We start from the raw sequence: 57,671 nt of genomic DNA, 5'->3' as shown, positions 1-57,671 counted from the left end.
GGCGCCGGGGAGAACCTCAACGAGCACGTCGTCGGGCGCGGCTGGCCGTCGGTGAACGTGCGGCACGAGATGCTGCGCGAGGCGGTGGAGATCATCTCCCAGCTGTTCGACGGCGGGTACGTGAACTACGCGGGCGACCACTTCCGGGTGGATTCGGCGAAGCTCTGGGACCTGCCCGAGCGGCGGGTGCCGATCGCCGTCGCGGTGTCCGGGTCGCAGTCGGTGAACGCGTTCGCGCCGCTGGCCGACGCGATGGTGGCCGTCGAGCCGGACGCCGAGCTCGGCAAGGCGTGGGACCTGTTCCAGGGCGCGAACGCGCGCAAGATCGGGCAGTTGCCGGTGTGCTTCGACCCGTCGGCGGAAGAGGCCGCGGTGCGGGCGCACGAGCAGTTCCGGTGGTTCGCGGGCGGGTGGAAGGTCAACGCGGAGTTGCCGGGCACGGCCGGGTTCGCGGCGGCCACGCGGTTCGTGCGGCCGGAGGACGTGGCGGCCCGGATCCCGTGCGGGGCCGACGTCGGCGCGGTGGTGGAGGCGGTGGCGGCGTTCCGGGAGGCCGGGTTCACCGACCTCGCGCTGGTGCAGGTGGGTGGCGGGCACCAGGAGGCGTTCCTGGACTGGGCCGCTGCGGAGTTGTTGCCGGCCCTGGGCTAGCCCTCGGCGTCGGGCTGGTTCTCGTCGACCGGGTTCTTCTTGGTTTTGGTGGTGCCGTTCTTCTTCGTCTTCACGGTGGGGGACGCCGGTTCCGCCGTCGTGGGGTCCGGTGTGCCGGCCTCGGTGGTGGGATCCGGTGTCGCGGCGGGGACCTCTTCGACCACGGTGATGATCGACGGCGGGAGCGTCGTGACCGGCGACTGCGGTTCCGGCGCGGGCGCGGTGCTCGGGGTGCTGGGCGTTTCGGTGGACTTCGGGGTGTCGATCGTGCCGACCGCGTCGCGGTTCAGGGCCGGCTCGGGTGGTTCCTTCAGGAAGACCACGGCCAGCAGGGTGATCGCGGCCGCCATCGCGGCCACCACGCTCAGGGTGCGGCCGGTGGGTGTTCGTGTTCGCGGGGTCGGGCGGTCCGCGACGCGGATCGTGGACAGCGGGCGGACGCCCTGGCTCGTGCGCTCGGCCTCGGCCAGGAGGTGGGCGCAGGCTTGCGCGGAGGGCCGTTTCGTCGGGGACGTGGCGGTCATCGCGGTCAGCACCTTGGCCCACGGCGCGGGCAGGTCGGCCGGGATCCGCGGTTCCCGGTGCAGCCGCGCCAGGGCCGCCTCGGTGTCGCCGCCGGGGTACTCGGGGCGGCCGGTCAGGCATTCGAGGAGGACCAGGCCCAGGGCGTAGACGTCGGACGCCGGGGTGACGTCGCTCCCCCGGACCTGTTCGGGCGCGAGGTAGCCGGCGGTGCCGACCAGGATGCCGGAGCGGGTGACCCGGGTGACCTGCGCCTGGAGGGCGAGACCGAAGTCCGCCAGGTAGGCGCGGCGTTCGCCGGGTTCGAGGAGGATGTTCGAGGGTTTGACGTCGCGGTGGACCACGTCGTGGGCGTGCACGTGGGAGAGGATCTCGGCGATCTGGGAGCCGATTCTCGCGACGACCTCGGGGGCGAGCGGTTCGCGCATCCGGCGGCGCAGCGTGCCGCCTTCGATGGGTTGCATGACGTAGAAGGGACGGCCTCGGTGGGAGCCCGTGTCGTAGACGGTCACCACTCCGGGGCAGCGTAAAGCGGCCAGCATCTGGGCTTCCCTGGCCAGGCGGATCTGGTCCTCCGGGGTCGCGGTGCCGAGGAAGAGCTTGATCGCCACCTTGCGCTCGAGTCTGGTGTCCAGGGCGCGGTAGACCTCGGCCATGCCTCCGGATCCGTACAGGTCTCCCAGTTCGTAGCGCTCGTCCACTACCTCACCGGACAGGTCCCCGTCCCACATCGGCCGACCTCCGTTGCGACTAGCCTCCATGGTCGCTCCGATGGCGGAACCTACCGTCACTCACCGCAGTCGAGCTACCGGGTATGCAGGATCGAGTCCATCTCCCGTACACATTTTCGGCTGATGTAGGTGGTGGGGGTGTGGCCGAGGGTGCGGGCGAGGGGTGCGGGCGAGGGGTGCGGGCGAGGGGTGCGGGCGAGGGGTGCGGTTGATTCGGGTGTGGCTTGGGATTCGGGCGGAAAAGCGTCCTCGCCGGACGGGCAGCGCCTCCGGGGAGGAAGGGCGGTTGCGTGCTCTCCCCGTATGGCCTGCCTGAGGCAACCACATGCGTCAAGGGGGCAGTCACGTCTTTGGCTGACGGTCGTGCGTGTAAGAGCCCCCTTGACACATGCGGTTGGGCTGCGCCCAGGCCATACGGGGAGAGCACGCCAGGCTTGGCCTGTGGGCTGGAGCCTGTGTGTTCCGGGTTGCGTGGCGTGTGGTGTTACGGCGTCGGGGTTGTGGTGGGGGGACGGGGGGTGGTGGTTTGGGGTGGGAGGGTGGTGGTGGGTGGGCCTGAGGCTGCGGGCCTGGTGCCGCTGAACAGGTGGGTTTCCACCTGGTGGTCGGTGGCGTCGCCGAACGCGAAGATCAGGTAGGTGGTGCCCTTCGTGAGGCGGATTCCGCATTGGGCGCCGCTGATCGACGTCGAGACGTCCACCCTTCGGGGGACGTCGCCCTTCCACTCCTTGCCGACCTTCACCGCGTAGCGGTACTTGTCGTCGTACTGGTCCGGGGAGGTGCCCGGGTCGAAGGTCTCGCTCAGGATCTTGCCCTCGAAGACGAACGTCGCGCGTTGGTAGCGCTGGGCTTCCGTGTCGCCCGGCACCGGGCTGCACGCGCTGGCCTCGCCGGCCAGGACCGCGGTCATCAGGCCGCCGACCACCGCGGTCACCGCGGCCGAGTACGTCAACAAACGCAGGCGCGCCAAGGGGTCCCCCTCGAATGAGTACGGGTGCGGCGGCCTGGTCGACGTTACCGGGGTGCGTGCAGCGCGAACCAGAGTTCGGCCCGCAGCTTCGCGGAATCGAGCGATCGTCCCAGGAGTTCCTCGGCCTTTCGGACGCGGTTGCGGGTGGTGTGGCGGTGTACGCGGAGTCTGGCCGAGGCCGGGTCCCACTGGCCGTGGCAGCTCAGCCAGACGCGCAGGGTGTCGCGGAGGGTGTCGTCCAACGGGGCCAGGAGGTCCTCGGCGAAGGCGGCGGCGTCGGTGGACAGGAGGCCGGAGCCCTCGACCTCCTCGAACGTGTCCACGCCCTCCTGCCACGCCCGCAGGGCCTCGCGGTAGCCCCTCGCGACCGACGTGGCGTCGACCTCGGTGGACGAGGCGGCGGGGACGTCGACGTGCGCGGCCAGGACGACGGTGCGGCCGTCGTGGAGGGCGCGGAAGCCCGGGGTTTCGGCGTCCTGGTGGCGGAGGATGTGCACCCGGAACGGGGCGGTGGGGGTGCCGGGGACCGGGACGCCCCGGAGCAGCAGGGCGAACCGGGTCGAGTGGAGTTCCCCGCGGACCGCGTCCACCTCGTCCGACCTGGTCAAGGCCAGGGTCAGCAGGGAGGCGGCGGTGTTGACGACGTTGCGGTCGGCCGGGTCGAGCGTGGTGGCCGCGACGGCGAGGAAACCCCGGCGGCCCAGGGCCTGGATCTCCAGGTGGCGGTTGTCGTCGCGCCACGTGGACGCGGCGGGGCCGGCGCCCAGGCGGCGGACCTCCTCGGTCAGGTCCGGGAACGTGCCGGTCGCGTGCACCACCGCGCCGGTGTCGTCCAGGAGCGCCGCCGAGCCGTCGAGGAGGCCGGCCAGGCCGGTGATCACCGCGGCGGTGCCCTTCGGGCTCACGGCGGCACGGGTGAGGGCGTGCTGGGCTTCGCTCGTCCGGGTGAGGTTCGCGTACTCGTCGGCGGCCACGGCGCGGGAGACGGCCTTGGTGATGGCGATGAACGGGATCGCCCGGGGCACCTCCACCAGCGGGAAGTCGCGGGCGCGGGCGGCGTCGACCAGCGTGGTGGGGACGTGGTCGTGGCTCAGGCCGGTGCCGAAGCCGAGGCCCGTCGCGCCCGCCCGCACCAGGCGGTCGACGTAGGCGTCGTGCGGGCCGAGCGCGAGCCCCGTGGTGAGGAGCAGCTCGCCGCCCTCCAGGAACGGGGTGGGGTCGGCCAGCTCGGTGCTGTGGACCCACGACACCACGCGGTCCAGACCGGTGCGGACGTGCACGGGCAGGCCGACCTCGTCCGCCAGCCCGCCGACTGTCAGTGGCATGTCCACTGTGTACAACATGCGGGTGGGTGATGGCCATTTCGAACACTGTGCGAGAACTGCTTCGAGCGCCGATGCTGTGGGCATGCCCCGTCTGCGCACCGCGATACCCGGACCCCGGTCCCGGGAGTTGCAGGCGCGACGGGTCGCGGCCGTGGCCGCCGGGGTCGGTTCCGCGCTGCCGGTGTACGTCGAGCGCGCCGAGAACGGCCTGCTGGTCGACGTGGACGGGAACCGGTTGATCGACCTCGCGTCCGGCATCGCGGTGACCGGGGTGGGCAACCCCGCGCCTCGGGTGGCGAGCGGGGTTCACGAACAGGTGGATCGATTCACCCACACGTGTTTCATGGTCACGCCCTACGCCGGTTACGTCGAGGTGTGCGAGCGGCTGAACGAGCTGGCGCCCGGGTCGTTCGAGAAGCGGTCCGTGCTGGTCAACTCGGGCGCCGAGGCGGTCGAGAACGCGGTCAAGATCGCCAGGCGGGTCACCGGGCGGCCGGGTGTCGTCGTGCTCGACCACGCCTACCACGGGCGCACCAACCTGACCATGGCGCTGACCTCGAAGGAGATGCCCTACCGGCACGGCTTCGGGCCGTTCACGCCCGGCGTGCGGCGGGTGCCCGGGTCCTACCCGTACCGGGACGGGCTGTCCGGGGTGGACGCCGCCGCGCGGACCGTCGCCGACGTCGACCCGGCCGAGGTGGCGTGCCTGGTGGTCGAGCCGATACCGGGCGAGGGCGGGTTCCTCGTGCCGGCGCCCGGTTACCTCGCGGAACTCGCGCGGTGGTGCGCGCGGCACGGGGTGCTGCTGGTCGCCGACGAGGTGCAAACCGGGTTCTGCCGCACCGGCGCGTGGTTCGCGTGCGAGCACGAGGGCGTCGAGCCGGATCTGGTGACCACCGCCAAGGGCGTCGCGGGCGGGTTGCCGCTGGGCGCGGTGACCGGGCGGGCCGAGGTGATGGACGCGGTGCACGCGGGCGGGCTCGGCGGCACGTTCGGCGGCAACCCGGTGTCGTGCGCGGCGGCGCTGGGCGCGCTGGAGACCATGCGGGCGCTCGACCTGAACGCGGCGGCCCGGCGGATCGAGGAGGTCGCGCTCCCCCGGTTGCGCGCGGCCGTCGGCGGGCACGGCGAGGCGCGCGGACGGGGCGCGATGCTCGCCGTGGAGTTCGCCGACCGCTCCCCCGACCTCGCCTCGCGCGTCGCGGCCGCGTGCCACCGCGCGGGCGTGGTCGTGCTGACCTGCGGCTCGCACGGCAACGTGATCCGGTTGCTGCCGCCGCTGGTCATCCCCGAAACCCTGCTGGACGAAGGACTCGCCGTGCTGGAGCACGCGATCGAAGAAGGAGTCACCCGATGAGCACGCCCTACTGGGTCGCCGGCCGGCCGTCGAGCAGCGCGGACGTGGTGGAGGTCCGGAGCCCGTTCGACGGCTCACTGGCCGGCACCACCTCCCAGGCCATGGCCGCGGACGTCGAGGCCGCCGTCGCCGCCGCCGAGGCGGTCGCCGACGAGTACGCCGTCCTGCCCGCGCACGTCCGCGCCGCCGCGCTGGACCACGTGTCGCGCCGGCTCGCGGAACGCGCCGACGAGGTGGCCGCGCTGATCACCGCCGAGGCGGGCAAGCCGCTGAAGTGGGCGCGGGCCGAGGTGAACCGCGCGGTGTCGACGTTCCGCTGGGCGGCCGAGGAGTCGCGGCGCTTCTCCGGCGACCTCCAGCGCCTGGACACCGACCCGACGGCCAACGGCAGGCTCGCCCTGGTCCGCCGGGTGCCGCGCGGTCCCGTGCTGGGCATCGCGCCGTTCAACTTCCCGCTGAACCTGGTGGCGCACAAGGTCGCGCCGGCCGTCGCGGTCGGCACGCCGATCATCCTCAAGCCCGCGCCCGCCACCCCGCTGGTCGCGTTGCTGCTGGGCGAACTGCTGGCCGAGACGGACCTGCCGGCGGGTGCCTGGTCGGTGCTGCCGGTGCCGAACGAGGTCGCCTCGGAGCTCGTGGCCGACCCGCGCCTGCCGGTCGTGTCGTTCACCGGCTCGGGCCCGGTCGGCTACGGCATCCTGGACCGCGTGCCGCGCAAGCACGTGACGCTGGAGCTCGGCGGCAACGCGGCGGCCGTCGTCTGTCCTGATTGGACGGACCTGGACTGGGCCGCGCAGCGGATCGCCACGTTCTCCATGTACCAGGCGGGTCAGTCCTGCATCTCGGTGCAGCGGGTGTACGTGCACGAGGACGTGTTCGACGCGGTGGCGGACGCGGTCGTGGCCCACGTGCGCAAGCTGAACACCGGCGTGCCGACCGACGAGGCGACCGACGTCGGCCCGCTGATCAACGAGGCGGCGGCGGTCCGGGTGGAGAACTGGGTCAACGAGGCCGTGTCCGCGGGCGCGACGCTGCTCACCGGCGGCACCCGGGACGGCGCGGTCGTCGCGCCGACCGTGCTGGCGAACGTGCCGGAGGACTGCAAGGTCGTGGCCGAGGAGGTGTTCGGCCCGGTCGTCGTGCTGACCCCGTTCTCGACGGTGGACGAGGCGTTCGCCAAGGTCAACAGCTCCCGGTTCGGCCTCCAGGCGGGCTTGTTCACCAACGACGTCAAGCTCGCGTTCCGGGCTTCGGCGCGGCTGAAGGTCGGCGGCCTGATCGTGGGCGACGTGCCGAGCTTCCGCGCCGACCAGATGCCGTACGGCGGCGTGAAGGAGTCGGGCATCGGTCGCGAGGGCGTGCGCTCGGCCATGGACGACCTGACCGAGGAGCACGTGCTGGTGCTGACCGGCCTGGAGCTGTAGCGCCCGGCGGACGCCGGGTCCGGTCGTCGCCGCGGGGCGACCGGACCCGGTGCGCCGGTCAGCCCGGGTGCGCCGGTTGGGCCGTGACGATCGGGCGCGGCGGGCGCATCCGGAGGCGGGTGCAGCCGATCGCGAGCACCAGGAGCACGAGCAGCGGCGCCTGCGACAGCAGGAACGACCGGTCGATCTCCTGGGCGCTGTAGGCGTAGACGACGACCACGCGGAGCACGGCGTCGGCGAGGAACGCCGCCGCCCACACCGCGGTCACCGACCGGGTCGTCGCCCGGAACCGCGCCGAGCGCTCCCCCGCCCGCTCGTAGCCGGTGAGCAGCTCGGGATCACCCCTGGTGGCGAACAACTTCCCGGACTCGAACACCAGCGGCCGGCCCGCGAAGCACGTCACCAGCGCGGAGATCCCGGCGACGCCGACCAGGAACGCGGGCTTGAGCAGCAGCACCCGCGAGTCCTCGGTGACGAGCAGCAGTGCGAGCGAGAGCGCCAGTTCCAGCAAGGATCAGCAGGCCGAAGCCGTCGATCCGGCGCGCTCGCAGGGAGTTGACGGTCGTGGCGACACCGGTGGCCGCGCCGGAGAGCACGAGCGCCCACCCCTCGGCGACCCCGAAACCCTTGTGCAGCAGGGAGTAGCCGCCGATCGGCAGCACCAGGTCGAGCAGCAGGGGCAGCGCGGTGCGCGCCCGGCGGCGCGCCGACGTGCCGCCGGGTAACGACCCGCGGTCGGTCGCGCCCGTTCGGTGTGGACTCATGGGTTGCCCTTCTTCTGCCGGCGCCGTCCGCCCGGGCTCGCCTCGCGGGCCTTCACCTCGGCGACGGACTCCTCGAACTTCGTCAGCAGCTCCCCGAACCGGTGGACGTCCTCGACGTCCCACGACTCCAGGAAGTCCGCGAACCGGTCGAGGCCGAGCGCGGTCAACCGGCGCACCTCGTCCCAGCCCGCGTCGGTCAGCGAGATCAGGCACGGGCGCCGGTCGTCGGGATCGGGGTCGACCCGGACGTGACCCGCGTCCTCCGGCACGCGGGTGGACCGGGCGATCGACGATTGGTGCAGCCCGAGGTCGGCGGCGATCTCCGACGGCCGCACCCGCCCCTTCGTGCCCGCCTCGCGCAGGATCGCGATCCGGGTCGGGTCGACGTCACGGGCCTGTGCCCGCCGCATCGCCTCGGCGATCCGGGTGAGCGGGTAGACGATCCGCTCCAGGTCCTCGCTGCTCGGCCTCATGAGGGCCGTAGAACTATTTGCGCGACGCAAGCAAGTGAATTGCCCGTGTGCGGCGGCGTCGAGGTTCGGTGACGGCAGGTCCGGTGACGGCAGGTCTTGGACGGGCTGTCCCGCGTGCGTCGGGGCGGCAGGTTTCCGGTGCGCCGTCCCGGTCCGGCGGGATGGCGCGCGTCAGGCCAGCAGGGACGCCACGGTGTCCACGACCGCGGTGACGTGCGCGGGTTCGCGGAGGCGGCGCGACCACAGGGCCGACTCGGCCGCCCTGGCCTGCGTCCAGCGGCGGACTCGGTCGCGGTCGGTCTCTGCGGCGTCCGCGAACTCGGCGATCCGGCGGTCGACGGCCCGGCCCGGGTGGGGTTCGGCCGCGATCGCGGGCCAGTCGCCGCGCAGCAGCGGGAGCAGTTCGAAGGCCGGGTCGCCCACCAGGCCGGTCGGGTCGACGGCCAGCAGTTCGCCGCGCCCGGTCATGACGTTGCCGAGGTGCAGATCGCCGTGCACCAGGGTGGCGGGCTGGTCGGCGGCCAACTCCCGCGCGTTGGCCACCGCGGCGTCGACCACCCTCGCCGGCAACGGCGACCCCAGCCGCGCCGCGTGCGGCGGCACGTCCTCCGCCCACCCGAGTGCCTTGTCCGCCAACGAGGACACGCCGGGCGGCGCGGGCACGGCCAGCCGGCGGGCCAACCGGCCGATCGCGGTGAACGGCGCCGGCTCCGGCTCCGCCAAGGGCCGCAGGCGTTCCAGCAGCAGGGCGAACCGGCGGTCGTCGCGCTCCAGCAGGCGCACCGCGCCGACGCCGTTCCACGCCGCCAACGCGATCGGCTCGGCGGCGTTGGCGGACAAGGGGAATCCGAGCTTCACCACGACCCGCGCCCCGTCCGCGCGCACGGCCGGGACGACCACGCCGACGAAACCGTGCAGCACCGGCCCGGTCGCGCGGCACGACCACCGCTCCAGGAACTCCTCGGCCAGCGCGGGCAGCGCGTCGACCCACTGCCTGCCGGCCTCGCCCTCCCGGCTGATCGTGGCCTCCGCGAACCTCGGCGGAACGGTCAACACGCGACACCCCCAGCACCCACCACCGGACACGACGAGGTCCATTGTGCGTGCCGACCGGACACCGGGGTCGGGCGCTACTCGCGCAGCGCGCGGATGTACAGGAACACCGTCTTGGTGTTGAGGATCTCCAGCACGGCGGCGTCGCCCTCGGCGTCGGGCGCGGGCTTCGGCTCGTCCACGACGTCGATCGCGAACCCGGCCCGCCGCAGCGGGCCGAAGATCGCCGACAGCGGCCGCCGGAACATCTCGTAGGTCACCTCCTCCCCGTCCCACGTCCCGGTTTCGCCGACCAGTTCGGTGCGGTGGTAGTCCGTGCCGTCGGACAGCCACCAACCGGTGTAGGGGTGGTGGATCGAGAACACCAGCGCGCCGCCGGGCACCAGGCAGCGGTGGAGTTCGGAGAGGACGAGCGACCAGTCCGCCAGGTAGTGCAGGACGAGCGAGGCCACCACCACGTCGACGCTCCCGGTCGGCACCAGGTCGAGTGGCTGCTCCAGGTCGGCCACCTCGACCCGGGCGCGGTCGCCCAGCCTCCGGCGGGCCAGCTCCACCATGCGCGGCTCCCGGTCGACGGCCAGCACGTCGGCGCCGCGCTCGGCGAGCTGCGCGGTGAGCACACCGCCGGCGCAGCCCAGTTCCAGCACGCGCCGACCTCGCACGTCACCGGCCAGGCGCAGGATCGCGGGGCGGTCGTAGACGACGTTCGGGAGGCTTTGCTCCGAGGTGACCACGTACCGCTCGGCGTGGTCGTGGAAGATCCTTTGTTCGGACACCCACCCCAGTCTAGCCGGCCGCGACGGGTGGACGCCCGGCCCGAACCGGGCGCCGACGACCGCACCGCGTCGGATAGGAGACGGAAAAGTTCCGGCAAACCGCCCGCGAAGGTTGTCACCAGGCAATCACACAGAGTATGGTCTAGACCTGCCGCCGCGATGGGTGAACGTCTTGCCCGAGCCGTGTGCTGCTCGGGAAAAGCGTTCGCCGGCAAGCGATTCCGCCCACCCGAGAGGAAGCACAGATGCTCCGTCGAAGGATCGCCGCAGCCGCGGCAGGCGTGCTCGCCGCACCGCTGGTCATGGCCGTCCTGCCCACCGGGCAGGCGTCCGCGCACGGGTACGTCTCGTCGCCCCCGAGTCGCCAGGCCCAGTGCGCCAAGGGTCAGGTCTCCTGCGGCTCCATCAAGTACGAACCGCAGAGCGTCGAGGGCCCGAAGGGGCTGCGCAGCTGTAGCGGCGGCAACTCCGGTTTCGCCGACCTGAACGACGACAACAAGGGCTGGAAGGTCACGAACGTCAGCCGCACCACGACGTTCAACTGGGTCTTCACCGCCCGGCACGCGACCGCGAGCTACGAGTACTACATCGGTGGCACGCGCGTCGGGTACTTCGCGGGCAACGGCCAGCAGCCGGGCTCGACGATCTCGCACACGGTGAACCTCAACGCCAGCGGCCGGCAGAAGGTCCTGGCGATCTGGAACATCAGCGACACGTCCAACGCCTTCTACGCCTGCATCGACGTCAACATCAGCTGACGCGACGGCGCGGGGTCGTCCCACCCGGGACGGCCCCGCGCCGGCCTCACGCGGTGAAACCGCCGTCCACCAGCAACTCCGCGCCGGTGACGTAGTCGCCTTCGGACACCAGGAAGACGACGGCGGCGGCCACCTCGGACGGTCGCGCGTAGCGGCCGAGCGCGGTGAACGACTTGATGTGCCTCGCGTTCGGACCGTCGTCGTCGGGACTCAGGTCGGTGTCGGTCGGACCGGGGCTCACCAGGTTCACCGTGACGCCGCGCGGTCCGAGCTCCCGGCCGAGCGCCTTCGTCATGCCCAGCAACGCCGCCTTGCTCGCCGAGTACAGCGAGAACCCGGGGAACGCGGCCCGGGACGCCACGTTGCTGCCGATCGTCACCACCCGGCCGCCGTCGAGCAGCCACGGCAGCGCCGCGCGCACCGCCACGAACGGCGCGCGCACGTTCACCGCGAACAACCGGTCGAAGTCCGCGGCCGTCAACTCCTCCACCGGGCCGATCCTGAACTCGCCCGCGTTGTTGACCAGCACGTCGATCCCGCCGAACTCGGCCGCCACCTTCGCGACCGCCGTCTCCACCGCCTCGACGTCACCGCTGTCCGCCCGCACGGCCAGCACCTCCCGGCCGAGCCCCCGGATCCGCGCCACCACCTCGTCCGCGTTGGTCACGTAGGTCAACCCGATGTCCGCGCCGCGCTCGGCCAACGCCACCGCGACGGCCGCGCCGATACCCCTGCTGCCGCCCGTGACCAGCGCGACCTTGCCCTCGATTCCCATGCCGGCAACCCTGCTGGACCGGTCGGCGCAAGTCCGGCGGCTATCGGACGCGACGATCTCCGCCACCGAATGTGCCCTGCGTCACAAACTTTGACGCAACCCCGTGACCAGCGCGAACACCGATCCCCCCGGCGGGATTTCCGTTGCGACCACCCCGTCGGCCGGCCTAATTTCGAGGTACACGAGAGAGGAGGTGGTCCGCAGTTGAATAGCTACAGGACTCGACGTGAGGTGGCTGTCCGCTAGGACCGGACCTTTCCAGGTGTGGTCTGGGCGAATCCCAGGCAGCCACCCGGCCCCCGAAACCCCGAGCCGTGTCCAGCTCGGCCCGCGATCAGCGGGAAGCGGTTCGGGGGCCGCTCCATTTCCCCGGTAGAACGGTCTCCCCGGCACGACGGCCCGGCACGGCGCGGACACACCTCGACGCCGCCGGGTCACGCCTGGAGTGGCGCGACGTCGACGGCGTCGTGTGGGTGCTACGAGATTCAGCTGTGGGGCTTGAAGGCGTCCTTCACCTTCTCGGCCGCCTGCTTGAGCGAGCCCTTGGTCTGCTCGGCCCGCCCCTCGGCCTGCCACTGCTCGTTGCCGGTGGCGTCACCGACCGCTTCCTTCGCGCGGCCCTTCAGCTCCTCGGCCTTGTTCTCCACCTTGTCATCGGCGCCCATGGCAGATCCTTTCCGTTGACGGCAGGTCTGTTCGGGGGATACCCGTGCATCCCGGCGGGAAACACCGGGCCGGAACGCCACGCCCGAAAGCCGTCCGGTTTCGACTCGTCGGCCCTCCTCTACTACGGTGATCGTCTACGCGGTTGAAAAGCCAGCCGCAAGCCACCCGGCGCCCGACAGGGCACCAGGGTCAGCGAGAGCTGAGGGCTTGCCGGATGCTGGTCCCGCGCGTCCTCGTCTCTCGCACTGCTGGCCTGGCGGACCGGTAACGACGTGCGAAGGGAGCCCGACCGTGGTCGGGGATGACGGCCTGGACGATTCGCTGACCGCGCGTATCGCCAGCCTTGAGGCCGAGGTGATGGGACTGCGCAACGCCGTGCAGACCCGCACCGTGATCGGTCAGGCGACGGGCCTGATCGCGGCCGTGCAGGGGTGTTCACCGCAGGAGGGTTTCCAACTGCTGGTGCGCATGTCGCAGCACCACAACGTGAAGCTGCACACGATCGCCGTCAAGGTGATCGACCTGTCGGCTGAACTGGGACCGCGCCAGGCTGTGCGCGCGGTCCACTTCTCCACCGAGCCCAACGGAAACCCGACCGCGCCCGACTGGCCCGGGGTGGACGTCGTCCACGCCGCGCGCCTGCTGGTCGCGGCCTACGACGCCGCGCAGGAGACGGTGGGCACGACCGAAGAACGAAGACGCCTGGCGGACCAGGTGACCCTCGCGGGTCAACTGCTCGCCGAGCGCCTGACCGAGGTCGGCTGGCTGACCGACAGCTGAACGACCGCGAACGACTCGGCGGGCAGGCGGACCGCCTGACCGACGATCACGACACCACCAGACGCGAGCAGCGCCTCGTCGGGTTCAGCAGAGAGCCCGACCTCCGCGTCACCACCGAGATTCGCGAGCACCACCAGTCCGCCCCGGTGCGCCACCAGCACGTCACCGTCCAGGCGGACCTCGTAGGCGTCGACCCGAGGGTCGGCGAGTTCCGGCCGCGACCGGCGCAGCGCGATCAGCGCCCGGTAGGTCTCCAGCACCGCGCGGTGCGCGGGCTCCTCCAGCTCGGCCCACCGCAGCGTCGACCGGCGCGCGGTCTCCGGGTCCATCGGGTCCGGCACGTCCTGCTCGTCCCACCCGTGCCGGCCGAACTCCCGCCGCCGCCCCGTCCGCACCGCCTCGGCCAACTCCGGGTCCGGGAAGGACGCGAAGAACTGCCACGGCGTGCCCGCGGCCCACTCCTCGCCCATGAACAGCATCGGCGTGTACGGCGACGTCAGCACGATCGCCGCGCCCACCAGTTGCCGAGCGGGCGAGATCGTGGCCGACAACCGGTCGCCGGTGGCGCGGTTGCCGATCTGGTCGTGGTTCTGGAGATAGGCCAGGAACCGGTACCCGGGCAGCCGCCGGGTGTCGACCGGACGGCCGTGCCGGCGGCCGCGGAACGACGACCAGGTGCCCGCGTGGAAGAACACCTCGCGCAACGTCCGCGGCAGCGCGCCGACGAAGTCCGGGTAGTAGCCCGAGGTCTCCCCCGTCAGCGCCACGTGCAGCGCGTGGTGCAGGTCGTCGTCCCACTGCGCGTGCAACGCGTACCCGCCGGCCTCGCGCGCGGTCACCAGCCTCGCGTCGTTCAGGTCGGACTCGGCGATCAGCGTCAACGGCCTGCCGACGCCGGCCGACAGCGCGTCGACCTCCACCGCCAGTTGCTCCAGCACGTGCGTCGCGCCCCGGTCCACCAGCGCGTGCACGGCGTCCAGCCGCAGTCCGTCCACGTGGAAGTCCCGCAACCACGACAGCGCGTTGTCCACGACGTACCGGCGCACCTCGTCGGAGTCCGGACCGTCCAGGTTGAGCCCGGGACCCCAGTCGTTGCGGCCCGCGAAGTACGGCCCGAACCGGTCGAGGTACGCGCCCGAGGGGCCGAGGTGGTTGTAGACCACGTCCAGCAGCACGGCCAACCCGCGCGCGTGCGCCGCGTCCACGAACCGCTTGAACCCGTCCGGACCGCCGTACGGCTCGTGCACCGCGCCCCACAGCACCCCGTCGTAACCCCAGCCGGCGGTGCCGTCGAACGCGTTCACCGGCAGCACCTCGACGTGCGTGACGCCGAGCGCCACCAGGTGGTCCAGCCGCCCGATCGCGCCGTCGAACGTGCCCTCCGGGGTGAACGTGCCGATGTGCAACTCGTAGAGCACCGCGCCGGGCAGCGCGCGCCCGGTCCAGCCGGCGTCGGTCCAGCCGAACGCCGCGTGGTCGTACACCCGGGACGGCCCGTGCACCCCGTCCGGCTGCCACCGCGAGCGCGGGTCGGGCAGCGCGTCGCCGTCGAGCACGAACGCGTAGTCCGTGCCGACGACGTCCGCGTGCCACCAGCCGTCGGCGCCGGCGGTCATCTCGTGGTCCACGCCGTCGACCCGCACCAGCACGCCGTCGCGCGCGGGCGCCCACACCGAGAAGCTCACCGTTCTCCTCGCACCAGCAGGGCCACCGGGTAGGTGTCCAGCAACGAAGCCAGGTCCGCCGCCGCGGGCCGCCGGGTCAGCGCGTCGGTCCACTCGCCGGGCGGCAGCGGCAGCACGGTGTCCCGCCAGCCGCCCTCCTCCGCCAGACCCACCGGCAGCCGCGTCGCCACGGCCACCAGACCGGACCGCTCGAACGCCACCACGTGCCCCGCGGCCGGACCGGACGCGGGCAGCGGCCGGTAACCCCGGAACAGCTCGGGCCGCTCCCGGCGCAGCCGCAACGCCGTGCGCACCACCAGCAGCTTGGCCGCGCCCGAGTCGTCCACCGGCGGCAGCCAGCCCTCGTCCAGCCGGGCCAGCAGCGACCGGCGCACCGCGTAGTCCACCGGCCGCCGGTTGTCCGGGTCGACCAACGACAGGTCCCACAGCTCGGTGCCCTGGTAGACGTCCGGCACGCCGGGCGCGGTCAGCTGCACCAGCTTCTGCCCCAGCGCGTTGGACCAGCCGTGCGCCACGACCCGGTCCACGAACGCGGCCACCTCGCCCGCGACCGGACCGTCGAGCACCTGCGCCGGCCACGCCGCGACGGCCGCCTCGAACTCCTCGTCGTGGTCGACCCAGGTGGTCCTGATCTTGGACTCCTTGGCCGCCTTGTCCAGGTACGCGGCCATCCGGTCGGCGGTGATCGGCCACGCGCCCACCAGCGACTGCCACGCCAGCAGGTTCAGCGCCGGCTCGTCGATCGGGTGCTCCGCGCTCCACCGGCGCACCGCGTCGGCGAACTCGCCGGGCACCTCGGAGAGCACCGCGAGCCGTGCCCGCACGTCCTCGGACCGCTTGGTGTCGTGCGTGGACAGCGCGGTCATCGCGACCGGCGACCCGGCCTCCCGCTCGGCCGCCCGGCGGTGGAACTCCTCGGCGCCCATCCCGAACCGGTCCGGCGCGCCGCCGACCTCGTTGAGCGCCACGAACCGGGTGTACCGGTAGAACGCGGTGTCCTCGGTGCCCTTCGCCACGACCATGCCGGAGGTCTGCTGGATCCGGGTCGCGAGCTCACCGCCCGGGTCGGCGCGCACCTGCTCGTCCAGCGCCCGCACCGCGGGGCCACCCGACGTCGCCGCGACCGCCGCCGCCCACGCGTCCTCGCCCTCGGGCAGGTACGACCGGTACACCGGGAACCGCACCATCACCTCGGCGACCGCGTCCCGCGCGGCGTCCGCGTCCGGGTGGTCCACCAGCGCCGCGATCCGCCGCACCTCGGCGCGCAGGATCGTCCGCGCCACCAGCTCGCGCGCCTCGTGCTCGACCGCCGCGAAGTCCGTCGGCACGCCGAACTCCTCGGCCAGCGCGGTGAACCCGGCTTCGCCCGCCGGGTCCACGAACAGCCCGCACACCTCGCGCAGCGCGTCGTACCCGGTGGTGCCGGCCACCGGCCAGCTCGCGGGCAGCCGCTCGTCCGGGCCGAGGATCTTCTCCACCACGACCCACGCGCCGGACCGCTCGGCGAGCCGCCGCGCGTACCCGCCGGGATCGGCCAGCCCGTCCGGGTGGTCCACCCGCAGGCCGGTGACCTCGCCCTCGCGCACCCACCGCAGCACCTCGTCGTGGGTGGCGTCGAACACCTCGGGGTCCTCGACGCGCACCGCGGCCAGCGTGGTGATGTCGAAGAACCGCCGGTAGTTCAGCTCCGCGTTGCCGCGCCGCCAGTCGATCAGCCGGTAGTGCCCGTGGTCCTGCTCGCCCGACGGGTCACCCGCGAACGGCAGCAGCAGCGCGCCCGCCGACCAGTCGATGTCGAAGTACTGGGCGTACCGCGACTCCTGACCGTGTTCGAGCACGTCGGTCCACCACCGGTTGGGCGTCACCGCGTCGACGGCCATGTGGTTGGGCACGATGTCCACCACGAAGCCGAGCCCGGCCTGCCGCACCGCCTTGGCCAGCGCGACCCGACCCGCCTCGCCGCCGAACTCCTCGCGCGCCTTCGCCGGGTCCACCACGTCGTACCCGTGCGTGGACCCCGGCACCGCCTCCAGCAGCGGCGACGCGTACAGCGCGCCGACGCCCAGCGCGTCCAGGTAGTCCACCAGCGCCTCGGCGTCGGCGAAGGTGAACGTGGGGGTGAACTGGATCCGGTAGGTCGAGGCCGGGGCGGTCACTCGACACCCGTCCGCTGGAGCACGACCAACGACCGCGCGCACAGCGTGATGGTGCCACCGGCCGCGATCGGCTCGCCCAGTTCGGGCGCCTTGACCTCGCCCGTCACGGTGTCGATGACGACCGTCCACTGCGGACCGTAGTCGGGTTCGGGCAGCGTGACCTCGATGTCCTCGTGGTGCGCGTTGAACGCCACCAGGAACGAGTCGTCCAGCACCCGCATGCCCCGCTGGTCCAGGTCCGGGATGCCCTCGCCGTTGAGGAACACGACCACGCAGCGCCCGAAGCCGTCGCCCCAGTTCTGCTCGGTCATCTCCTCGCCCGACGGGGTGAACCACGCGATGTCGCGCAGCTCGTCGCCCTTGCGGATCGGCTTGCCCTGGAAGAACCGCCGCCGGCGCAGCACCGGGTGCTTGGCCCGGAACGCGGTCAGCGCGCCGGTGAACGCCATCAGGTCGTGGTTCTTCTCCGCGAGCGACCAGTCCACCCAGGACAGCTCGGTGTCCTGGCAGTAGGCGTTGTTGTTGCCCTGCTGGGTGCGGCCGAGCTCGTCGCCGTGCAGCAGCATCGGCACGCCCTGCGAGAGCAGCAGCGTGGCCAGCAGGTTGCGCTGCTGACGGGCGCGCAGCGCGTTGACCTCGGGGTCGTCGGTCGGACCCTCGACACCGCAGTTCCACGACCGGTTGTCGTCCGCGCCGTCCCGGCCGTCCTCGCCGTTGGCCTGGTTGTGCTTGTCGTTGTAGGACACCAGGTCGTTGAGCGTGAACCCGTCGTGCGCGGTGACGAAGTTGACCGACGCGAACGGCCGCCGGCCGTCGTTCTGGTACAGGTCCGACGACCCGGTGATGCGCGAGGCGAACTCGCCCAGCGTCGCGGGCTCGCCGCGCCAGAAGTCGCGCACGGTGTCCCGGTACTTGCCGTTCCACTCGGTCCACAGCGGCGGGAAGTTGCCGACCTGGTAACCGCCGGGCCCGACGTCCCACGGCTCGGCGATCAGCTTCACCTGGCTCACCACCGGGTCCTGCTGCACCAGGTCGAAGAACGTGGACAGCCGGTCCACGTCGTAGAACTCGCGGGCCAGCGTCGCGGCCAGGTCGAACCGGAACCCGTCGACGCGCATCTCCGTCACCCAGTAGCGCAACGAGTCCATGATCAGCTGAAGGGTGTGCGGGCTGCGCACGTTCAGCGAGTTCCCGGTGCCCGTGTAGTCCATGTAGTGCTTGGCGTCGTCCTCGACCAGCCGGTAGTACGCCTGGTTGTCGATGCCCCGCATGGACAACGTCGGCCCGAGGTGGTTGCCCTCGGCGGTGTGGTTGTAGACCACGTCGAGGATCACCTCGATGTTCGCCTCGTGCAGGGCGCGGACCATGCCCTTGAACTCCTGCACCTGGTTGGCCTGCTCCGGCAACGCGGCGTAACCCTCGTGCGGCGCGAAGAACCCGACCGTGTTGTAACCCCAGTAGTTGCGCAGCCCCTTCTCCTGCAACCCGTGGTCGGTGACGAACTGGTGCACGGGCATCAGCTCGATAGCCGTCACGCCGAGCGCCTTGAAGTGGTCGATGACCGCCGGGTGCGCGAGGCCCGCGTAGGTGCCGCGCAGCTTGTCCGGCACCTCGGGGTGCAGCATCGTGAGCCCGCGCACGTGGGTCTCGTAGATCACCGACTCGTTGTACGGGGTGCGCGGCTGCCGGTCGTTGGCCCAGTCGAAGAACGGGCTGACCACCAGCGACAGCGGCACGTGCCCCGCCGAGTCCTGGTCGTTGCGGCCGTCGGGGTCGCCGAACGGGTAGCCGAACAGCGACTCGTCCCAGTCGACCTCGCCGGTGATCGCCTTGGCGTACGGGTCGATCAGCAACTTGTTCGGGTTGCAGCGGAAACCGTGCTCCGGCGCGTGCGGACCGTGCACGCGGTAGCCGTACTTCTGACCGGGTCCGATGCCGAGCAGGTACCCGTGGTGCACGAAACCGTCCACCTCGGGCAGCCGCACGCGCTTCTCGGTCCCGTCGTCGTCGAACAGGCACAGCTCGACGAACTCGGCGACCTCGGAGAACAGGGCGAAATTGGTGCCGACGCCGTCGTAGGTGGCGCCGAGCGGGTAGGGCGTTCCTGGCCAGGGCCGCACAGTGCTCCTTAGAAGCAGTCCTTGGTTTTCGACACCCTTTTAGTTCACGATCTCCGGGAGTGCGACCCGACGAGCCGGCCGCGCGAGGCGACCAGCAGCAGCCTCGCCTCCTGGAGTTCGCCGTACCTCAGGTGCTCGGCCGCCGCCTCGGCGCACGCCACGGCTTGGGCGAGCGCGTCGTCGGAGCCGGGATCGGTGCGGCGCAACGCGTCGAGGAGGGTGTCCTCGGCCGCGTGCAGACTCGCCGACGCGTCGGCGTCGGCCGGTCCGACGGTGGCGAGCGCCCGGTCGACGGCGATCGCCAGCGCGTCGGCGGGGTCGGTGCTCGCGGGTACGACCTGCTCGGGCACCATCTCGGCACGCGAGACCAGTTCGGTGTTCACGGGAGAATGCCACCTCCAACCATGGCGCGGGTGACTGTCAGACGATACTCCGCACGGCCGCGGCCCGCGGTGACGCCTGCTCCGCCGCTCATCGCCCACGACCCTCCGAGAACGCCTTCGCGATGTCCCTCACCCGGGTGGCGGTGAACAGCTCCTCCAGGGGCGCGGACAACGGGATCCGCCAGTTCGGGTACTGGTCCACGGTGCCCGGCAGGTTCGGCTGGCGGAGGTCGCCCAGCGCGTCCTGAGGGGACGTGAGCAGCAACAACGACGGAGCCCGCGCTAGCAGCGCGTGGAAAGCGGTGACGAGGTCATCGGCGGGGACACCCTCCTGCGCGATCAGTGCTTCGAGTTCACCGCGTTCGACGGCGGCGGCTTCGAGTTCCCGGTCGACGTCACCCTCAAACAAACCCAGGTCGGCTCGCACCCGAACGTGTTCACCCGACAGGAAACCGGCCACGGTCGGCAGGTCGTGCGTGGAGATGCTCGCCATGGCGAGCCGAGTCCACTCCTCCGGCCGCACCAGCGGGTGACCCGGCCGGTCGTACTCGCGCTGGAACCAGAGCACCGCCGAGCTGAGCATGCCGTGCTCGTGCAGCCCCTCGGTCACCTTCTTCTCGACCGTGCCGAGGTCCTCGCCCACCACCACCGCGCCCGCCCGGTGCGCCTCCAGCGTCAGCACGGCGAGCATCGCGTCCGCGTCGTAGTGGACGTACGTGCCGCGCGTCGCGGGCCGGCCCGGCGGGATCCACCACAACCGCCACAGCGCGGCGACGTGGTCGATGCGGATGCCGTCGGCGTGCTTGAGGACACCGCGCAGCACCGCCCGGAACGGCTCGTAGTCCTGGCTCGCCAACCGGTCCGGCCGCCACGGCGGCAGGTTCCAGTCCTGCCCCAGTTGGCTGAACGCGTCCGGCGGCGCGCCGACCCGGACGTCCGCGGCGAACGCGTCCCGCACCGCCCAGGTGTCCGCGCCACCGGGGTGCACCCCGACGGGCAGGTCGTGCACGATGCCGACGGTCAACCCGGCCTCCCGCGCCGAGATCCGCGCGTCCGCCAGCTGCCGCTCGCACAACTCCTGCAACCAGGCGTGGAACGCGACCCGGTCGGGGTCGGCGCTCGCGGTCGCCGGGTCGCGCTCGACCTCGGGCCAGGTCCGCCAGTCCGGACCGTGCACCTCGGCCAGCGCGCAGAACCGGGCGAACCCGAGCAGCTCGCCCTCGGGCCGCGGCCGGTCCTCGGTCACCGCCCACAGCAGTTCCAGCGCGGCTTTCTTCGCCGTCCACACCGCGTCGTAGTCGATCAGCTCGGTGTCGGCCGGCGGCGCGAGCGCGAGCACCCGGGCCCGGGTCGCGGCGTCCGCCGCGGTGAACGCCGGCACGTCGGTGATCCGCAGGTAGAGCGGGTTGGCGAAGCGCCTGCTCGACGGCGAGTACGGCGACCGCTCGACCGGGTGCGTCGGGCTGATCGCCTGCACCGGGTTCACCAGCAGCACCCCCGCGCCCAACTCGCCCGCGCTGCGCCGGGCGAGCGTGCCGAGGTCGCCGAAATCGCCCATCCCCCACGACTCGCGCGACCGCATCGCGTACAGCTGCACCATCCAGCCCCAGGCCCGCGGCACCGGCGGGATCGCGCGCGGCGCGACGATCACCAGCCGGCCGCGGTAGCCCGCGCCGCCGTCCGGTGCGCGCAGCCGGTGGTAGCCCAGCGGCAGGTGGGCGGGCAGCTCGACCTCGCCGCCGTGCTCCAGCAGGACGGTGCCCGCGAAGTCCGGCACCTCCCCCTCGCGCACCACCAGCGGCCGGGTGGGCACGGCCGGGTCGGCGAGCGCGCGGCGGACGGCCTCCGGGGTCGCGGCGTCCACGTCGAGTTCGGCGAGGATCGCGATCACCACGTCCGCGTCGACCTCGACACGCCGCCGGCCGGCGTCCTCGTAGTGGGTGGCCACTCCGTGCAGGGCGGCCAAAGCGGCTAGATCGTCGTCCACGTGGGACAGCTTCGTCTCAGTCGACATGCCGGACCAAGGGGAGCCCGCGGTGGTCACCCGAAGGTTGCAGGAGGTTCACCGCCACTTGATGACCCGGTCGGCCGCCGCTCAAACAACCGGTCCCGTGACGTTCCGCACCACGGGACGGAACACCGCGCGAACCACCCGCCACCGACCCGACCGGCCCCCGGCCGGAACAGCCGTCCACCCGCCCGACCGGACCCGGCACGCCACCGACCCCGGGGGCGGCGAACCCGCGAACCGACACCGGCGAGCCACCACCGGACCGGCCGACACCCACGAACCGTGACACCGCGGCACACCGCCACCGCCAGAGCCGGCACGCCAGCAACCGGACCGGGCCGACACCCGCCGGCCGCTCGGGACCCGGCGCGAGCCCGCTCAGCCGACCGGACCGGTCGAGTCCCGCACGACGAGGCGCGGCGCGGGTGGTTCGGACTCCGCCTCCTCGCCGCGCAACCCGGCCAGCAGGGCCGACACCGCGTGCTCGCCGCGTTCCCGCCACGCGACCTCGACCGCCGTGACCCCCACCGCGCGGACCAGGTCGCCGCCGTCCAGCGCGACCAGCGACACGTCGCGCGGCACCTCCCGGCCGTCCCGGCGCAACCGCAGCAGCAACCCCAGCGCGACCTCGCCGCCCACCGCCACGACCGCGGTCGGCGGCCGTTCGCCGTCCAACAGCGCGTCCACCGCCTGCTCGCCGCCCGCGACCGTCGGCGAGGACCACACGGTCCACTCCGGACGGACCTCGAGCCCCGCGGCGACCAGCACGTCGTCGTAGGACTCGTCGTCGGCCAGCACGAGCGCGACGTCCCGGTGCCCGAGCCCGACGAGGTGGTCGACGGCCGTCCGCACCGACGCGCGCAGGTCGTCCTCGCGCACCCGCGCCACCGGCACCTCCAGGCTCGCGAGGGCGGCCACCTCGGCGTCCGCCAGGTCGGGCGCGAGCGCGAGCACGCCGTCCACCCGCCGACCCAGCGGCAACTCCTCGAAGAACCGGGCCCGCGCGTCCGCGTCGCGCAGCACGTACAGCAGCACGTCGTACCCGGCGCCGCGCAGCGCGCCCTCGGCGCCCGCGAGCAGGTCGCCCCGCCCGACGTCGGCGGCGAGCACCGCGACCGCGTACCGCCTCCCGCCCGCGAGGCTGGAGGCGTCCCGGGCGATCGCGTACCGCATCCGCTTCGCGACCTCGGTGACGTACCGCCGGGTCGCCTCGGACACGCCGGGCTCGCCGCGCAGCGCGCGCGACACCGTGGCGGCGGACACACCGGCGGCCCGCGCCACGTCGGACATGCTGGTCAACCCACACCTCCCGGCCTGGTACGAGCCTAGCGAGAACCGTACGGTGGCCCCGAACCGAACACCGTCCGACACGTGTCGACGACACGGCGGAACCGGAGGGACGACCATGAGGGCTGGCGACCAGGCACCGGACTTCACCCTGCCCGACCAGGACGGGGTGGAGCGCACGCTGAGCGCGCTGCTCGCGGACGGCCCGGTGGTGCTGTTCTTCTACCCGGCCGCGATGACCGGCGGCTGCACGGCCGAGAGCTGCCACTTCCGCGACCTGCGCCGGGAGTTCGCCGAGGCGGGCGCGCAGCGGGTCGGCATCAGCACCGACTCGGTTTCCAGGCAGAAGCAGTTCGCCACGCTGAACGACTTCGACTACCCCCTGCTGTCCGACGGGTCGGGCGAGGTCGCCGAGCAGTTCGGCGTGAAGCGCCGGTTCGGCCCGCTGCCGGTGAAGCGGCACACCTTCGTGATCGACACCGACCGCACCGTGATCGACGTGGTGAAGAGCGAGTTCTCGATGAACACGCACGCCGACAAGGCCCTGGTCGCGCTGCGCGAGCGGACGCCCAAGGCCTGACTACCGCCCGGGCGCCAGCTTCCGGACCAGGTCGACCTGCGGTTCGCCGGTCGGCAGCACGGCGATGATCGGCGTGTCGACACCGGCGTCGACGTAGCGGGCGAGCTGTTCCCGGCACGCGCCGACCGAGCCGTGCACGACCAGCTCGTCCACCACGGAGTCGGGCAGCAGCGCGCCCGCGCCACGCCGGTCGCCGGCCGCCCACGCGTCCCACATCGGTCGCAGCGCCTCGCCGCGACCCAGCCACTCGTGGAACGCCGCGTACGCGGGCACGGTCAGGTAGGTGGAGATCAACACCCGGCCGAGGGCGCGGGCCGCCGAAGCGTCCCGGGTCGGACACACGAAGATCCGTGCGGCCAACTCGGCGTCCCCGAGTTCGGCCCGCACGGCAGGCACGTCGTCCGCGCCGAGCCAGTTGGTGATCGCGCCGTCGGCCTCGCGCGCGGCCAGCCGCAGCATCCCGGGCCGCAGCGCGGCGAGCATGATCGGCACCCGCTCGGCGGGCGGTCGCTCGAGCCGGAACCCGCGCACCGAGAACGTGTCGTAGTCGGCGGTGACCTTCTCCCCCGCCAACGCGGCTTTCAGGAACCGCAGCACATCCCGCGTCCGCCGGAACGGCTCCTCGAACGCGACGCCGTTCCAGTTCGCCACGATCGCGGGCGACGACGTGCCGACGCCGAGCACGAACCGGCCGCCGGACACCTCGGCCAGCGTCGCGGCGCTCTGCGCGAGCAGCGCCGGTCCCCGCGTGTACACGGGCGCGATGGCGGTGCCGAGCCTGATCCCGGGCGACCACTGGGCGGCCAGCGCCAACGGCGTGAACGCGTCGGTCCCGTTCGTCTCGGACGACCAGACGTCCGTGTAGCCGAGATCGGTCAGCTCGGCGACCAGGTCCCGGTGCTCGACCACCGGAACGCCGGTCAGCGGCACCGTCACACCCCAACGCCCCACAACGCCTCCCGCCACCAAGGGTTACCGACCGGTCAGTATGCCAGTCGGCGGGACACGGCGGGGTTGGGCGAGCCGGCGAGTGGGTACCCGTGGGTCAGAGGTTGATGCCGCGCTCGGCGAGCCAGGGCAGCGGGTCGATCTTCTGCGAGCCGCCGATCCACACCTCGAAGTGCAGGTGCGGCCCGGTGGACTGGCCGCGGTTGCCGATGGTCGCGATCTGCTGGCCCGCCGCGACGTGCTGACCCTGGGTCACCAGGATCTCGTTCATGTGCCCGTAGACGGTGATCGTGCCGTCGGCGTGCTGCACGCGGACCCACAGGCCGAACCCGGAGGCCGGGCCCGCCTCCACGATCGTGCCCTCCATGACGGAGACGATCGGGGTGCCGATGGCGTTGGCGATGTCCACGCCGTAGTGCGTGGTGCCCCAGCGGCCGCCGAAGCCGGAGGTGAAAATGCCCACGGCGGGCACGACGGCCTTCGGCGCCTTGGCGGCCTCCTCGGCCGCGACGCGGGCCTTCTCGGCCTCCTCCGCGTCCTTCTGCTTCTGCAACTCGGCCTGGCGGTCGGTGTACCCGGTCGCCGCGTGCTGCAACGCCTCGTCCACGTGCTGCCGGGCGATGAGGCCCTCGGACCGCATCAGCTTGGCCGCTTCGAGACCCGGGGAGACGTCGTGGACGGTCTCGACGGCGGCCGACGTGGTCGGGGTGGGCGTGGACGAGGCCGGCGACACGACGAAGGCCAGGTCGGCCCCTCCGGCCAGCGGCATGCCCTGCGTGCCGCTGAACCCGTGCGCCGCTCCCGCCGTGGTGGCGATGGCGCCCGCCGCGATGACCGCGGCGGCGACCTTGCCGGTCAGCGGGTGTCTGTCGCCCTCCACTCGGTGCGAGCGGCGGCGTCCGGCGGCTTTCGGGGGCGCCGCGAACGTGCTTCGGCCAGGGGCCTTCGTGTGGCGTGCCAACGTCGTTGCCTTCCTGCATCGGGGAATCCGGCCGAGGGACCCTGGCGGGGGATCCAGGTGGCGCCGCTTTCGGGGAGCGACGCCGTGTCCCGTTGGTGACCGAACCGTGACATGCGGCCGAGACCGTAACCCGATGTGATGAAAGAACGCAACCACGTCCGTGCGAAGTGCGGCAACTTAGTGAGATAACCCACGAGCCGTAACGCTACGTGTTCAGAGACCCTTCAGTTCCTCTGTGGACCGTTACAAAACCCCAGGTCACCGGTACTTCTGGTCGATCGGCGGCAGGGCCGCGACCGGCAACGGCGCGTGGATCACCTGCATGGCCTTGAACCACGTCGGCGCGGCCACCTGACCACCGAAAACACCGCCCGCGTCGTTCGTGCCGCAGAGCCTCGGCGGGTTGCCCGCGCAGATCACCTGCGGCGCCACGCCGTCGGTGAACGTCATGACCGCGCCCGCGTACTGCGGGGTGGCCCCGATGAACGCCACCGACCAGTGGTCCTCGGTGGTGCCGGTCTTGCCGAGCATCGGCCGCGTCCAGGTCGCGTTGTTGGCCGCCTGCGCCGCCGTGCCGGACCGGACGTCCTGGCTCATCCCGTTGACCAGCGTGTTCGCCAACTCCGGCGCCACCGCCTGGTCGCAGGGGTCCTCCTTGATCGCCACCGGGTTGCCGTTGCGGTCGGTGATCGACTCGACCGGCGTCGGCGGGCACCACTTGCCGCCGCTGACCAGCGTCGCCGACACGTTCGCCAGCTCCAGGATGCTCGTCGGGCCGGCGCCCAGGGTGAACGAGCCGCTGTTGTCCTGCTTGTACTGCTCGCCCTGCGACGGCCCGTTGGACCCGTCCGCCTTCAGGTCGTCGCCCGCGATGTTCACGCCCTGCATCGACTGCCGCAGCCCGAGCCGGTAGGCCATGTCCACGACCTTGTTCAGCCCGGCCTTCTCCTCGAGGATCACGAAGCCGGTGTTCGGCGAGGTGGCCAGCGCCTCGGTCAAGGACATCTTGTCCTTGTAGGTGCCCGAGTTCCGGACCGTGTAGCCCTTGCTGCCGTCCTTGTACACCCGCGAGGTGTAGGTGTTCGGCACGTCGATCGTCTTGTCGATGCCGGTGATCCCCTGCTCCATCGCGGACGCCGCGGTGAACACCTTGTAGATCGACCCGGCGCCGAACTTGGTCACCTCGGCCGGGATGGAGAACGCGGTCTGCCCGGCGTCGGCGTTGTTGCCGAAGTCGCGGTTCGCGGCCAGCGCCCGCACCCGGTGCTTGTCCTGACCCGGCTCCACCACGGCCATGGCGTTCGCGACGCCCGGCGCGTTCTTGGGCACCTGGGACTCGGCGGCCTCCTTGGTCGCGTGGGTGGCGACCGGGTCCATCGTCGTCTTGATCGTGTAGCCGCCGCGCTGCAACTCCTCGAACGGCAGGCCGGCCTTCTCCAGGTAGTCGATCAGGTAGCGGCAGAAGAAGCCGTACACCGGGCCGTCGCCCGCGCCCACGCAGCCGTTGGCCAGCAGGTGCACGTCCGGGACCACGCCCAGCTCGGCCGCCTTGTACTCGGTCGCCTTCTGCTCGGCCACGTCCGCCTTGTCGCCGAACGCGCCGTTCTCCTTCATCTTGTCGATCACCGTGTTGCGGCGCTTGATCGCGGGCTCCGGCGCGGCACCGGGGTTGAGCCGCGACGGTTCGTTGACCAGACCCGCGAGCATCGCGGCCTGCGGCACGGTCAGCTTGTCCGGCGTGGTGTCGAAGTACGCCCGGGACGCCGCGCCGACGCCGTAGGTGCCGTTGCCGAACGGCACCAGGTTCAGGTACGCGGTGAGGATCTCGTCCTTGGTGAGCTTCTGCTCCAGCTGGGTCGCGATGCGCGCCTCGCTGATCTTGCGGCCCAGGGTCGCCTCGGTGGCCTTCTCGTAGGCGTCGTCGGAACCCTTGCCCACCACGAACGCCAGGTAGTTCTTGACGTACTGCTGGGTCAACGTCGACGCGCCCTGCGAGGTCTCACCGTCCACACCGGCCTTGGCCGCGGCGCGCGCGATGCCCTGCCAGTCCACGCCCTTGTGCTCGAAGAACCGCTTGTCCTCGATCGCGATGATCGCGGCCTTCATGGTGTCGGAGATGTTCTCCGAGGCCACCGGGATCCGATATTGGTCGTACAGGTACGCGATCGGCGCGCCGTTCATGTCCAGGACGGTGGTGACCAGCGGCAGTTCCGCCTTGGTCAGCTCACCCGAGGTCTGGTCGACGGTGTCGGCGGCCCGGTTCGACGCGAGCCCCAGCCCGCCCACCACCGGGAACACGACGGCGGCGACCAGCACCCCCGCCATGACACACAGCCCCACCAACTTGACCAGACTCGTCGCGCGCGCGGCGAACACCGAACCAACAACCCCTTCCGACCCCGACACCCCGAGGGAACGACGCGTCCCCATAGATAAGTCGCACGGGAACCGCCCCGGGTTGCCCGCGGACGGGCAGAAATCGGAAGCGATCTTCGACGACGGGTCCCGAAGTTACTCCTGCCCGTTCCCACCGGTCGTGAAACCCCATTGGGCCGGACACCACAGTCCACTCGAACGTGTGGCGGCGATCACCGTGCGGCGGTCAGCGGGGTGTGCGGAGCCGGATCGTGGCGCTGGCCCGGCGCACCTCTTCGCCCGCGTGGTGCGGCAGCAGGTCCTCCAGGAACCCGTACCCGCGCACGTCCTCGTCCGCGCGCCGGCTCACCGTGCGCCACCACGTGGCGATGTCGCCCCACCCCGGTGCGGACAGCGAGCCGCCGAAGTGCTGGACCGACAGCGCCGCGCACAGGTTCGCGAACCGCAGCCGGTGCTCCAGCGACCAGCCCTCGAGCGTGCCGAGCACGAACCCGGCCCCGAACACGTCGCCCGCGCCGGTCGGGTCCAGCGCCGCCACGTTCAACCCGGGCACCTCGGCGGTCTCGCCGGTGGCGGAGTCCACCGCGACCGCGCCGCCGCCACCCCGCGTGACCACCACGACCGGCACCCGCTCGGCCAGGCACCGCGCCGCGCCGAGCGCCGAATCGCGCCGGGTGTAGCGCATGGCCTCCTCGTGGTTGGGCAGGAACACGTCGTAGCCGTCCAGCCGGCGCAGCAGGTCCGCGCCCCACACCCCGGTCCGGTCCCAGCCCACGTCGGCGAACAGCAGCGCGCCGTCGGCCTTCGCGGCGGCCACCCAGCGCTCCTCGTCCGGCTGGATGTGCACGAACGCGGCCCGCGCGCGCGGCGGCGGGTCGAGCATCTCGTCGGCGGGTACCGGCGCGCGGTGGCCGTGGGTGACCATGCTGCGGTCGCGGTCCATCGCCATGGACACGGTCACCGGCGAGTGCCAGCCGTAGAACCGGCGGCAGTAGGAGAGGTCGACACCCTCCTGCTCGGCCAGCACCTCCCAGCAGAAGTCGCCGTAGGCGTCCTCGCCGAACGCGGCGGACAGCGCGGTGCGCAACTGGAGCCTGCGCAGCGCGACCGCGAGGTTGGCGATGCCGCCGGGGCACGAGCCGAGCCCCTCGGCCCACACCTCGGTGCCGGGCGCGGGCGGACGGGGCAGGCCGGTGAAGATGATGTCGAGGAACACCGTGCCGGACAGCAACACGTCGAACACGGGCTCGTCGGCGGTGGTCATCCACCAACAATGCCGGCCCGAACGGCGTAGGCAACCTCAGCCGTCGACAGCGGCGGCGAACATCTCCCGCATCCTGGCGAGCGCGCGGTGCTGGGCCACCCGGACCGCGCCGGGCGTCGAGCCGACGGCCGCGGCGGTCTCCTCGGCGGACAGGCCCACCGCGACCCGCAGCACCAGGATCTCCCGCTGCCGCTCGGGCAGCCGGCGCAGCAGGTGGGTGACGTGCTCGATCATCTCGCCGTTCATGGCGCGCTGCTCCGGGCCGTCCTCCATCGTCGGCGTGTCGGGCAGCTCGGGCATCACCTCGGACCGGCTGCGCACGGCGCGTCTTCGCGCGTCGGCGACCTTGTGCGCGGCGATGCCGTAGACGAACGCGAGGAACGAGCCCGGCTCGTACCGGTACTTGCCGAGCGCGGACACCACCGCGAGGCAGACCTCCTGCGCGATGTCCTCGGCCGAGACCAGGGTGCGCTCGCGCGAGCCGACCCGGGCCCGGCAGTAGCGCAGCACCAGCGGCTGGATCCGGACGAGCAGCTGCTCGATGGCGCGCGGGTCGCCGAGCAGCGCCCGGTCGACGAGCGCGGTCAGGTCGGCCTCGGCGAGCCAGCTCCGGCTGACCGGGGCGTCGTCCCGGACCTCCCCAGGCACCAGGCGGACGTCGGGGCGATCGGAGCGCCCCCGGTCGTGGAACGCGTCGACCTCGACCTCAGTCCGCACGGATGCGTGGGCCATCCGGCGACCTCCTCACGGCTCGTCTTCCCCCCGGCCCTTCCCGGTTCACTGAGGAGGAGCGAGCAACCCGCCTCCTGATACCGGTTCGCCAAAGCTGACCACTATTTGGGTCCGCATGGTGGGAACAGCACCCGTCCGAGGGGGCAGTGGAGCCGGATGGCCCAACACGGTCCGTGACTACTTCACCATGCCGAACTGGCGTACGCCCAGATAGTCGACCCGGAACCCCGCTTCGGAGTAGGCGAGGTAGAACTCCCACATCCGCCGGAACGTCTCGTCGAACCCGAGCGCCTTGACCTCGTCCCAGCGCGCCAGGAACGTCTCGCGCCACTGCCGCAGCGTCTCGGCGTAGTCGTGGCCGAAGCCGCGGGACGCCTCGATCCGCATCCCGGTGTGCTCGCGCACGGACTCCTCGATCGACCGCACCGACGGGATCAGCCCGCCCGGGAAGATGTACTTGTGGATCCAGGTGTAGCTGGCCGCGCTCGCGAGCATCCGGTCGTGCGGCATGGTGATCGCCTGGAGCCCGAACCGACCGCCCGGCACCAGCGACCGGTCGACCATGGCGAAGTACTCGCCCCAGTACTCGGCGCCGACCGCCTCGATCATCTCCACGCTGACCACCGCGTCGTACCGGCCGGTCTCCTCGCGGTAGTCGCGCAGGTGGACGTCGACCCGCTCGGACACGCCCGCGTCCCGGGCCCGCTGCTCGGCCAGCGCCTTCTGCTCGGCGGACAGCGTCAGCGAGGTGACGGAGGCGCCGCGCTGCGCGGCCCGGATGGCCAGCGCGCCCCAGCCGGTGCCGATCTCCAGCACCCGGCTGCCCGAGCGCACGCCCGCGTAGTCCAGCACGCCGTCGATCTTGCGCAGCTGACCCTCGACCAGCGCGCCGCGCGGGTCGTGCCCGTCGAACCACGCCGACGAGTAGGTCATGGTCTCGTCCAGGAACACCGTGAACAGGTCGTTGGACAGGTCGTAGTGCCGGTGGATGTTCTGCCGCGAGTTGCGCACGTCGTTGGAGTCGGACTCCGGGTGCCGGCGCTCCACCCAGCGGCGCAGCGTCTGCAACCGCGGCGGGATCAGCGTGGTCAGCTTCGCGGCGAACGCGGTCAGCAGGTCGGCGAGCGCGGTGGTGGTCCAGTCGCCCACCATGTACGCCTCGCCGAAGCCGATCTTGGCGTCCTTGCCCAGCCGGTGGAAGAACGCGTCCGGCCGGTGCAGGCGCATCACCGGCGCGTCCGGACCGCCCGCGCCCCAACTCCGGCCGCCGGGCAGCTCGACCCGGACGGGCAGGTTCCGCACGGCGTTGCGGAACAGCGACTCGGCGATCCGCGCCCGCAGCGGCGACCGCGGCGGCGTGGACAAACCGGGCCAGATCCCCTGGTTCGGACGGGGAAGCTCCAACGTGCTCATTCACCACTCCTCGGCACAACGGGCACGCGTCTTGCCCACAACGCGATGCCGTGACGGCGGATCAAGCCGGACACCCGGTGGGTCGCCAGCGGTCGTCGGACAAGCAGGCGCGCCAGCTCCCGCGGTGTGGCGGGGATCCGGCGCCCTTTCATGGTGGCACTGAAGGGCGTTTTCCCGCCCTGCCTCAGGGCGATCGTCACGGACAGCTCGGCGCCCGGCTTCGGCACCCGCATCACGTAGTGCCCGGACACCTCCAGGAACGGCGACACGTAGAACTCCTTGTCCACCCGCGCCCGACCGCCCTCGTCGGGCCGCAGCAGGTAGACGTGCCGCTGCCGGTAGGTGTTGTGCACCTCGGCGACCACGCACACCTGGTTGCCCTCCGGGTCGTGGCACCAGAACAGCGACAGCGGGTTGAACACGTGGCCGAGCAGGCGCGCGTTGGCGAGCATCAGCACCCGGCCGCCGCGCAGGTCGATCCCCTGCCCCGCCAGGTAGGCGTCGAGGTTCTCCCGGATCGTCCGGTCCGGTGACCCGACGTGGTCGCGCGCCTCGAACCGGGCGAACGGCCGCAGCGGCAGCGGCAGCCGGGGCAGGTCGTCCAGGTCCACCAGCCACAGGTAGGAGCGGTGGCTGAAGGACCGGTCGAGGCGTTCGCGCCGGGTGTGCCCGATCTCGACCTCGTAGAGGTCCGCGCTCACCACGTGGCGCCGAAGTGACCGGCGGACCGCACGCCCGAGGCGCAGCCGTCCTCGTGGAAGCCCCAGCCGTGGTAGGCGCCGGCGTAGCTCGTGCGCGCGTCGTCCAGGGACGGCAGGAGCCGTTGCGCGGCCACCGACTCGGGCGTGTACACGGGGTGTTCGTACACCATCCGCGCGATCACCGAACCCTGGTCGACGCGATCGGAGGCGTTGAGCGTGACCACGTAGTCGAGCGGTTCGGACAGCCGCATCAGCCGGTTCATGTAGTAGCTCACGAGCACCGACTCGCCGGTGTCCCGGCACGCGGGCTTGAGCACGTTCCAGGACGCCCGCGCGCCGGCGCTCGCGGGCAGCACGCCGGTGTCGTGGTGCAGCCAGGTCTCGTTGCGCGAGTAGCGGAAGGCGCCCAGCACCGCGCGCTCGGCGTCGGTCGGGTCGGCCAGCAGCCGCAGCGCCTGGTCCGGGTGGGTGGCCACGACGACCTTGTCCGCGACGTGCCGCTGGTCGGCGTCGTCGCGCAGCTCCACGCCGTCGGCGGTGCGGCGCAGCGACCGGATCGGGGTGGACACGTGCACCGCGGTCAACCCCTTGACCGCGCGCTCGACGTAGGCGCGGGACCCGCCGACGACGGTCTTCCACCGCGGCGTGCCGCCGATGGCGAGCATCCCGTGGTTGGCGAGGAACTCGAACAGGTAGCGGGCCGGGTAGCGCCGGCTCACGCCGGGACCGGACGACCACACCGCGGACACCAGCGGCAGCACGAAGTGGTCCACGAAGTACCGCGAGTAGCCGCCGATCGCGAGGAACGCGCCCAGCGTCGTGTCGTGGTCGTCGCCCAGCGCCAGCAGCCGGCGGGCGTGCCGGTGGAAGCGGGTGACCTCGGCCAGCATCCGCAGGTACGCGGGGCTGGTCAGGTTGCGCGGCCGGGCGAACAGGCCGGCGAGCTTGCGGGCGCCCGCGTACTCGAGGCCGCAGCCCGCGCAGCGCACGCTCATCGACATCTCCGAGTCCTGGGTGGACACGCCGAGCTCGGCGAACAACCGGATCAGGTTCGGGTAGGTGCGCTCGTTGTGGACGATGAAACCGCTGTCCACCAGGGCCGTGCCGGCCGCCGTCGGCAGCTCGTGGGTGTGCGCGTGCCCGCCGAGCCGGTCGTCCTGTTCGAACAGGACCACATCGTAGCGGCGCTGGAGCAGGTAGGCGGCGGTCAACCCGGCCACCCCGCTGCCGATCACCGCGACGCGTTGCCGATCACCGGATTCCACCACGTGCGACTCCTCCCAATGGGACGTCCAAGCCCCCGGGTGCGGGCTCACGCAAGGCGTTCGCGATGTCGGGCGCCACCGGTTCGATCTCGAGCGCGCCCGTCACGAAGTCCACGACGAGCCGGGTCCAGTCCGCGGCGCGTCGGAGCATGGCGTGACCGTCGCCCAGCACGGCGAACCTCGCCACCCGGTCGGACACGGTCTTCACCCGGACGGCGAACGCGAGGGACTGCGCGGGGTCGGTCATCCGCTCCCGGTCGCCGTGCGCGATCAGCACGAACTGCCCGGCCAACTGCCGGTACGGCTCGCCGGGCTCGACCCACGGCGCCAGCGCGCACACCCCGACCACACCGCGCTCGCCGCCGACGCGCAGCGCCGTGCGACCGCCCATCGAGTGTCCGACCAGGACGATCGGCACGCCGGGGTGCTCGGCGCGGATCCTGGCCAGCGCCCACCGGGCGTCCACGACGGGGTGCTCGTGCGGCGCGTTCCAGCCCCGGTAGCGGTGCCTCAGCAGCCACACGGCGACACCCCGGTCGCCGGCGCGCCGGCTGATGGCGCGGGCGTAGGGGACCATGCGCAGGTAGGCGAGCCGGCGGCGGTGCACCCGGCCGTAGCCGTGCTGCCGTCCGCCGTGCAGCACCAGGACCACGGCGCGCACCTCACCGGAGGGCGCGAGGACGTCGATCGCGGGTTCCACGGCAGGATGTTCGTGCCGGTGGTGACCGCCGGTTTGAGCGATGGGACCCGGATCACAGTGATCGAACAGTTCAGCGTGGAGACGGCCGAGGGCTCGTTCGACGCCCTGGCCTCGGGGCCGGAGGACGGCCGGCCGGTGCTGTTCCTGCACGGCTTCCCGCAGGCCGCGCTCGCCTGGGAGCACCCGGTGGCGGTGCTGGGCGCGCGCGGGTTCCGGGCGGTGGCGTTCGACCAGCGCGGCTACTCACCCGGCGCGCGGCCGGAGCGGTCCGCCGAGTACGGGATCGACGCGCTGGTCGGCGACGTGCTCGGGGTCGCGGACGCGCTCGGCTGGGCGCGGTTCGACCTCGTCGGCCACGACCGGGGCGGCGACGTGGCGTGGTGGACCGCGGCCGAGCACCCGGAGCGGCTGCGCACGCTGACCGCCGTGTCGACGCCGCACCCGGCCGCGCTGGCGCACGCGCTGACCACGGACGAGGACCAGCACCTCCGGTCGGGTTACCTGACCGAGTGGCGGTCGAGCCGGACCGAGCAGGCGATGCTCGCCGACGGCGCGGACGCGCTGCGCCGGATGTTCGAGTGGAAGGTGCCGCCGAGCCGGGTGGACGAGTACGTCCGCCGGATGGCCGAACCGGGCGCGCTGACCGCGGCCCTGGACTGGTTCCGCGCGGCGCGGCCGGGCGGCAAGGCCCCGAAGGTGTCCGTGCCGACGCTGTACGTGTGGGGCACCGAGGACGTGGCGGTCGGCTCGACGGCCGCGCTGGACACCGGGTCGTGGGTCGACGGGCCGTACCGGTTCGAGATGCTGGAGGACGTCTCGCACTGGGTCCCGGAGCATGCCCCGGACGCCCTCACGTCCCTGCTTTTGGAGCATCTGTCGGGCCACTAGGCGATTTCGTTGAACCGCACCCCCTGTGCCGCACGTGTTCCGGAGTATGACGGACTTGACCTATTCGGAGCGCAGGGTCGCGACCCTCGCCGCGTTGGGGCACAGCAACCGGGCCATCGCCATGCGGCTGCACATCACGGTGAGCACCGTGGAGCAGCACCTGACCAGGGTGTACCGCAAGCTCGCGGTCGCCAGCCGGACCGAACTGCGCGGACACCAGGCACTCGTGTGACACCGTGAGCCCATGCGGGTCGCGGGGTTGTTGCTCGCCGCGGGCGCCGGCCGCCGGTTCGGCCTGCCCAAGGCACTGGTGTCGCGGGACGGCGCGCTGTGGGTCGACACGACCTCCGGCGTGCTGCGGGACGCGGGGTGCGCCCCGGTGGTGGTCGTGCTCGGCGCCGCGGCGGCCGAGGTGCGCGCCGCGGCGACCCTGACGGGCGTCACGACGGTGCACAACACCGCGTGGGAGACGGGCATGGGCTCGTCGCTGCGGGTGGGCCTTTCGGCGCTCGCGGACCGGGCGGACGCGGTGGTCGTGCTGCCGGTGGACACCCCGGGCATCACCCCGGCGGCGGTGCGCCGCTTCCACGCCCTGGCCACCAGGACGGCCCTGGCCCGCGCCTCGTACTCGGGCGTGCCGGGTCACCCCGTGCTGCTCGGCGCGGACCACTGGCCGGCGGTCGTGGAGGCCGCGACGGGCGACGCCGGCGCCCGCGACTACCTGCGCGACCACCGCGCGACCACCGTGCCGTGCGAGGACGTGGCCGACGGTGCCGACGTCGACCGCCCCGAAGACCTGCCCTGAGGACCTGTCCTGACCGGCACGGTGCTCGACGGCAGGGGACCCACCACCCGACCGCTGTCCGGCACTCCCCCGGGTCGGTCGGCCCACCCGGCGCTCTCGTCCGGGCGGTGACCGAGCGCTCGACGTGCCCGGGCGGACGGGCGTGCCGGTGCGCACATCCTCGCCCGATCGGGTCACTCGGCGGGGCGGGGCGTGCCACAGTCGAGGTCATGTCCGTGCCCCGGGGGTTGTGCGCGCTGGTCCTGGTCCTGCTGACCGTCGTGGCGTGCGCGCAACGGCGACCCGCGACCCCGGCCGCCCAACCGGTGCTCACCCCGGGGATCGCCACCGTCGACAGCCCGACCCCGACCACCGAGACACCCCTCCAGCCCGCGGTGACCTGCACCGCCGACTACCAGGTGGCCACCCCGGCACCCGCCCCGATCACGCCGACCACCCCCGGCACCACGCCGCCCGGCGACGTCGCGCCGCACGAGGTCGAGAACAACCGGTGGAAGCAGCGCCGGGGGCTCAGCCTCGCCGAGGTCGACGCCGGGCGGGTGCTCGCCGAGGTGGTCGGGCCGGCGCTGAAGGCGTTGTGCGACGCGGGCGACTTCGAGCCCGCGCACGCCCGCCAGGTGCTGGCCGACCTCGGCCACCCCGAGGGTGAGGCCGAGGTCGCCCGGTACGGTCAGATCGGCGTGGCCTACTCGGTGTCGACCGGGCGGACGTGCGTGTTCGGCTACCTGTGGCCGGGGCGGTTCACCCGGTCGATCGACGGGCACACCGGCGAGGGCACGTGCATCGAGCCCTTCAGCCACTGACCACCGGACCCGGAGGCCGCGGCTTCAGAAACCGCGGACCTTCTCCGGCGTGAACACGACCGCCACGCTGTAGGTCGCGCCGAACTTCACCGCGCCCTCGAACCGGTCGTCGATCCACTTCCCGTACTTCGCCAGGTACGCCGGGTTGTCCGGCACGCCCGGCACGGTCTCGTCCACGGCCAGCGTCCCGGTCAGCACGACCACGTTCTGCCCGCCCTCGTCGGCCAGGTTGACCGACGTGCGCGGGTTGGCCTTGAGCCGCTCGACGCGCTTGGCCGTCGGCGGGGTGTAGACGATCAGCCGGTCGTCCTCCCACAGGAACCACACCGGCGCGGGCTGCGGGGTGCCGTTGCGGTCGACGGACGTGATCCAGGCGATCTTCTCCTCGGTCAGCCGGCGCAGCACGCGCGCGCCGAACTCGGTCGACGGGTCGGGCAGGACGGTGCTCATGGATTCCCCCGTAGTTCGTGTCGACCACCACAACGAGCACCGGGCCGACCGCTATTCCCGACCGCCCGGCGTCCGACCGCCCAGTGCCCGGGCGCCGAACACGACCGCCGCGCACAGCACCGGCAGCAGCCCGAGCGCGACCGGCAGCGACGAGGCGTGCGCCAGCAGCCCGATCAGCGGCGGTCCGAGCAGGAACCCGGCCCACCCGGCGGTCGCCACGCCCGCGATGGCCTGTCCCGCGTGCGCGTCGGACTGCTCGGCCGCCACGCTGAACGCCACCGGCACGATGCACGACAACCCCAGGCCGAACGCGCCGAACCCGACCAGCGCGAACCAGAACCCGCCGGACACCAGCGCCACGCCGAACCCGACCGCGCCCACCGCGGCCAGCACGCCGACCACCCGGGCCGGGCCGAACCGCAGCACCCACCGGTCGCCCATCGCCCGGCCGAGGACCATCAACGCCGCGAACACCCCGAAGCCCAGCCCGGCCCGCTCGACCGGCACCCCGATCGATTCCCGCAGGTAGAGCGCCGCCCAGTCGCCGATCGCGCCCTCGCACAGCAACGCGGCGAAGATGATCGCGCCCAGCACCAGCACCCGCCGGTCCCGCCACGGCGCCGCCAGCCGGTGCTCGTCCACCGACCGGTCCGCCAGCAGCGGCCTGGTCAGCGGCACGGTCACCAGCACGGCCAGCACCGCCACCCCGATCATCTGGCCGGCCAGGTCGACGCCGAGCCCGATCAGCACCGCGCCGACGCCGACGCCGACGAACGACCCGAGGCTCCACCACGCGTGGAAGCTCGTCAGGATCGGCCGCCGGTACGCCCGTTCGACCGCGATGCCCTGCGAGTTCTGCGCCACGTCGAGCCCGCCCTGGAACCCGCCCCACAGCGCCAGGGCCAGGAACAGCGACCACCCCGACCAGGCGTACCCCAGCAGCGGCGAGGTCAGCCCGTAGCCCAGCAGCAGCACCGGCACCACTCGCCGCGACCCGAACCGGGCCACCGCGTTGCCGACGAGCAGCATCGCGACCACCGACCCGACGGGCGCGCCGAGCAGGGTTAAGCCCAACGTGCCGTCGTCCAGGCCGAGCCGGTGCTTCACCTCGGGGATGTGCGGCGTCCAGCACGCGAACATGGCGGCGTGCAGGGCGAACACGATCCCGGTCGCGACCCGCGCGCGGACCGGGACGGAGAGGGTGTCAGACAAGGCGCACCTCCACGCCGGCCTCGCGCAGCCGCGCCACCTCGTCCGCCGGCGCGTCCACGTCGGTGACCAGCACGTCCAGCTCCTCGACCGGGCACACCCGGCCGAAGGCGGTGCGGCCGAACTTGGCGCCGTCGATCGCCGCGACCACCCGCGCGGACGCCGCGACGGCGGCCTTCTTCACCGCGCCCTCGGCGAGGTCGTGCGCCGACACTCCGTCGCGCGCGCTGAGCCCGCAGCTGCCGAGCACCAGCGTGTCGAACCGCATCACGTCGAACGCGTGCTCGGTGAGCGGGCCGACGAACACCAGCTCACCGGGCCGCACGTCGCCACCGGGCAGCACCAGCCGCACCTGCTCGGCGGCGCGCAGCACGTCGGCGGCGTGCAGGGACAGCGGCAGCACGGTCAGCCGCCGGTCCACCAGCCGCCGCGCGACCTCCAGCGTGGTGCTGCCGCCGTCGAGGACCACGGTCTCGCCGTCGTCGAGCAGGTCGGCGACCGCCGCGCCGATCCGCCGCTTGGCGTCCGTGCGCTGCCGGGACCGGGCCGCGAACGGGATCTCCTCGCCGCTCAGCATGCCCACGGCCGCGCCGCGCACCCGGCGCAGCAACCCCTCGCGCTCGAGCACGTCGAGGTCCCGCCGGACGGTCATCTCCGACGCGCCGACCAGCTCGGCGAGCGCGCCGACCGCCACCCGCCGTCCTCCGCGCAGGCTCTCCAGGATCAGTTCGTGTCTCGTGACCACATCCATGCTGTTCATTCGAACAGCAGCGGTGTTCGCGGTCAACGCGACTCTGGTCACCGGTCCGCCGATCGACTAAGACTGGCGGGACTACTTGGTGTAGACCACTGGAGGTAGACCGCATGAGCCAGACCGGCGCCTACGGCGACGTCGTCCGCGACCACCTGTCGAGGGTGGAGCAGCAGAACGCCACCGTGCTGGACGACGTGGCCGAACTGGTGCTCGCGAGCGTGCGGGCCGACGGGATGCTGCTGACGGCGGGCGCGGGCCACTCGCTCGCCGCCGTCGCGGAGACCTTCTACCGGGCAGGCGGACTGGCGTGCGTGCGCCCGGTCTACCACCCCGAACTGCTGCCCATGCACGGCGCGGTGAGCAGCACCGCCGCCGAGCGCCGCTCGGGCCTGGCCGCCGAGGTGCTGCGGGACACCGGTCTCGCGCGCCACGACGTGCTGTTCGTGTTCTCCACCTCGGGCGTCAACTACTACCCCGTCGAGCTGGCCAGGCTCGCCACCGAGAAGGGCTGCCCGGTCGTGGCGGTCACCTCGGTGCCGTCCAGCTCGGTCGCGCCGCGCCGCGCGGGCGCCACCCTGGCCGAGACGGCCACGCTGGTGCTGGACAACCTGGTGCCGCCGGGCGACGCGACCTACCCGACCGAGGACCCGGCGATCGCGGCCGTGTCCACGATCGCGACCACGTTCCTGTGGAACCTGCTCATGGTCCGGTTGTGGGACAAGGCGGCCGAGGCGGGCGTGCAGCTGCCGCTGTGGCGCAGCGCGAACGTCGAGGGCGGCGACGCGGCCAACGCCGACCTGCTGCGCAAGTACCAGGCGCGGGTGCCGGTGCTCGGCTGAAGTCCACTCTTCTGAGCAATATCACTCACGAGGGCGTCACTCGTTCGCGTTAGCCTCCGAGACAAGGGGGCTACACATGGACAACAGGAAGAAGCGCCGGGTGCTGCTCGGCGGAGGGATCACCGCGGTCGCGGTCGTCGTGGCGGGCGCGATCGCGGTGTGGCCGAGCACACCGGACCGGGTGGCGGCGACCTCGACCGGCACGCCGACGGTCGCGCCGCCCGGTCCGGACGTGGTGGCGCGGGAGTTCACCGCGGCACTGGCCGCGGGCGGTGACGCGGCCCGGTCGACCGACGCGCCGCAGGCCGCGAAGCCGGTGATCGACGGGGTGCGCAAGGGCATGGCGGGCGCGGTGTTCAGCTCCGTGCTCGCCGCGCCGAAACGGGTGTCCGACGACGTCGCGACGGTCGCCGCCGACTACACGTGGCGACTGCCGTCGGGCGCGCCGCTGACCTACGACGAGCAGCTGGAACTGCGGCTGGCCGACAACCACTGGCGTGTGCACTGGTCACCCGCCGTGCTGCACCCGCAGTTGGGCGAGAACCAGAGCCTGACCTACGCGAAGACGACCGCCGACGGCGCGGTGCGCGGCCGGGACGGCACGCCGGTCGCGACCGGGTTCGCGCCGCAGGTCATGACCCAGGTGACCAAGGTCGCGGTCGACACGACCGGGACGACGGGCTACCGGGTGGCGGTCGTGGACGCGGCGGGCGCGCCGGTGACCGTGCTGGCCGAGCAGAAGGCCGAGCCCGGCAAGACCTACACGGTGACGCTGGACCCGAAGGTGCAGGCGGCGGCCCAGACCGCGGTGGACGGGGTCGCGCTCGGCTCCGCGATCGTCGCGATCCAGCCGTCGACCGGCGACGTGCTGGCCGTGGCGCAGAACTCGGCCGCCTCGGCTCAGGGCACCATCGCCACCACGAACTTCTTCGAGCCCGGCTCGACGTTCAAGATCGTGACCGCGACGGCGGCGCTCACGGCGGGCACGGCGACCGCCGACACCCCGCTCGCGTGCCCGGGCGAAGCCTCGATCGGCACCCGCACGATCATCAACGAGAACCGGTTCGACCTGGGCACCGTGCCGCTGCACACCGCGTTCGCCGCGTCGTGCAACACCACGTTCGCCAAGCTCGCCGCCGAGCTGCCGCCCTCGGCGCTGACCGAGGCGGCCGCCCGGTTCGGGCTCGGCCTGGACTACCAGGTCGCGGGCCTGACCACGAACACGGCCAAGGTACCGGCCGCCGCCACGGTGCCCGAGCGCGTCGAGTCGGGCATCGGCCAGGGCACCGTGCAGGTCACGCCGTTCGGCATGGCGCTCGCGGCGGCGACCGTGGCCCGCGGCTCGATCCCGGTGCCGCAGCTGGTCCGCGAGATCCCCACCACCGGCGGCGCCACCACCGCGCTGCCCGGCGGGGTGGTGGCGGCGCTGCGCTCGATGACGGGCGAGGTGGTCACCGGCGGCACGGCCCGCGACCTGGCCGGTTACGGCGGGGTGCACGGCAAGACCGGCACCGCCCAGGTGGGTGACGGCACCACCGCGCACGGGTGGTTCGTCGGCTACCAGGGCGACGTGGCGTTCGCGGTGCTCGTGGTGCTCGGCGGGTCGTCCAAGGCGGCCGTGTCGGTGACCGCCTCCTTCCTGAACGGCTTGTAGACCGCGACGGCGGGCGGTTCGTCGAACTGCGTGTGGTACAGCTCGGCGTACCGCCCGTCCGCGTCCATCAACTCGGCGTGCGTGCCGCGTTCCACGACCCGACCGTCCTCCACCACCAGGATCTGGTCGGCGGCCCGGATCGTGGACAGCCGGTGCGCGATGACCAGCGCGGTCCGGCCGTCGAGGGCCTCGGTGAGCGCGGCCTGCACGGCGGCCTCGGACTCGGAGTCCAGGTGCGCGGTCGCCTCGTCCAGGATCACCACCCGGGGTTGCGCGAGCAGCAGGCGGGCGATGGTCAGCCGTTGGCGCTCGCCGCCGGACAGGCGGTAGCCGCGTTCGCCGACCACCGTTTCCAGGCCGTCGGGCAGCGTCGAGACGAGCGTGTCCAGGCGGGCTCGGCGCAGGGCGTCCCAGATCTCGTCGTCGGTCGACTCCGGTCGGGGGTAGACCAGGTTGGCGCGGATCGTGTCGTGGAACAGGTGACCGTCCTGGGTGACGACGCCGACCGCCTGGCGGAGCGAGTCGAAGGAGAGGTCGCGGACGTCCACTCCGGACAGCCGGATCGCGCCTTCGTCCACGTCGTACAGTCGCGGGAGGAGGGACGCGATCGTCGACTTGCCCGCGCCGGACGATCCGACCAGCGCGACCAGTTGACCCGGTTCGGCGCGGAAGTCGATGCCGTGCAGGACCTCCTCGCCGCCTCGGGTGTCCAGAGTGGCCACTGATTCCAGCGAGGCCAGGGACACCTTGTCCGCGGCCGGGTAGCCGAATCGGACCGCGTCGAACTCGACCGACACCGGGCCGTCGGGGACCGTCGCGGGGGTGGGCTTCTCGGTGATCATGGGGGTGAGGTCGAGGACCTCGAAGACGCGTTCGAAGCTGACCAGGGCGGTCATGATGTCGACCCGGGCGTTGGCCAGGGCGGTGAGCGGGGCGTAGAGCCTGGTCAGCAGCAGCGCCAGGGAGACGACCGTGCCGGCGGCCAGGTGGCCGGTGAGCGCGAGATAGCCGCCCAGGCCGTAGACCAGGGCTTGGGCGAGCGCGGACACCAGGGTCAGGCCGGTCATGAACCAGCGGGTGGCCATGGCGGTGCGGATGCCGATGTCGCGGACCCGCGCCGCCTTCTGGCCGAACTCCTCGGCCTCGGCGGTGGGGCGGCCGAACAGTTTGACCAGGGTGGCGCCCGGGGCGGAGAAGCGTTCGGTCATCTGGGTGGTCATGCCGGCGTTGAGGCCCGAGGCTTCGCGTTGGAGGTCGGCCATGCGGCTGCCCATTCTGCGGGCCGGGAGCACGAAGATGGGGAGCAGGACGAGGGCCAGTGCGGTGACCTGCCACGACAGGGTGAACATGACGGCCAGGGAGAGGCCCAGCTGGATCACGTTCGTGACCACGCCGGACAGGGTCGAGGTGAAGGCCCGTTGGGCGCCGATGACGTCGTTGTTCAGCCTGCTGACCAGGGCGCCGGTTCGGGTTCGGGTGAAGAACGCGACGGGCATGCGTTGGACGTGTTCGAAGACCGCTCGGCGCAGGTCGTGGATCAGGCCCTCGCCGATTCTGGCCGACTGCCAACGTTCGACCAGGCCCAGGGCGGCGTCGACGATCGCGATTCCCGCGATGGCTACTGCCAGCCATATGACTACCGATACGTTTTGGCCGGCCACGATGGCGTCCACCACGCGGCCCGCCAGTACCGGGGTGCTGACTGCGAGTACCGCTGAGATGACTGTGAGTGCCAGGAACACCACGAGTTTCAGGCGGTGTGGGCCGGCGAACTCCACTACTCGGCGGAACGTGCCTCGGCGTAACCCCTGCGGGGCGTCGGCTGCCGCCATGGCACTGCGCATCAAACCCCAGGAACCGTCCACTCCACTGTGAACACCTTTGCTTCGCCACAGCTTCCCGGGTGGGGGTGCGTCTTCTGGGGTGTGGCTCGGGCTCGGGGCGTCCTCGCCGGACGGGCAGCACCTCCGACTCGGGGCTACCTGGGCGGGTTTGCCAGGGCGGCCAGTTCGGTCAGTCTGCGCAGTTGGGCGGCGCGTTCGGCGTACAGCTGCTCCTGTTCGGTCGCGCCGTTCGCCGCGCCCGCCAGGAGCGCCAGGGTTTCGGTGACCGCGCCCGGCATGGGGCGTAGGACCGCCGTTGCCAGGTCGTCCACCGCCGCGTCCAGGTCGTCCGCGGGGACCACTCGGTTGGCCAGGCCGATGCGTTCCGCCTCGGCGGCGTCCACCCGGCGGCCGGTCAGGCAGATTTCGGCCGCGCGGGAGTAGCCGACCAGGCGGACCAGGGGCAACGTGCCGCCCAGGTCGGGGACCAGGCCGAGGGAGGTTTCGGCCATGCAGAACTGCGCGTCGGTCGCGGCCACGCGGAAGTCGCACGCCAGGGCCAGTTGGAAGCCCGCGCCGATGGCGTGGCCGCGGACGGCCGCGATCGTGACCCGGGACGGGTCGCGTAGCCAGCGGAAGCCCTCTTGGAACTCCGCGATCAGCTGCGCGCCGCCTTCCGGGCCGCGCCTGGTGATCTCCGCGAGACCGGGTTCGCCCGCCACGTCGACGCCGGTGAACATGCGTCGGTCGAGGCCCGCCGAGAACGCGCGACCGGAGCCCCGGACGACCACCACGCGGACGTCCGGGCTCAACTGCGCGCCGATCGACCGCAACGCCGCCCACGTGGACGGCGTCTGTGCGTTCAGCACGTCCGGTCGATCGAGCGTGATCGTGGCGCGTGGTCCGTCGAGGACGAGCCGCACGCCTGCGCGCTCCAGCAGGTCGGCGTCGATGGGTGTCGGTGCCGACATGGGCGGAACCTCCGGGTTCGCTGGGTGCTGTCTCTCCTCAGCACCCGATGTTACCGGAGGGTAGCTACTTCTTCTTCGTGCGGGTGGCGCCACCGCGACCGCGCAGCTGCACACCGGACTCGCTGAGCACCCGGTGCACGAAGCCGTAGGAGCGTCCGGTGGACTCCGCCAAAGCCCGGATGCTCGCGCCCTTTTCGTACTTCTTCTTCAGGTCAGCGGCCAGCTTGTCCCGCGTGGCGCCGGTTATCCGGGCGCCCTTCTTCAGGTCAGCCACCTTGTCCCGCCTTCCGTAGACAGCAGGTCGGGCTGTCGAAAGCCCCTGTCGTCGCAATGATCGAACACGACGACCAAGAACGCCAGGCGATCATGCGAAAAGATCGCCGAGCGGTTCATCCGACCACTCTGGGTGGCTGTCCCCGGTGAGCTGCGGTAAGGCGTTCGGGTCAGGCCAACTGCACTAGCTCCAGGTACTCCGCGGACCAGTGGTCCTCTGCGCCGTCCGGGAGGAGGATCACCCGCTCGGGCTCAAGCGCCTCCACCGCGCCGGGGTCGTGCGTGACCAGCACGACCGCGCCCTCGTAGCGGCGCAGCGCGTCCAGCACCTGCTCGCGGCTGGCCGGGTCGAGGTTGTTCGTCGGCTCGTCCAGCAGCAGCACGTTCGCGGCGCTCGACACCAGGCCCGCGAGCGCGAGCCGGGTCTTCTCGCCGCCGGACAGGGTGCCCGCCGGCTGGTCGAGCTGCTCGCCGCTGAACAGGAACGTGCCCAGCAGGCTGCGCAGCTGCTGCTCCGGCGTGTCGGGCGCGGCGTGGCGGATGTTCGCCCACACCGAGGCCTCGTGGTCGAGCGTCTCGTGCTCCTGGGCGAAGTAGCCGAGCTTGAGGCCGTGACCCGGGATCACCTCGCCGCTGTCCGGGCGCTCCATCGAGCCGATGAGCCGCAGCAGGGTGGTCTTGCCCGCGCCGTTGAGGCCGAGGATGACCACCCGCGAGCCGCGGTCGATCGCCAGGTCGACGCCGGTGAACACCTCGAGCGAGCCGTAGGACTTGCTGAGGTTCTCGGCGGTGAGCGGCGTCCGGCCGCACGCGGCGGGCTGCGGGAAGCGGATCTTGGCGACCTTGTCCGCCTGGCGGGTCTCCTCCAGGCCGGACAGCAGCTTCTCGGCGCGCTTGGCCATGTTCTGCGCGGCCACGGCCTTGGTCGCCTTGGCGCGCATCTTGTCCGCCTGCGCCATCAGCGCGCCGGCCTTCTTCTCCGCGTTGGCGCGCTCGCGGCGACGGCGCTTCTCGTCGGCCGCGCGCGCCTCCAGGTACTTCTTCCAGCCCATGTTGTAGAGGTCGACCTCGCCGCGCGTCGCGTCGAGGAACCACACCTTGTTGACCACGTCGTCCAGCAGCTCGACGTCGTGGCTGATCACGACCAGGCCGCCGTCGTGCGCCTTGAGGAACCCGCGCAGCCACGAGATCGAGTCGGCGTCGAGGTGGTTGGTCGGCTCGTCGATCAGCAGGATCGTGCTGGACTTCGCGCCCACGCCCGCCTCGGAGGCGGCGAACAGGATGCGGGCCAGCTCGACGCGCCGGCGCTGACCGCCGGACAGGGTGCGCAGCGGCTGCGCCAGCACGCGGTCGGCCAGGCCGAGGTTCGCGCAGATCCGGGCGGCCTCGCTCTCGGCGGCGTACCCGCCGAGCGAGGAGAACCGCTCCTCCAGCCGCCCGTACTTGCGCACCGCCTCGGCCAGCTCGGCGTCGTCCACCAGCTCGGCCATGGCGGTCTGGGACTTCTCCATGTCGCGCAGCAGCTGGTCGAGGCCGCGCGCGGAGAGCACCCGGTCCTTGGCGATGACCGACAGGTCGCCCTCGCGCGGGTCCTGCGGCAGGTAGCCGAGTTCGCCGGTGCGCCGCACCTCGCCCGCGTACGGCTGGCCCTCGCCCGCGAGGACGCGCAGCGACGTGGTCTTGCCCGCGCCGTTGCGGCCGACGAGGCCGATGCGGTCGCCGGGCTGGACGCGGAGGGTGGCGTCGGACAGCAGGATGCGCGAACCCGCGCGCAACTCGAGATCGGTCGCGGTGATCAAGGCAGACTCCGGTGGAAGTGGTCATGGGTGGTCGACGTCGCGGCGAAGGCGCTCGCGCGGACCTACTCGATCAGGATGACCACGACACCGAGTGTAGTGCCCCGGCGCGAGTGGATTCGCCACCTGTGGGCAGCGGCATAGGTGGTGCCCGGTGCTCCTTCCGGGTTGTCGAGCCTGTTTTCGCCGGTCACCGCCTCGTCAGCGGTCGGGAGTCGTGGTGGTGACCGGGGCGGTGGTCGTGGTGAGCGTCCTGCCGGGCGGCGTCGTGGTCGCGGTGGGCGGCACGGTCCCGGTCGTCGCCTCCGGCTCCGGTCGGGTGGTCGTGGTCGGCAGGGTCGTGGAGGACGACGTCGTGGTCGGCGAGGGCTCGGGGGTCGGCGGGTGTTCGGTGGTCCGGACCACCGTCGACAGGCCCGGTCCCGCGGGCCGCGGGTTCGGGTCGGCGTGACCGCCGCCCAGGCCGGAGACGACCAGCACGACCGCCGCCACGGTGCCCAGACCGCTGGCCGCCGTGGCCACGACCCGGCGGCGGGCCCGGACGCGCAGCGCCTTGCGCCGCACGTCGGCCGCGGACGCGCCGTGCGGCACGCGCTCGCGGCTCAGTTCGCCGAACAGCTCGCGGAGCCGGTCCTCAACCACGGTTCGACACCTCCGTCCACAGCGCGTCGGACCCCGGGCCGCCCAGCCGCAGCCGCAGCGCCTTGAGGCCCTTGTTGGTCTGGCTCTTCACCGTGCCGGCGGAGCACCCGAGCGCCGCCGCCGTCTCCTCCACGCCCAGGTCGTGCCAGAACCTCAGCACGAGCACGGCCCGCTGCCTGGCGGGCACCCCCGACAGCGCCTGCCAGAGCACGAGCCGGTCCTCGCTCAACCCGTCCGCCGCGGCGACCTCCGGCGGCTCGTCGGTCAACCGCTCGCGCCGCCACCGCAACCGCCGGCGCTCGGCGAGGAACGTGCGGACCACGATCTGCCGCAGGTACCCCTCCAACCCCTCCCGACGCGCCAGCCGCGGTCCCGCGAGGTAGAGCTTGAGGAACGCGGACTGCACCACGTCTTCGGCCTCGTGGTGGTTGCCGCACAACAAGTACGCGGTGAAGCGCATCGAGTCGGCGCACCGGTCGAAGTAGGTGGTGAACTCCGCGTCCCACGTCACCACGCCGTCAGCGCCTCGTCGTGGGGATGGTGGTGGTGGGGGTGGTGTACGCGGTTGTGGTGGGAGCCGTCGTGGTGGGCGCGGCCGTGGTGGGCAGGGCCGTGGGGGTCGGCGCGATCGTGGTGGTGGTGGTGATCGGAATGGGGGCGGTCGTGGTCGGGTAGGGCGTCGGCGGGTGCGTCGCGGTCGGGGTCACCGGGATCGGTGAGGTGGTGACGGGCGGCGGCGAGGTGATCACCGTGCCCCGCACGACCGTCGTGGTGGTCGGGTGCGTGGTGGTGGTCGGCGACGTGGTGGTCGTGGCCGGCGTGCCGCCGGTGCCGGACGCCAGCGCGGGCACCGCGATCGCGACGCCGCCGACGAGGACGGCACCGGCCGCCAGCACGAGTCGTTTGCGCACTTGTCTTCTCCTCGGGTTCGCCGGGGACGCCTCCGGGCGGTGCCCCCTCACCCCTATCCATGCGGTGGGGCGCGGTGCGGGTTGCCCGGGATTTCAGGCCGGCTCGCGGACCACCAGCAGGACGGCGCGGGCGCGGGCGGCGGCCTCGTCCAGCACGGCGCGGCGCGGTTCACCGACGTCCAGCACCCGGTCGACCGCCTTCGCGAACACACCGGAGAGCCGGCGGTCGGTCCGCAGCGCGTCGAGGGCGTGCCGGTCGCCGCCCAGCACGACCGCGTCCAGGCCCTCGACCTCGGGCGCCAGCACCCGCGCCACGTCGTCGGCCGCGGCCGCCAGGGCCACACGCGCCTGGCCGTCGCGGCGGCGGGCGTACCGCTGCTGCGACCAGCCGCCCGCCTTGTTCCGACCGTGCACCAGGTGGCTGTCGGTGCTCGAGCGCACGACCCGGCCGTCCTGCGCCACTCCGACGCTGTGCCCGCCCAGCCGCACCAGCACCAGGCCGATCCGACGGGGCGCGGACGCGGAGGCCAGCAGCGGACCGAGTTCCAGGGCGTCGTGCTCGCCGGTCGGCGCGAAGTCCTCGTACACCGCGTCCGCCTCGACCTCGGCGCCGTCGGTCGCGACCACCCGCACCCGGCGCGCCGTGACGGAGGTGCCCGTCACCCCGTCGTGCCGGGAGGCGAACCGCTCGAACCAGCCGGTGATCCGCTCGGGCTCGACCTCGACCGACCGGCCGCCGCCGGACACCGGTCGGACCCGGCTCACCGCGACCCGGGCGTCACGACGGCGCCACCGCCACCCACACCGGCAGCGGGTGGCCGCTCTCGGCGGGCGAGAGCCTGCGCACCGAGACGAACCCGGCCGCGTCCAACTCGTCGGCGATCCGCTCGGCGGTCAGCACGCGGTGCCGGGTGGACACCGCGTTCGCGACCTCCCACGTCGACTCGCCGCGCACCAGCCGCACGACCTCCAGCGCGTAGGACTCGCCGTCCGGCGCCCAGTCCCACAGCTGCACCGTCACCTGCCGGCCCGGGCCGCGACCCAGCACGCGGGGCGGCGGCGCGGTGGGCCGCAACCGGCTGAGCCGGTCGAGCTCGGGCACCGCGGCGACCAGGACACCGCCGGGGTGCAGGGTTTCCCGCGCCAGCCGCAACGCCGGGGACAGCGCGTTCTCGTGCGCCAGCCGGGGAAGCAGGTCGTCGCCCGCGCGGATCACGTCGACCCGGCCGACGCCCGCCTGCCGCACCACGTCCAGCAGGTCGATCTCCTGGAAGTCGCCGGTGCCCAGCACCACGGCGGCCAACTCGGAGAGGGGGTCCTCCGGCGGCACCAGGTCGTGGGCGGCGGTCACCGGGACACAGTAGGGCCATCGGATCACACGACGCCATGGTCGACCGGCGCGGTGCGCGCGAGCATGACGGCAGCACGGGGCCGACAACAAGCGACGAAGGGCGGTAGTCGGCGGCGCAGACCTGGTGCACAATGTTACCGATGGGTTTACAGCGAGGGAAGCAGGGGCATTCACCACTTGACAGACCGATGTCGCCCCCAGTGAACTCGTAACCCGTATGGCCCAACCATTGACTCCACCCGGAAGACACCACCGCACTGCGTTGGCGGGTAGGGTCACTGGGGCGTGATCTATTGACAGCGGGGAGTCACAATGACCAACGCTGCCGGTCGACCCAACCTGTCCGTCGATGAACTCGACTCGGCGGGCCACGGCAGTCTTGCGCAGCTCCTGACCACGGGACCTTTTCCCGAGGCGCTCAGGGCGGCGATCAAAGCGAGCAGGCTGAGTCTTGACCGCATCCAGCACAGGCTCGCCCTGCGCGGGGTCACGATCAGCGTGGCGACGCTCAGCTACTGGCAGTCCGGCAGGCGCAGGCCCGAGCGGCCCGAGTCGCTGGAAGCCTTGCGCCACTTGGAAACGGTGCTCGGCGTCCCGCAGGCGGGACTGTCCGCGCTGCTCGGTCCACCGCGACCGCGCGGCAGGCGTTCCCGGCCCACCACCATGATGCCGATCGACGCCCTCTGGGCGCGTCGCGAGCGGGTCGCGAACCTGCTCACGAAGGTCGACACGACCTCGGACGTCAAGCTCGGCCGGATCAGCCAGCACGACCGCATCGAGATCGCCGCCGACGGCGGGCAGCGATCCGTGTGGGTGCGGCAGATCCTGCGCGCGGAGCAGGACGGCCCGGACCGGTGGGCGCTGGTGTTCGAGACCGAGGAGTCCGACGTGCTGCCGCAGGTGGTCAACCTGCGCAACTGCCACCTCGGGCGGGTCGCGGAGGACACCGACGCCAACATCATGGTCGCGGAGATGATGTTCGACCGGCCCCTGACCAGGGGCGAGACGATCATCATGGAGTACGAGCTGCTGTTCGCCGAGGGGCACTACCCGGCGGGCAACAACACGTTCGCCCGGAAGTTCCGGCTCCCGGTGCGCGAGTACGTGATCGAGGTCCGGTTCGACCAGTCGTACCTGCCGGCCCGCTGTCAGCAGTACAGCGTCCCGGCGGGCGACGAGGCCCCTTCCCGGCGGCGCAACCTCGCGCTCGACGGCGCGGGCGGCGTGCACGCCGTGGCACTGGGCTTCGGCCCGGGTGTCTTCGGCATCCGCTGGGAGTGGCCCAAGTAGCTCGGTGGCGTCGAAGGCGTCGAACACGGTCCGCGGCGGGATCGGGGTTCGCGACCGGCGACACCGGGGGAAGGCCCCCGGGGTTCTTGGGAACCCCGGGGGCCTTCGTCGTGTCCGGGACCTACACGTAACCGTTGATGTGCAACGACACCGCGCGCACCGAGCCGCGGTCGGACGCCGCCGTGTCCACGACCTTGAACGTCCAGGTGCCGTCGACCGGGTCGGCCAGGAACCCGGCGAGCGAACCCGTCGGGCGCCAGGAGCCGGTGAACGGCGCCTGCGCGCTCGTCACCGTGGAGAACGCCCGGTCGGCCGCGTCGTCGAACACGACCTTGCACAGGTTCGCGCCCGTGCCGCCGGACTTCTGGAACACCGTGACCGACCGGCCCGACGGCGAGGTCAGCGTGCCGACCAGGTCGCCGACGAACGTGTGGTCGATGCCGACCGTGGTCGCGCCGTCGGTCGCCGAGCACGGGTCGCCGTCGACCGAGAAGGTCAGCTTCGAGCCGCGGCCGACGCCGCTGACCGGGATCTGCACCGTCACGCCGGTGGAGTCGTTGTCCGGGATCGCCACGACGGGGCCGGAGTAGGCGAAGTTCTTCGCCTCCTTGGCCGGTTCGCCGACCGCGAGGTTGAGCGCGGTGGTCGTGGGCGACGTCGCGCCCGCGTAGGTCACCTTCGCGTCCAACCGCACCGCGGCGCCCACCGGCGTGGACGCCGGCACGGTCACCTTGAACGTGTTCACGCCGGTTTGCCCGGCCTCGATGTTGCCGTAGTACTTCGACCGCGGCGCCACCACGACGCCGGCGGCGGTCGTGGTCAGCACCAGGCTGGTCGACGCGGCCGTGCCGTCGCCGGAGTTGAGCACCGGCACGGTCACCGTCGCCGTGGTGCCCGGCTTGAGGTACTGGCTGCCGTCGTTGTCGTTGACGATGGTCGGCTTCTGGGCCCGGGCCAGCGGTTGCGGCGACGCGCCCGTGTAGGCCAGGGCCAGGTCGGCGCGCACGACGCCCGCGCCGGTCCGGTTGTCCACGCCCGGCTCGACCAGGTCCAGCGCCGTCGAGGTCAGCGCGTCGCGCACCTCGGCCGGCGTCAGCCCGGGGTTGCCGGACAGGATCAGCCCGGCGACGCCCGCGGCGCTCGGCGCGGACGCCGACGTGCCGAAGAACGGGTTGAAGCCGGGCGCGCTGGTGACGACGCCGTCGGCCGCGGTGATCTCCGGCTTCTGCCGGACCTCCTCGCGCGGCGAGCCGTCGGGCGCGAAGAACGTCCGGCGCGGCCCGTCGGAGGTGAACCGCTCGGGCTTCTGGGTCCGCTCGAACACGCCGGGGTACGGGCCGCGCGGGTTCGCCGGGTCGCCGGGCTCCAGGTCGAACGGCAGCGGGCCGTTCGCGGGGGCCGCCGCGACGCTGATCGCGCCCTTGGCCGCCGAGTGGCCGCGGGTCACACCCGACGTCGCGTACGCCTTGAGGCCGTCGGAGGAGTCCTTGAACCGGCCGCCCAGCGCGGTCAGCGCCAGGTACCGGTCGTCGCCGCGGAACTTGACGACCGCGAGCCGCAGGCCGCCACCGGTGCCCGCGGGCGTGTTCAGCCGCTCGTACGGGTCCTGGGTGCCGTCCTGGATGTTCTGGGCGGACGCCACCACGTTGCCCTGCGCGTTCGCCAGGTACAGGTCGTAGTCGTTGGCCGAGCGACCGAGCGGGTCGGCCCAGAACAGCGTCACCGGCACGTTGCCCGAACTGGCCGAGAGCGGGTCGAACACCTGCTTGGCCGTGGGCGAGGGGTTGAAGTCGTGGGCCGTGCCGGCGAACTTGCCGACACCGACGCCGGAGTCGGTGAAGTTGCCCTCCCAGTGCCCGGCGGTGCCGTCGGCGACGTTGCCCTCGTTGCCCGCCGACGAGAAGTAGACCGCGCCGTCCGCGACCACCGCGTCGACCGCGCGGGCGATGATCCCGTCCTGGAACGGCGACTCGTTGAAGTACAGGATGTCGTCGACGATCACGTCGCAGCGCAGGTCGGACCGGAGCTTGCGGATGTTGTCGGCGAAGCTCGCGTCACCGTTGTAGGCGGTGGCGAATCCCAGCGCGGCGTTGGGCGCGAGGTCGTGCAGGATCTCCAGCATCGCGGTGCCCTCGTCGCCGGAGCCCTCCTGGCCCGGCAGGACGTCGACCGCGGGTAACTCGCCCGAGGCCTGCGAGGCGGCCAGCGAGGTCACGCCGTCGGAGATCGCGCACAGCTTCACGCCGGTGCCGGTGACGCGGGTGATCTGCCGCGCGGTGTCGGCGGCGTGGGCCCGGTCGGCCTCGGCCACCTTCGCGGCCAGCGGCGCGGCGAGCGCGGACCGGGTCCGGGACTCGACCTCGCGCGCCTTGTCCTCCTTGGAGGGCTTCGTCGCGGAGGGCGTGACCCTCGACCCGGGGCTGGTCTCGTGGAACGTCTTCGCCTCGGCCGCCACCTCGACCCGACGCACGTCGGACCGCCCGGCCAGCCCGTTCAGCGCCGCGAGGGGCACCTGCGCGCGGACCGTGCCGCCCTCAGTGGACACCGACCGGATCGCGCCGCCCGCCGTGCGGACCGCGCCCACCAGCCCGTCGGTGACCTTGTCGGACCGGATGTCGACCAGGACGGTGTTGCCCGCCTGGACCTTCACCCCCGTCCGGAGCGAGGGGAGCTTGGCGAACGTGCCCACGTCGGCACGGCGGCGCTGCTCGATCACGAGCGCGCTGTCCACCTTGGATTCGGTGGGGCTCAGCGACTTCTTGATGTTTTGGAGTGCCGCGATCTGCGCCGCGGTCCTCGCGTCGATGCCCTTGGTGGCCTTCGCCGGGTCGGCGGTGGCGGGCGTGACCGTCCCCAGCACGGTCAGCAGGACCGCGGCACCGGCCACGACCAGCGGTGTTCTCCTTCTCGACAGACCTCTCGGTGAGCGCACAGGCGTCTCCCCCAAACGTCGAGCGTGCCCCCGACGCACGCGGTTGTCGGTCGGACGGCTCCGACCGAGGGGTCAACGTATTGCGCACGACCGGATACCGTCTGCCACCAATCGGCGTAGATCCCGGTGGGTAGGAATCAACCCGTTCACAGAACGAAGGCGTCCGTCCACAGCTGACCGGTCCGCCCGGACAGCGCGTCGAGCAGGGCCGCGGCCTGGTTGTCGGTCAACGACGCCACGAAGTCCACGACCGCCCGTCCACGCGCGAGCGCGCGCACCGCGTCCGGTCCGGACGGTGCCTCGCCGGTGGCCCCGACCAGCGCCGACGGGTCGGTGCGGGCCAGCGCGGCGTACTCGGCGGAGGCCAGCTCGACCAGGTCGTGCAGCCGGCGCGGCAACCGGTCGGCCTCGTGCCGGTCGGTCGCCCACTGCTCGAGCGCCTCCACCAACGCGGTCAACAGCCGAGCCTGCCCGCGCTGGTGCAGCGCCAGATCCGGCCGCAGCAGCACGAACCTCCGGTGCACGAACTTCAACACCTGCACCTCGTGCCACTGCGGCACGGCCAGCACCACGTGCCCCGACCGCGTCGTCGGCTCCTCCACCACGCCGACCGAGTCGACCAGCCGCCGCGTCCACCGCCCGGAGAACCCGGCCACCGCCTGCTCGGCCTCGACCGACCCGTCGAACGGCACCGACAGCAGCCCGCCGACCAGCTCGTCCCGCACCTTCGCCACCGCCTCGGCGAACGCGTCGTCGTGCACCGCCCAGTCGTCCTTCGCGTGCAGCCTGCGGCGCAGGATCTCGAGCGACCGCCCCGGCCGGCGCTCCTGCGCGGCCAACTCGGTCGCGCTCAGCGACGCCAGCCCGGCAGCCTCCTCCGACCAGGTGGTCAACTCCGCCGACACGGTGGCGTGCTGGAGCACGCCGACCCGGTGGAAGTCCTCCAGGTCGTGGATCGCGTAGGCGATGTCGTCGGCGGTGTCCATCACCGACGCCTCCACGGTCTGCTGCCACGGCTCGACCCGGCCCGTGTAGAAGGCGCGCGCCTGCACCACGTCCTCAAGCTCGGTGACGTAGGCGGAGAACTTGGCCGACCCGGTGCCCGGCGCGTCCGCGGGCTCGGCGGCGCCCCGCGGCGGCACGGCCAGGTCGCGCGGGTGCGGCGCGGGGTAGGCCAACCGGGCCCACGGGTACTTGAGCATCGCCGCCCGCACCGCCACCGTGAGGTCGAGGCCGAGCGCGGAGGGACCCCGCACGTCCGTGGTCGTCACGATGCGGAACGACTGCGCGTTGCCCTCGAACCCGTCGGACAACCCGAACCGGTGCCGCGCGATCCGGTCGAGCACCTGCTCGCCGAGGTGCCCGAACGGCGGGTGCCCCAGGTCGTGCGCCAACGACGCGGCCTCCACCACGTCGGGATCGCACCCGCCGAGCTTCTCCAGCACGCCCGCCAACTCCGGCCGCGCCCGCAACCGCTCGGCGATGGCCCGTGCCGCCTGCGCGACCTTGAGGCTGTGCGTGAGCCGGTTGTGCACCAGCAACCCGGAGCCGGTGGAGCTGACCACCTGCGTGACACCGCCCAGCCGGGCGAAGAACGGCGACGCCGCCACCCGGTCCCGGTCCACCCGGAAGGGGTTGGACGCGAGGTCCGAGGCGAGGGCGGAGTTGGAGCGGCGGGCGCTGCGGGGATCGACGTCGTGCATGGGTGCAGAGGCTAACCCCGGCTTTCAGCCCCTGGTGAACCGGAACCGGTCGGCCAACCGCAACCACTCGACCGGCCCGAGCGGCACGGCGCCCAACTCGAGGTGCGTCTCCACCCACTGCCGCACCTCGGGCATGTGCTCGCCCACCGCGCTCACCGTGGTGGCCGTGCCGGCGAACCCCGCGACCGCGGGAAACCGCTTCACCACCGCCAGCAGCACCACCAGGTCACCGCCGTCCGGCACGGGCAGCCCGCGCGCGATCCCGATGGCCCTGATCAGCAGGTACACGTTGACGAACCGCTTCACGGCGCGCGGCGTCGGCCCGATCAGGTCGGCGACCTCCTCGACCATCGCCGCCTCCTCGGCGGAGACCACCAGGTCCGCGACCTGCCGCTCCGGCCGGTTCCACCGCTCGGCCGCGCTCCACGACGAGATCACGTCGTAGAGGGAGGTCATGTCGGACTCGCCGAGGTCGCCGTCCGGTGCCACCCCGTCGTCCTCGACGGCCGGCGCCCGCACGTTCGGCGTGATCAGTTCGCGCAGCATCGTCCGGCGCACCTCGACGTTCAGCTGCGGCAGGGAGAACCCGACCTGGAAGATCTTCTCCAGGTAGTCGGCGGCTCCGCGCTCGCGCGCCTGGAGCTGGCTGTAGTGCTCGCGCAGCGAGCTCTCGAGCCACCGGAGGTCGACCGCCACCACCACGACGAACAGCGGGAACGCGAGGAGCAGGTTCACCGCCTCCAGCACCTTGGCCACCAGCGGCGCGGGACAGCGGTCCAGGTCGTCGATGTAGAGGACGACGCGGTCGATCGCGTAGTCGCCCGCGGGCTGCGCTCCGTGCGACTGCGCGTGATGGGCCGTGACCAGTCGGGACAACCGCTCCAGGTCGCGGCGGACGAGCGCCGGCACCCCGAGGTGCCGTCGGTAGTCCTCGCTGCCCAGCCGCTCGTTGATGAAGTCGGTGAGCACCCGACGGGGTGTGGTGGCCTCGAGCTCGCCGGAGATCTCGGTGATCCGGTCGGCGTACCCGCGTTCCTGCTCCCGTGCCGTGTCCAGGGCGGCCTCGGCCTCGGCCAGCGCCGTCTCGGCGGCGGCCACCTCCTGGTCGAGCCGATCGCGCTCCCGCTGTTCCTCGGCGACGAGTTCGGCGCGCGCCTTGGCGATCTTGTCGGTGGCGGATCGCGCATACCTGCCGACCAGCGCGAGGTACCCGGTCGCGCCCGTCGCGAGTCCGGCGACCGCTCCCGTGGCCGTGGTCAGCGCCGAGGTGTCCACCCACTCCGCCAGGAGGGTGAGCGCGGGCGCGATGAACGCCAGCCCCAGCACCGCCAGGCCGTACCGCCACCCACCGGACCTCACCGGTTCGAGCACCGCGTTCACCCCGCGCAGGTCCTCGCGCGCCCGGTCCAACTCGGCGTGGAGCGCCTCGCCGTTCGCCACGAATTCGGTCAAGCCCAGGCTCTTCGCCACCTGTTCCCGCAACTCCGCCGAGGGGCGCCACCCCAGGAGCGGGCGCTCGCGGCGCGCCCGGTCGAGTTCCGCGAGTGTGCGCTCGCGCTCCCGTTCCCGTTCGGCGACCAGGCTTTCGGCGTCGGACCGGGCCTGCTCGAGTTGCTCCCACTCGGCCAGAGCGGACGCCTGGTCACCCTCCACCTCGCGCAACCGGTCGACCCAGTACCGCTGGCGCTGCCCGATCAGGTCGTCGCTCTCGTCGCCGGACAGCCGCAGGTTGCGGAAGAGGTGTTCGACCAGACCCGCCCACAGGTCGCCGCCGACGTACTGCCAGGCGTTGAACTCGATCTGCACGATCGACCGGTGGAACACCGCGGAGCCGGAACCGGCCAGCTCGTCGACGCGGTGCTGCAACCGGCGCAGGAAGTAGCTCTTGCCCGAGCCCCAGTCGCCGAACAACCCGACGGCGAGCGGCGGCACGAGCTTCCGCGACGCCATCAGGTGCGCGAACGCGTCGACCTCCGGCCCGACACCGACGAGGTCGCTCGGCACCTCCAGCTTGGACGGCGGCTGGTCGCCCACGTACCGCGGCAGTCGAACCCCGCCACCGCCGTACGGCATCCCGTTGCGCAACACCTCTTCGAGGGGGCGGCGGCCGGCCAGGAACTCCTGGTAGAGGTCCACGACGCCCCGCCAGGACACCCCGAACCTGGACAGGCCCTCCTCGACCTGCGGGTACCCGAGCACGAGGAGGAACAGGTGCTTCAACCCGAGCGACACCCCGCGCCGTGCCCGTGCGGCACCTTGCAACTCGTGCGCCAACCGCCCGTCCAGGCGCGGCATCGCTTGCCGGCCGGCCAGCTTCTTGGCCTGGCCGCGGAGCAGCCACGCGTCCGGCAGAGCACCGCCGAGGACGGCGACCGGCGCGATCTTCAGGTGCTCGAACAGCGTCTTCGCCGGGTTGTCGAGCGGATCGGCGAGCATGATCCCGATCAGCAGATCACGCCAGTCCGCCACCGCGCCCTCGCCGCGCAGCACGGTCGCCGACGCGGACGCCCACCGCATCGCGGACTTCGCCGGCGCCGTCAACTCGCGCCACACCGCGTCAGCCGCAGAGGTCAACCGGCTCCCCCTCGCAGCACGTCACGGAGAGTCGTCGCCGAAATGCATCGCGCCATGATGGCATAAAAAAGCCCTCAGGGGGACGTCCTGGTCGGGACGTCCCCCTGAGGGACCAAAGTATGTTCGGCGGCGTCCTACTCTCCCACACCCTCACGAGTGCAGTACCATCGGCGCTGGAAGGCTTAACTACCGGGTTCGGAATGGGACCGGGTGTTTCCCCACCGCTATTACCACCGAAACACTATGAAGATAACCATCACCGACCCACCCGGAACACCCGCCACCCAATGTGGCCGTGCTCGGGGGTCTGGTTGGTTCCTTCAGAACCGCACAGTGGATGCGTAGCGTCTTCGAGACAAGTCCTCGGCCTATTAGTACCGGTCAACTCCAGCCGTT

General features: G+C 72.4%; 51 protein-coding genes, 1 rRNA gene and 1 pseudogene (1 of these 53 running past the window's edge). 13 read left to right on the top strand and 40 right to left on the bottom strand.

Going from position 1 to position 57,671, the window contains the following annotated elements:
- A protein-coding gene (locus AB0G50_RS27855) for a TIGR03557 family F420-dependent LLM class oxidoreductase (protein WP_360113896.1) crosses the window boundary here: on the top strand, positions 1-651 show its 3' portion. It extends 306 nt beyond the left edge of the window; only the last 651 of its 957 coding nucleotides appear in the window; the start codon falls outside the window, past its left edge; its stop codon occupies positions 649-651.
- Here the strand turns inward: AB0G50_RS27855 and AB0G50_RS27850 are convergent.
- The 3 genes from AB0G50_RS27850 to AB0G50_RS27840 form a co-directional block, all read right to left on the bottom strand.
- Entirely contained in the window at positions 648-1,904 is a 1,257-nt protein-coding gene (locus AB0G50_RS27850) for a protein kinase (RefSeq protein WP_360113893.1), read from the bottom strand. The genes AB0G50_RS27855 and AB0G50_RS27850 overlap by 4 nt on opposite strands.
- A 484-nt stretch (positions 1,905-2,388) precedes the next feature.
- Positions 2,389-2,874, bottom strand: a complete 486-nt coding sequence (locus AB0G50_RS27845) for a hypothetical protein (protein ID WP_360113890.1) — start codon at positions 2,872-2,874, stop codon at positions 2,389-2,391.
- 44 nt (positions 2,875-2,918) lie between these two features.
- Positions 2,919-4,199 carry a PucR family transcriptional regulator ligand-binding domain-containing protein gene (locus AB0G50_RS27840; protein WP_360113888.1) on the bottom strand — a complete coding sequence of 427 codons (1,281 nt, stop codon included), beginning with the start codon at positions 4,197-4,199 and terminating at the stop codon, positions 2,919-2,921.
- Positions 4,200-4,281: 82 nt separating this feature from the next.
- Between AB0G50_RS27840 and gabT the strand changes: the two genes are divergently transcribed.
- Positions 4,282-5,556, top strand: coding sequence for a 4-aminobutyrate--2-oxoglutarate transaminase (gene gabT, locus AB0G50_RS27835; RefSeq protein WP_360113885.1), 1,275 nt, complete (start codon positions 4,282-4,284; stop codon positions 5,554-5,556).
- Positions 5,553-6,980 (top strand): aldehyde dehydrogenase family protein, encoded by a 1,428-nt coding sequence (locus tag AB0G50_RS27830; protein ID WP_360113882.1) that lies wholly within the window; start codon positions 5,553-5,555, stop codon positions 6,978-6,980. The genes gabT and AB0G50_RS27830 overlap by 4 nt, the downstream gene beginning before the upstream one ends.
- Before the next feature lie 58 nt (positions 6,981-7,038).
- Here the strand turns inward: AB0G50_RS27830 and AB0G50_RS27825 are convergent, their stop codons facing one another.
- From AB0G50_RS27825 to AB0G50_RS27810, 4 genes are all read right to left on the bottom strand, one after another.
- Positions 7,039-7,491, bottom strand: a complete 453-nt coding sequence (locus AB0G50_RS27825; RefSeq protein ID WP_360113879.1) for a VC0807 family protein — start codon at positions 7,489-7,491, stop codon at positions 7,039-7,041.
- Positions 7,492-7,740: 249 nt separating this feature from the next.
- Positions 7,741-8,217 (bottom strand): MarR family winged helix-turn-helix transcriptional regulator, encoded by a 477-nt coding sequence (locus AB0G50_RS27820; RefSeq protein WP_360113876.1) that lies wholly within the window; start codon positions 8,215-8,217, stop codon positions 7,741-7,743.
- Between the two features lie 171 nt (positions 8,218-8,388).
- Complete coding sequence (locus AB0G50_RS27815) at positions 8,389-9,273, bottom strand: aminoglycoside phosphotransferase family protein (RefSeq protein WP_360113873.1); 885 nt, start codon at positions 9,271-9,273, stop codon at positions 8,389-8,391.
- 74 nt (positions 9,274-9,347) lie between these two features.
- On the bottom strand, positions 9,348-10,046 hold the full coding sequence (locus tag AB0G50_RS27810) for a class I SAM-dependent methyltransferase (RefSeq protein WP_360113870.1): 699 nt from the start codon (positions 10,044-10,046) through the stop codon (positions 9,348-9,350).
- A 245-nt stretch (positions 10,047-10,291) separates the two neighbouring features.
- Here AB0G50_RS27810 and AB0G50_RS27805 point away from each other — a divergent pair, with 245 nt between their 5' ends.
- The gene (locus AB0G50_RS27805) at positions 10,292-10,804 is read left to right on the top strand and encodes a lytic polysaccharide monooxygenase auxiliary activity family 9 protein (protein WP_360113867.1); all 513 of its coding nucleotides are present in this window, start codon (positions 10,292-10,294) and stop codon (positions 10,802-10,804) included.
- A gap of 46 nt (positions 10,805-10,850) precedes the next feature.
- On the opposite strand, the gene AB0G50_RS27800 is transcribed toward AB0G50_RS27805, so the two are convergent.
- Positions 10,851-11,579: a 3-oxoacyl-ACP reductase family protein gene (locus tag AB0G50_RS27800; RefSeq protein WP_360113864.1), complete on the bottom strand. Its 729-nt coding sequence runs from the start codon at positions 11,577-11,579 to the stop codon at positions 10,851-10,853.
- Between the two features lie 485 nt (positions 11,580-12,064).
- Positions 12,065-12,244, bottom strand: coding sequence for a CsbD family protein (locus tag AB0G50_RS27795; protein WP_360113861.1), 180 nt, complete (start codon positions 12,242-12,244; stop codon positions 12,065-12,067).
- 292 nt (positions 12,245-12,536) lie between these two features.
- On the opposite strand from AB0G50_RS27795, the gene AB0G50_RS27790 reads away from it, so the two are divergent.
- A complete protein-coding gene (locus AB0G50_RS27790; protein ID WP_360113858.1) occupies positions 12,537-13,025 on the top strand; it encodes an ANTAR domain-containing protein in 489 nt (162 codons plus the stop codon).
- Here AB0G50_RS27790 and treZ read toward each other — a convergent pair.
- The 6 genes from treZ to AB0G50_RS27760 form a co-directional block, all read right to left on the bottom strand.
- Complete coding sequence (gene treZ, locus AB0G50_RS27785) at positions 12,974-14,710, bottom strand: malto-oligosyltrehalose trehalohydrolase (RefSeq protein WP_360113855.1); 1,737 nt, start codon at positions 14,708-14,710, stop codon at positions 12,974-12,976. The genes AB0G50_RS27790 and treZ overlap by 52 nt on opposite strands.
- On the bottom strand, positions 14,707-16,866 hold the full coding sequence (gene treY / locus AB0G50_RS27780) for a malto-oligosyltrehalose synthase (protein ID WP_360113853.1): 2,160 nt from the start codon (positions 16,864-16,866) through the stop codon (positions 14,707-14,709). Before treY ends, treZ begins: the two co-directional genes overlap by 4 nt.
- Entirely contained in the window at positions 16,863-18,986 is a 2,124-nt protein-coding gene (glgX, locus tag AB0G50_RS27775) for a glycogen debranching protein GlgX (protein WP_360113850.1), read from the bottom strand. Before glgX ends, treY begins: the two co-directional genes overlap by 4 nt.
- Before the next feature lie 44 nt (positions 18,987-19,030).
- Positions 19,031-19,369, bottom strand: coding sequence for a hypothetical protein (locus AB0G50_RS27770; protein WP_360113847.1), 339 nt, complete (start codon positions 19,367-19,369; stop codon positions 19,031-19,033).
- Positions 19,370-19,457: 88 nt separating this feature from the next.
- A complete protein-coding gene (malQ, locus tag AB0G50_RS27765) occupies positions 19,458-21,383 on the bottom strand; it encodes a 4-alpha-glucanotransferase (RefSeq protein ID WP_360113844.1) in 1,926 nt (641 codons plus the stop codon).
- Between the two features lie 375 nt (positions 21,384-21,758).
- A complete protein-coding gene (locus AB0G50_RS27760) occupies positions 21,759-22,670 on the bottom strand; it encodes a LacI family DNA-binding transcriptional regulator (protein ID WP_360113938.1) in 912 nt (303 codons plus the stop codon).
- Between the two features lie 115 nt (positions 22,671-22,785).
- Between AB0G50_RS27760 and AB0G50_RS27755 the strand changes: the two genes are divergently transcribed.
- The gene (locus tag AB0G50_RS27755; RefSeq protein ID WP_360113841.1) at positions 22,786-23,247 is read left to right on the top strand and encodes a peroxiredoxin; all 462 of its coding nucleotides are present in this window, start codon (positions 22,786-22,788) and stop codon (positions 23,245-23,247) included.
- Here AB0G50_RS27755 and AB0G50_RS27750 read toward each other — a convergent pair whose 3' ends face one another.
- The 9 genes from AB0G50_RS27750 to AB0G50_RS27710 form a co-directional block, all read right to left on the bottom strand.
- Positions 23,248-24,198 carry an LLM class F420-dependent oxidoreductase gene (locus tag AB0G50_RS27750; protein ID WP_360113838.1) on the bottom strand — a complete coding sequence of 317 codons (951 nt, stop codon included), beginning with the start codon at positions 24,196-24,198 and terminating at the stop codon, positions 23,248-23,250.
- Positions 24,199-24,292: 94 nt separating this feature from the next.
- Complete coding sequence (locus AB0G50_RS27745) at positions 24,293-25,075, bottom strand: M23 family metallopeptidase (RefSeq protein WP_360113835.1); 783 nt, start codon at positions 25,073-25,075, stop codon at positions 24,293-24,295.
- Positions 25,076-25,414: 339 nt separating this feature from the next.
- Entirely contained in the window at positions 25,415-27,481 is a 2,067-nt protein-coding gene (locus tag AB0G50_RS27740) for a transglycosylase domain-containing protein (protein WP_360113832.1), read from the bottom strand.
- A gap of 277 nt (positions 27,482-27,758) precedes the next feature.
- Positions 27,759-28,796 carry a PfkB family carbohydrate kinase gene (locus AB0G50_RS27735; RefSeq protein ID WP_360113829.1) on the bottom strand — a complete coding sequence of 346 codons (1,038 nt, stop codon included), beginning with the start codon at positions 28,794-28,796 and terminating at the stop codon, positions 27,759-27,761.
- A gap of 36 nt (positions 28,797-28,832) precedes the next feature.
- Positions 28,833-29,528 (bottom strand): RNA polymerase sigma factor ShbA, encoded by a 696-nt coding sequence (gene shbA, locus AB0G50_RS27730; RefSeq protein WP_360113826.1) that lies wholly within the window; start codon positions 29,526-29,528, stop codon positions 28,833-28,835.
- Between the two features lie 177 nt (positions 29,529-29,705).
- The gene (locus tag AB0G50_RS27725) at positions 29,706-30,941 is read right to left on the bottom strand and encodes a cyclopropane-fatty-acyl-phospholipid synthase family protein (protein WP_360113823.1); all 1,236 of its coding nucleotides are present in this window, start codon (positions 30,939-30,941) and stop codon (positions 29,706-29,708) included.
- Entirely contained in the window at positions 30,938-31,645 is a 708-nt protein-coding gene (locus AB0G50_RS27720) for a DUF1365 domain-containing protein (RefSeq protein ID WP_360113821.1), read from the bottom strand. Before AB0G50_RS27720 ends, AB0G50_RS27725 begins: the two co-directional genes overlap by 4 nt.
- The gene (locus AB0G50_RS27715; protein ID WP_360113818.1) at positions 31,639-32,910 is read right to left on the bottom strand and encodes an FAD-dependent oxidoreductase; all 1,272 of its coding nucleotides are present in this window, start codon (positions 32,908-32,910) and stop codon (positions 31,639-31,641) included. The genes AB0G50_RS27720 and AB0G50_RS27715 overlap by 7 nt, the downstream gene beginning before the upstream one ends.
- Entirely contained in the window at positions 32,894-33,607 is a 714-nt protein-coding gene (locus tag AB0G50_RS27710) for an alpha/beta fold hydrolase (protein ID WP_360113815.1), read from the bottom strand. The genes AB0G50_RS27715 and AB0G50_RS27710 overlap by 17 nt, the downstream gene beginning before the upstream one ends.
- Before the next feature lie 57 nt (positions 33,608-33,664).
- Here AB0G50_RS27710 and AB0G50_RS27705 point away from each other — a divergent pair, with 57 nt between their 5' ends.
- From AB0G50_RS27705 to AB0G50_RS27690, 4 genes and pseudogenes are all read left to right on the top strand, one after another.
- The gene (locus AB0G50_RS27705) at positions 33,665-34,495 is read left to right on the top strand and encodes an alpha/beta hydrolase (protein WP_360113812.1); all 831 of its coding nucleotides are present in this window, start codon (positions 33,665-33,667) and stop codon (positions 34,493-34,495) included.
- A 43-nt stretch (positions 34,496-34,538) separates the two neighbouring features.
- Positions 34,539-34,727, top strand: a pseudogene (locus AB0G50_RS27700) (helix-turn-helix transcriptional regulator); the annotation flags it as partial.
- Between the two features lie 12 nt (positions 34,728-34,739).
- The gene (locus tag AB0G50_RS27695) at positions 34,740-35,300 is read left to right on the top strand and encodes an NTP transferase domain-containing protein (RefSeq protein WP_360113809.1); all 561 of its coding nucleotides are present in this window, start codon (positions 34,740-34,742) and stop codon (positions 35,298-35,300) included.
- Positions 35,301-35,509: 209 nt separating this feature from the next.
- Positions 35,510-36,103 (top strand): hypothetical protein, encoded by a 594-nt coding sequence (locus tag AB0G50_RS27690; RefSeq protein WP_360113806.1) that lies wholly within the window; start codon positions 35,510-35,512, stop codon positions 36,101-36,103.
- A gap of 24 nt (positions 36,104-36,127) precedes the next feature.
- Here AB0G50_RS27690 and AB0G50_RS27685 read toward each other — a convergent pair whose 3' ends face one another.
- Genes AB0G50_RS27685 through AB0G50_RS27675 form a run of 3 tightly spaced genes read right to left on the bottom strand, consistent with a single transcriptional unit; the run spans position 36,128 to position 38,513 of the window.
- Entirely contained in the window at positions 36,128-36,553 is a 426-nt protein-coding gene (locus AB0G50_RS27685) for a TIGR03667 family PPOX class F420-dependent oxidoreductase (protein ID WP_360113804.1), read from the bottom strand.
- A 51-nt stretch (positions 36,554-36,604) separates the two neighbouring features.
- The gene (locus AB0G50_RS27680; protein ID WP_360113801.1) at positions 36,605-37,765 is read right to left on the bottom strand and encodes an MFS transporter; all 1,161 of its coding nucleotides are present in this window, start codon (positions 37,763-37,765) and stop codon (positions 36,605-36,607) included.
- On the bottom strand, positions 37,758-38,513 hold the full coding sequence (locus tag AB0G50_RS27675) for a DeoR/GlpR family DNA-binding transcription regulator (protein WP_360113798.1): 756 nt from the start codon (positions 38,511-38,513) through the stop codon (positions 37,758-37,760). Before AB0G50_RS27675 ends, AB0G50_RS27680 begins: the two co-directional genes overlap by 8 nt.
- A 113-nt stretch (positions 38,514-38,626) precedes the next feature.
- On the opposite strand from AB0G50_RS27675, the gene AB0G50_RS27670 reads away from it, so the two are divergent.
- Both AB0G50_RS27670 and AB0G50_RS27665 read left to right on the top strand, forming a co-directional pair.
- Positions 38,627-39,355: an SIS domain-containing protein gene (locus AB0G50_RS27670; protein ID WP_360113796.1), complete on the top strand. Its 729-nt coding sequence runs from the start codon at positions 38,627-38,629 to the stop codon at positions 39,353-39,355.
- Positions 39,356-39,431: 76 nt separating this feature from the next.
- Positions 39,432-41,009 carry a penicillin-binding transpeptidase domain-containing protein gene (locus AB0G50_RS27665; RefSeq protein WP_360113794.1) on the top strand — a complete coding sequence of 526 codons (1,578 nt, stop codon included), beginning with the start codon at positions 39,432-39,434 and terminating at the stop codon, positions 41,007-41,009.
- Here the strand turns inward: AB0G50_RS27665 and AB0G50_RS27660 are convergent.
- The 9 genes from AB0G50_RS27660 to AB0G50_RS27620 form a co-directional block, all read right to left on the bottom strand.
- A complete protein-coding gene (locus AB0G50_RS27660; RefSeq protein ID WP_360113792.1) occupies positions 40,913-42,874 on the bottom strand; it encodes an ABC transporter ATP-binding protein in 1,962 nt (653 codons plus the stop codon). The two genes, AB0G50_RS27665 and AB0G50_RS27660, sit on opposite strands and share 97 nt — an antisense overlap.
- Positions 42,875-42,987: 113 nt before the next feature.
- Positions 42,988-43,803: an enoyl-CoA hydratase/isomerase family protein gene (locus tag AB0G50_RS27655; RefSeq protein WP_360113790.1), complete on the bottom strand. Its 816-nt coding sequence runs from the start codon at positions 43,801-43,803 to the stop codon at positions 42,988-42,990.
- 64 nt (positions 43,804-43,867) lie between these two features.
- Complete coding sequence (locus AB0G50_RS27650; protein WP_360113788.1) at positions 43,868-44,134, bottom strand: helix-turn-helix domain-containing protein; 267 nt, start codon at positions 44,132-44,134, stop codon at positions 43,868-43,870.
- Between the two features lie 112 nt (positions 44,135-44,246).
- A complete protein-coding gene (locus AB0G50_RS27645; RefSeq protein ID WP_360113786.1) occupies positions 44,247-45,875 on the bottom strand; it encodes an ABC-F family ATP-binding cassette domain-containing protein in 1,629 nt (542 codons plus the stop codon).
- 198 nt (positions 45,876-46,073) lie between these two features.
- On the bottom strand, positions 46,074-46,514 hold the full coding sequence (locus tag AB0G50_RS27640) for a hypothetical protein (RefSeq protein ID WP_360113784.1): 441 nt from the start codon (positions 46,512-46,514) through the stop codon (positions 46,074-46,076).
- Complete coding sequence (locus AB0G50_RS27635) at positions 46,507-47,025, bottom strand: SigE family RNA polymerase sigma factor (RefSeq protein ID WP_360113935.1); 519 nt, start codon at positions 47,023-47,025, stop codon at positions 46,507-46,509. Before AB0G50_RS27635 ends, AB0G50_RS27640 begins: the two co-directional genes overlap by 8 nt.
- Positions 47,026-47,032: 7 nt before the next feature.
- The gene (locus AB0G50_RS27630; protein ID WP_360113782.1) at positions 47,033-47,425 is read right to left on the bottom strand and encodes a hypothetical protein; all 393 of its coding nucleotides are present in this window, start codon (positions 47,423-47,425) and stop codon (positions 47,033-47,035) included.
- Positions 47,426-47,518: 93 nt separating this feature from the next.
- Positions 47,519-48,190 (bottom strand): acVLRF1 family peptidyl-tRNA hydrolase, encoded by a 672-nt coding sequence (locus AB0G50_RS27625; RefSeq protein WP_360113780.1) that lies wholly within the window; start codon positions 48,188-48,190, stop codon positions 47,519-47,521.
- Between the two features lie 13 nt (positions 48,191-48,203).
- Complete coding sequence (locus AB0G50_RS27620; protein ID WP_360113778.1) at positions 48,204-48,776, bottom strand: hypothetical protein; 573 nt, start codon at positions 48,774-48,776, stop codon at positions 48,204-48,206.
- 312 nt (positions 48,777-49,088) lie between these two features.
- On the opposite strand from AB0G50_RS27620, the gene AB0G50_RS27615 reads away from it, so the two are divergent.
- Positions 49,089-50,066, top strand: a complete 978-nt coding sequence (locus AB0G50_RS27615) for a hypothetical protein (protein WP_360113776.1) — start codon at positions 49,089-49,091, stop codon at positions 50,064-50,066.
- Positions 50,067-50,187: 121 nt separating this feature from the next.
- Here AB0G50_RS27615 and AB0G50_RS27610 read toward each other — a convergent pair whose 3' ends face one another.
- The 4 genes from AB0G50_RS27610 to rrf form a co-directional block, all read right to left on the bottom strand.
- Positions 50,188-52,998, bottom strand: a complete 2,811-nt coding sequence (locus AB0G50_RS27610) for a S8 family serine peptidase (RefSeq protein ID WP_360113774.1) — start codon at positions 52,996-52,998, stop codon at positions 50,188-50,190.
- Between the two features lie 146 nt (positions 52,999-53,144).
- A complete protein-coding gene (gene dgt / locus AB0G50_RS27605) occupies positions 53,145-54,701 on the bottom strand; it encodes a dGTP triphosphohydrolase (protein ID WP_360113772.1) in 1,557 nt (518 codons plus the stop codon).
- Between the two features lie 24 nt (positions 54,702-54,725).
- A complete protein-coding gene (locus AB0G50_RS27600; protein ID WP_360113770.1) occupies positions 54,726-57,275 on the bottom strand; it encodes a P-loop NTPase fold protein in 2,550 nt (849 codons plus the stop codon).
- Positions 57,276-57,396: 121 nt separating this feature from the next.
- A 5S ribosomal RNA gene (gene rrf / locus AB0G50_RS27595) occupies positions 57,397-57,513 on the bottom strand.
- Positions 57,514-57,671: the final 158 nt, after the last annotated feature.

Source organism: Actinosynnema sp. NPDC020468, from assembly GCF_040642015.1.
GTDB lineage: Bacteria > Actinomycetota > Actinomycetes > Mycobacteriales > Pseudonocardiaceae > Actinosynnema.
The sequence above is the reverse complement of the archived record's forward strand: the minus strand, read 5'-3'. Positions and strand labels throughout refer to the sequence as shown.

Excerpts from the sequence above, each read along its gene's own strand:
- dgt (WP_360113772.1), bottom strand. The coding sequence starts at position 54,701 with ATGCACGACGTCGATCCCCGCAGCGCCCGCCGCTCCAACTCCGCCCTC.
- AB0G50_RS27690 (WP_360113806.1), top strand. The coding sequence starts at position 35,510 with ATGTCCGTGCCCCGGGGGTTGTGCGCGCTGGTCCTGGTCCTGCTGACC.
- AB0G50_RS27830 (WP_360113882.1), top strand. The coding sequence starts at position 5,553 with ATGAGCACGCCCTACTGGGTCGCCGGCCGGCCGTCGAGCAGCGCGGAC.
- AB0G50_RS27695 (WP_360113809.1), top strand. The coding sequence starts at position 34,740 with ATGCGGGTCGCGGGGTTGTTGCTCGCCGCGGGCGCCGGCCGCCGGTTC.
- AB0G50_RS27675 (WP_360113798.1), bottom strand. The coding sequence starts at position 38,513 with ATGGATGTGGTCACGAGACACGAACTGATCCTGGAGAGCCTGCGCGGA.
- AB0G50_RS27805 (WP_360113867.1), top strand. The coding sequence starts at position 10,292 with ATGCTCCGTCGAAGGATCGCCGCAGCCGCGGCAGGCGTGCTCGCCGCA.
- AB0G50_RS27725 (WP_360113823.1), bottom strand. The coding sequence starts at position 30,941 with ATGAGCACGTTGGAGCTTCCCCGTCCGAACCAGGGGATCTGGCCCGGT.
- AB0G50_RS27740 (WP_360113832.1), bottom strand. The coding sequence starts at position 27,481 with ATGGCGGGGGTGCTGGTCGCCGCCGTCGTGTTCCCGGTGGTGGGCGGG.
- AB0G50_RS27795 (WP_360113861.1), bottom strand. The coding sequence starts at position 12,244 with ATGGGCGCCGATGACAAGGTGGAGAACAAGGCCGAGGAGCTGAAGGGC.
- AB0G50_RS27820 (WP_360113876.1), bottom strand. The coding sequence starts at position 8,217 with ATGAGGCCGAGCAGCGAGGACCTGGAGCGGATCGTCTACCCGCTCACC.
- AB0G50_RS27685 (WP_360113804.1), bottom strand. The coding sequence starts at position 36,553 with ATGAGCACCGTCCTGCCCGACCCGTCGACCGAGTTCGGCGCGCGCGTG.
- AB0G50_RS27665 (WP_360113794.1), top strand. The coding sequence starts at position 39,432 with ATGGACAACAGGAAGAAGCGCCGGGTGCTGCTCGGCGGAGGGATCACC.
- AB0G50_RS27760 (WP_360113938.1), bottom strand. The coding sequence starts at position 22,670 with ATGTCCGACGTGGCGCGGGCCGCCGGTGTGTCCGCCGCCACGGTGTCG.
- AB0G50_RS27850 (WP_360113893.1), bottom strand. The coding sequence starts at position 1,904 with ATGTGGGACGGGGACCTGTCCGGTGAGGTAGTGGACGAGCGCTACGAA.
- AB0G50_RS27655 (WP_360113790.1), bottom strand. The coding sequence starts at position 43,803 with ATGTCGGCACCGACACCCATCGACGCCGACCTGCTGGAGCGCGCAGGC.
- AB0G50_RS27615 (WP_360113776.1), top strand. The coding sequence starts at position 49,089 with ATGACCAACGCTGCCGGTCGACCCAACCTGTCCGTCGATGAACTCGAC.
- AB0G50_RS27670 (WP_360113796.1), top strand. The coding sequence starts at position 38,627 with ATGAGCCAGACCGGCGCCTACGGCGACGTCGTCCGCGACCACCTGTCG.
- AB0G50_RS27755 (WP_360113841.1), top strand. The coding sequence starts at position 22,786 with ATGAGGGCTGGCGACCAGGCACCGGACTTCACCCTGCCCGACCAGGAC.
- gabT (WP_360113885.1), top strand. The coding sequence starts at position 4,282 with ATGCCCCGTCTGCGCACCGCGATACCCGGACCCCGGTCCCGGGAGTTG.
- AB0G50_RS27800 (WP_360113864.1), bottom strand. The coding sequence starts at position 11,579 with ATGGGAATCGAGGGCAAGGTCGCGCTGGTCACGGGCGGCAGCAGGGGT.
- malQ (WP_360113844.1), bottom strand. The coding sequence starts at position 21,383 with ATGTCGACTGAGACGAAGCTGTCCCACGTGGACGACGATCTAGCCGCT.
- shbA (WP_360113826.1), bottom strand. The coding sequence starts at position 29,528 with ATGGCCCACGCATCCGTGCGGACTGAGGTCGAGGTCGACGCGTTCCAC.
- AB0G50_RS27840 (WP_360113888.1), bottom strand. The coding sequence starts at position 4,199 with ATGCCACTGACAGTCGGCGGGCTGGCGGACGAGGTCGGCCTGCCCGTG.
- AB0G50_RS27735 (WP_360113829.1), bottom strand. The coding sequence starts at position 28,796 with ATGACCACCGCCGACGAGCCCGTGTTCGACGTGTTGCTGTCCGGCACG.